The sequence below is a fragment of the Phaeodactylibacter luteus genome, assembly GCF_007993045.1.
GTDB classification, from domain to species: domain Bacteria; phylum Bacteroidota; class Bacteroidia; order Chitinophagales; family Saprospiraceae; genus Phaeodactylibacter; species Phaeodactylibacter luteus.
This window is the reverse complement of sequence record NZ_VOOR01000018.1, coordinates 57,672-109,932: the sequence shown is the minus strand read 5'-3', so window position 1 is coordinate 109,932 and position 52,261 is coordinate 57,672. Positions and strand designations below refer to the sequence as shown.

The 52,261-nt window shown below is 54.6% G+C and carries 45 protein-coding genes and 1 tRNA gene (1 of these 46 running past the window's edge); 27 read left to right on the top strand and 19 right to left on the bottom strand.

What is annotated here, in order from left to right; translation table 11 throughout:
- From FRY97_RS10475 to FRY97_RS10460, 4 genes are all read right to left on the bottom strand, one after another.
- A partial coding sequence (locus FRY97_RS10475) for a PDDEXK-like family protein (RefSeq protein WP_147167478.1) occupies nt 1-1,112 on the bottom strand: 1,112 nt, incomplete at its 3' end.
- 30 nt (nt 1,113-1,142) lie between these two features.
- Nucleotides 1,143-1,976: a hypothetical protein gene (locus FRY97_RS10470; RefSeq protein ID WP_147167477.1), complete on the bottom strand. Its 834-nt coding sequence runs from the start codon at nt 1,974-1,976 to the stop codon at nt 1,143-1,145.
- A gap of 6 nt (nt 1,977-1,982) precedes the next feature.
- Nucleotides 1,983-3,227, bottom strand: a complete 1,245-nt coding sequence (locus FRY97_RS10465) for a site-specific integrase (RefSeq protein WP_147167476.1) — start codon at nt 3,225-3,227, stop codon at nt 1,983-1,985.
- Between the two features lie 209 nt (nt 3,228-3,436).
- A tRNA-Asp gene (locus tag FRY97_RS10460) sits at nt 3,437-3,510 on the bottom strand.
- A 332-nt stretch (nt 3,511-3,842) separates the two neighbouring features.
- On the opposite strand from FRY97_RS10460, the gene FRY97_RS10455 reads away from it, so the two are divergent.
- From FRY97_RS10455 to dapA, 3 genes are read left to right on the top strand one after another with little or no spacing between them, the layout of a single operon-like run.
- Entirely contained in the window at nt 3,843-4,811 is a 969-nt protein-coding gene (locus tag FRY97_RS10455) for an acetyl-CoA carboxylase carboxyltransferase subunit alpha (protein WP_147167475.1), read from the top strand.
- Between the two features lie 57 nt (nt 4,812-4,868).
- Nucleotides 4,869-5,432 (top strand): DUF6913 domain-containing protein, encoded by a 564-nt coding sequence (locus FRY97_RS10450; protein ID WP_147167474.1) that lies wholly within the window; start codon nt 4,869-4,871, stop codon nt 5,430-5,432.
- Nucleotides 5,407-6,303, top strand: a complete 897-nt coding sequence (gene dapA / locus FRY97_RS10445; protein WP_147167473.1) for a 4-hydroxy-tetrahydrodipicolinate synthase — start codon at nt 5,407-5,409, stop codon at nt 6,301-6,303. The genes FRY97_RS10450 and dapA overlap by 26 nt, the downstream gene beginning before the upstream one ends.
- Here the strand turns inward: dapA and FRY97_RS10440 are convergent.
- The gene (locus tag FRY97_RS10440; RefSeq protein ID WP_147167472.1) at nt 6,300-6,542 is read right to left on the bottom strand and encodes a MoaD/ThiS family protein; all 243 of its coding nucleotides are present in this window, start codon (nt 6,540-6,542) and stop codon (nt 6,300-6,302) included. The two genes, dapA and FRY97_RS10440, sit on opposite strands and share 4 nt — an antisense overlap.
- Here FRY97_RS10440 and FRY97_RS10435 point away from each other — a divergent pair.
- The 3 genes from FRY97_RS10435 to FRY97_RS10425 all read left to right on the top strand — a co-directional run bounded on the left by FRY97_RS10435 (nt 6,541) and on the right by FRY97_RS10425 (nt 9,977).
- Nucleotides 6,541-6,747: a hypothetical protein gene (locus FRY97_RS10435; RefSeq protein ID WP_147167471.1), complete on the top strand. Its 207-nt coding sequence runs from the start codon at nt 6,541-6,543 to the stop codon at nt 6,745-6,747. The two genes, FRY97_RS10440 and FRY97_RS10435, sit on opposite strands and share 2 nt — an antisense overlap.
- 460 nt (nt 6,748-7,207) lie before the next feature.
- On the top strand, nt 7,208-8,353 hold the full coding sequence (locus FRY97_RS10430) for a lytic transglycosylase domain-containing protein (RefSeq protein WP_170254586.1): 1,146 nt from the start codon (nt 7,208-7,210) through the stop codon (nt 8,351-8,353).
- Nucleotides 8,354-9,038: 685 nt separating this feature from the next.
- Nucleotides 9,039-9,977, top strand: coding sequence for a lytic transglycosylase domain-containing protein (locus FRY97_RS10425; RefSeq protein WP_147167469.1), 939 nt, complete (start codon nt 9,039-9,041; stop codon nt 9,975-9,977).
- Between the two features lie 154 nt (nt 9,978-10,131).
- Here FRY97_RS10425 and FRY97_RS10420 read toward each other — a convergent pair whose 3' ends face one another.
- Nucleotides 10,132-10,788 (bottom strand): TetR/AcrR family transcriptional regulator, encoded by a 657-nt coding sequence (locus FRY97_RS10420; RefSeq protein WP_147167468.1) that lies wholly within the window; start codon nt 10,786-10,788, stop codon nt 10,132-10,134.
- Between the two features lie 120 nt (nt 10,789-10,908).
- On the opposite strand from FRY97_RS10420, the gene FRY97_RS10415 reads away from it, so the two are divergent.
- Together FRY97_RS10415 and FRY97_RS10410 are read left to right on the top strand one after the other, a co-directional pair.
- A complete protein-coding gene (locus FRY97_RS10415) occupies nt 10,909-11,142 on the top strand; it encodes a hypothetical protein (protein ID WP_147167467.1) in 234 nt (77 codons plus the stop codon).
- Entirely contained in the window at nt 11,139-11,498 is a 360-nt protein-coding gene (locus tag FRY97_RS10410) for a hypothetical protein (RefSeq protein ID WP_147167466.1), read from the top strand. Before FRY97_RS10415 ends, FRY97_RS10410 begins: the two co-directional genes overlap by 4 nt.
- A 35-nt stretch (nt 11,499-11,533) precedes the next feature.
- Here the strand turns inward: FRY97_RS10410 and FRY97_RS10405 are convergent, their stop codons facing one another.
- Entirely contained in the window at nt 11,534-12,460 is a 927-nt protein-coding gene (locus FRY97_RS10405) for a dienelactone hydrolase family protein (RefSeq protein WP_147167465.1), read from the bottom strand.
- Between the two features lie 132 nt (nt 12,461-12,592).
- Here FRY97_RS10405 and FRY97_RS10400 point away from each other — a divergent pair, with 132 nt between their 5' ends.
- From FRY97_RS10400 to FRY97_RS10360, 9 genes are all read left to right on the top strand, one after another.
- Nucleotides 12,593-13,903: an acyltransferase family protein gene (locus tag FRY97_RS10400; protein WP_147167464.1), complete on the top strand. Its 1,311-nt coding sequence runs from the start codon at nt 12,593-12,595 to the stop codon at nt 13,901-13,903.
- A 71-nt stretch (nt 13,904-13,974) separates the two neighbouring features.
- Nucleotides 13,975-14,553, top strand: a complete 579-nt coding sequence (locus FRY97_RS10395) for a PhnA domain-containing protein (RefSeq protein ID WP_147167463.1) — start codon at nt 13,975-13,977, stop codon at nt 14,551-14,553.
- A 326-nt stretch (nt 14,554-14,879) separates the two neighbouring features.
- A complete protein-coding gene (gene aspS, locus FRY97_RS10390) occupies nt 14,880-16,646 on the top strand; it encodes an aspartate--tRNA ligase (RefSeq protein ID WP_147167462.1) in 1,767 nt (588 codons plus the stop codon).
- 92 nt (nt 16,647-16,738) lie between these two features.
- Nucleotides 16,739-18,268, top strand: coding sequence for an L-piperidine-6-carboxylate dehydrogenase (amaB, locus tag FRY97_RS10385; RefSeq protein ID WP_147167461.1), 1,530 nt, complete (start codon nt 16,739-16,741; stop codon nt 18,266-18,268).
- A gap of 382 nt (nt 18,269-18,650) precedes the next feature.
- A complete protein-coding gene (locus tag FRY97_RS10380) occupies nt 18,651-19,982 on the top strand; it encodes an alpha/beta fold hydrolase (protein WP_170254585.1) in 1,332 nt (443 codons plus the stop codon).
- Between the two features lie 252 nt (nt 19,983-20,234).
- On the top strand, nt 20,235-20,579 hold the full coding sequence (locus tag FRY97_RS10375) for a tRNA-binding protein (protein WP_147167459.1): 345 nt from the start codon (nt 20,235-20,237) through the stop codon (nt 20,577-20,579).
- 76 nt (nt 20,580-20,655) lie between these two features.
- Nucleotides 20,656-21,144 (top strand): methylated-DNA--[protein]-cysteine S-methyltransferase, encoded by a 489-nt coding sequence (locus tag FRY97_RS10370; RefSeq protein WP_147167458.1) that lies wholly within the window; start codon nt 20,656-20,658, stop codon nt 21,142-21,144.
- Nucleotides 21,145-21,361: 217 nt separating this feature from the next.
- Nucleotides 21,362-22,816, top strand: a complete 1,455-nt coding sequence (locus FRY97_RS10365) for a DUF1800 domain-containing protein (RefSeq protein WP_147167457.1) — start codon at nt 21,362-21,364, stop codon at nt 22,814-22,816.
- A 19-nt stretch (nt 22,817-22,835) separates the two neighbouring features.
- Nucleotides 22,836-24,467, top strand: a complete 1,632-nt coding sequence (locus tag FRY97_RS10360; RefSeq protein WP_147167456.1) for a DUF1501 domain-containing protein — start codon at nt 22,836-22,838, stop codon at nt 24,465-24,467.
- A gap of 497 nt (nt 24,468-24,964) precedes the next feature.
- On the opposite strand, the gene lgt is transcribed toward FRY97_RS10360, so the two are convergent.
- Nucleotides 24,965-25,876, bottom strand: a complete 912-nt coding sequence (gene lgt, locus FRY97_RS10355; protein ID WP_147167455.1) for a prolipoprotein diacylglyceryl transferase — start codon at nt 25,874-25,876, stop codon at nt 24,965-24,967.
- A 152-nt stretch (nt 25,877-26,028) separates the two neighbouring features.
- Between lgt and FRY97_RS10350 the strand changes: the two genes are divergently transcribed.
- On the top strand, nt 26,029-27,072 hold the full coding sequence (locus FRY97_RS10350) for an SDR family oxidoreductase (protein ID WP_147167454.1): 1,044 nt from the start codon (nt 26,029-26,031) through the stop codon (nt 27,070-27,072).
- A 44-nt stretch (nt 27,073-27,116) separates the two neighbouring features.
- Here FRY97_RS10350 and FRY97_RS10345 read toward each other — a convergent pair whose 3' ends face one another.
- Nucleotides 27,117-27,467: a heavy metal-binding domain-containing protein gene (locus FRY97_RS10345; protein ID WP_147167453.1), complete on the bottom strand. Its 351-nt coding sequence runs from the start codon at nt 27,465-27,467 to the stop codon at nt 27,117-27,119.
- Between the two features lie 269 nt (nt 27,468-27,736).
- Here FRY97_RS10345 and FRY97_RS10340 point away from each other — a divergent pair, with 269 nt between their 5' ends.
- Nucleotides 27,737-28,825, top strand: a complete 1,089-nt coding sequence (locus tag FRY97_RS10340; RefSeq protein ID WP_147167452.1) for a M42 family metallopeptidase — start codon at nt 27,737-27,739, stop codon at nt 28,823-28,825.
- A 40-nt stretch (nt 28,826-28,865) separates the two neighbouring features.
- Complete coding sequence (locus FRY97_RS22340; protein WP_170254584.1) at nt 28,866-29,039, top strand: hypothetical protein; 174 nt, start codon at nt 28,866-28,868, stop codon at nt 29,037-29,039.
- Nucleotides 29,040-29,259: 220 nt separating this feature from the next.
- Here the strand turns inward: FRY97_RS22340 and FRY97_RS10335 are convergent, their stop codons facing one another.
- From FRY97_RS10335 to FRY97_RS10305, 7 genes are all read right to left on the bottom strand, one after another.
- Nucleotides 29,260-30,012 carry an anti-sigma factor family protein gene (locus tag FRY97_RS10335; protein ID WP_147167451.1) on the bottom strand — a complete coding sequence of 251 codons (753 nt, stop codon included), beginning with the start codon at nt 30,010-30,012 and terminating at the stop codon, nt 29,260-29,262.
- Between the two features lie 9 nt (nt 30,013-30,021).
- Complete coding sequence (locus tag FRY97_RS10330) at nt 30,022-30,642, bottom strand: RNA polymerase sigma factor (RefSeq protein WP_170254583.1); 621 nt, start codon at nt 30,640-30,642, stop codon at nt 30,022-30,024.
- 74 nt (nt 30,643-30,716) lie between these two features.
- A complete protein-coding gene (locus FRY97_RS10325; RefSeq protein ID WP_147167449.1) occupies nt 30,717-31,796 on the bottom strand; it encodes a DUF4837 family protein in 1,080 nt (359 codons plus the stop codon).
- Nucleotides 31,797-32,091: 295 nt separating this feature from the next.
- Complete coding sequence (locus tag FRY97_RS10320) at nt 32,092-32,580, bottom strand: hypothetical protein (RefSeq protein ID WP_147167448.1); 489 nt, start codon at nt 32,578-32,580, stop codon at nt 32,092-32,094.
- Nucleotides 32,581-33,082: 502 nt separating this feature from the next.
- Nucleotides 33,083-34,054 (bottom strand): AAA family ATPase, encoded by a 972-nt coding sequence (locus tag FRY97_RS10315; RefSeq protein ID WP_147167447.1) that lies wholly within the window; start codon nt 34,052-34,054, stop codon nt 33,083-33,085.
- Between the two features lie 95 nt (nt 34,055-34,149).
- Nucleotides 34,150-34,857: a M15 family metallopeptidase gene (locus tag FRY97_RS10310; RefSeq protein WP_246141664.1), complete on the bottom strand. Its 708-nt coding sequence runs from the start codon at nt 34,855-34,857 to the stop codon at nt 34,150-34,152.
- A 56-nt stretch (nt 34,858-34,913) separates the two neighbouring features.
- The gene (locus FRY97_RS10305) at nt 34,914-36,014 is read right to left on the bottom strand and encodes a ferredoxin--NADP reductase (RefSeq protein ID WP_147167446.1); all 1,101 of its coding nucleotides are present in this window, start codon (nt 36,012-36,014) and stop codon (nt 34,914-34,916) included.
- Nucleotides 36,015-36,397: 383 nt separating this feature from the next.
- Between FRY97_RS10305 and FRY97_RS10300 the strand changes: the two genes are divergently transcribed.
- Complete coding sequence (locus FRY97_RS10300; RefSeq protein WP_147167445.1) at nt 36,398-37,444, top strand: alkane 1-monooxygenase; 1,047 nt, start codon at nt 36,398-36,400, stop codon at nt 37,442-37,444.
- A 176-nt stretch (nt 37,445-37,620) separates the two neighbouring features.
- Nucleotides 37,621-39,255: an adenylate/guanylate cyclase domain-containing protein gene (locus FRY97_RS10295; RefSeq protein ID WP_246141666.1), complete on the top strand. Its 1,635-nt coding sequence runs from the start codon at nt 37,621-37,623 to the stop codon at nt 39,253-39,255.
- On the opposite strand, the gene FRY97_RS10290 is transcribed toward FRY97_RS10295, so the two are convergent.
- Nucleotides 39,252-40,331, bottom strand: coding sequence for a potassium channel family protein (locus tag FRY97_RS10290; RefSeq protein WP_147167443.1), 1,080 nt, complete (start codon nt 40,329-40,331; stop codon nt 39,252-39,254). The two genes, FRY97_RS10295 and FRY97_RS10290, sit on opposite strands and share 4 nt — an antisense overlap.
- A 137-nt stretch (nt 40,332-40,468) precedes the next feature.
- On the opposite strand from FRY97_RS10290, the gene FRY97_RS10285 reads away from it, so the two are divergent.
- Entirely contained in the window at nt 40,469-41,632 is a 1,164-nt protein-coding gene (locus tag FRY97_RS10285; protein WP_147167442.1) for a serine hydrolase domain-containing protein, read from the top strand.
- Here FRY97_RS10285 and FRY97_RS10280 read toward each other — a convergent pair.
- A complete protein-coding gene (locus FRY97_RS10280) occupies nt 41,629-43,041 on the bottom strand; it encodes a lytic transglycosylase domain-containing protein (protein ID WP_170254581.1) in 1,413 nt (470 codons plus the stop codon). The genes FRY97_RS10285 and FRY97_RS10280 overlap by 4 nt on opposite strands.
- A 217-nt stretch (nt 43,042-43,258) precedes the next feature.
- On the opposite strand from FRY97_RS10280, the gene FRY97_RS10275 reads away from it, so the two are divergent.
- The 4 genes from FRY97_RS10275 to FRY97_RS10260 all read left to right on the top strand — a co-directional run bounded on the left by FRY97_RS10275 (nt 43,259) and on the right by FRY97_RS10260 (nt 48,143).
- Complete coding sequence (locus FRY97_RS10275) at nt 43,259-44,752, top strand: helix-turn-helix domain-containing protein (RefSeq protein ID WP_147167440.1); 1,494 nt, start codon at nt 43,259-43,261, stop codon at nt 44,750-44,752.
- A gap of 75 nt (nt 44,753-44,827) precedes the next feature.
- Nucleotides 44,828-45,097 (top strand): SemiSWEET family sugar transporter, encoded by a 270-nt coding sequence (locus FRY97_RS10270; protein WP_147167439.1) that lies wholly within the window; start codon nt 44,828-44,830, stop codon nt 45,095-45,097.
- Between the two features lie 112 nt (nt 45,098-45,209).
- Complete coding sequence (locus tag FRY97_RS10265) at nt 45,210-47,522, top strand: S9 family peptidase (protein WP_147167438.1); 2,313 nt, start codon at nt 45,210-45,212, stop codon at nt 47,520-47,522.
- A 324-nt stretch (nt 47,523-47,846) separates the two neighbouring features.
- Complete coding sequence (locus FRY97_RS10260; RefSeq protein WP_147167437.1) at nt 47,847-48,143, top strand: hypothetical protein; 297 nt, start codon at nt 47,847-47,849, stop codon at nt 48,141-48,143.
- Between the two features lie 44 nt (nt 48,144-48,187).
- Here the strand turns inward: FRY97_RS10260 and FRY97_RS10255 are convergent, their stop codons facing one another.
- Nucleotides 48,188-52,261 carry the 3' portion of a T9SS type A sorting domain-containing protein gene (locus FRY97_RS10255; RefSeq protein ID WP_147167436.1) on the bottom strand. The gene runs 483 nt beyond the window's last position, so 4,074 of the gene's 4,557 nt are visible here — the last part of the coding sequence; its start codon lies off the right edge, out of view; the stop codon is at nt 48,188-48,190.

Below are 52,261 nucleotides of genomic sequence, written 5' to 3'. Positions count from 1 at the left end.
AAATCTTTAAGAAACAATCTGATTGTATTGCGTAATTCTCCTGTATGAATATCCCTCCACAGCTGAAAATCATGTTCAATCCCCTCGTAAAGAAATCGCCATATCGGGCACCATTCTGAGGTGTTCCAATCCATATTCTGAAGCCTGTTTAAAGCTGGAAAAGATCTCTTTAGCGGGTCTTTCTTATCTCTGATTACTCCATAAGTAAGCCCACCGTCTTCAAAATTCAGGAAGGCATAGTAGTTGCCTAAATTATCCATCGAAAATCGAAATCCATTCCCTGAAAGCCCCAACTCCTTCCTAAGCTCATCTAATTGCCTAGCCAATTTCTTTTTGAGACTTTCCTTTAGCTTAGGTAAGACATTACCGATTAAAAAGGCCGCTTCCATGTTTTCATTGGAAGACAGTATAGTTTGCCGTAAGATATCTGATTCTTCACTGGAGTAAATACCCATAACAATTTGTTCTAATTTAGATTTGAAGTCGGCGACAAAAAACTTGATTTTTAGGGGCTTGCACTTTTCCTTAAAGACCTCTAATTCAGGCAGTATGTTCTCTAGATAATTTATCGTTTCCAGTTGGTTGGCTTTACCTAGTTCCTTTTGCCGCTTTAAAGAAAGGCTATGCTTAGGAATACCCTTCTTTATTGGTGCAAGGTAGAGAAGCAAAAAGTTACCGTTTCCCATAGAATCGAGGAATGTGGCGTAGTCTTCAAGTTGGTCTTTCTGGTCTGAAGTGTGCTCAAATAGTTTGTTTTCTATCCCTATCCAGAAGGTATCAAGTTTGATAAGGATGTCAATTCTTCGAGCACCTAATGTGCGGTACTCTGTGAAAACTTCTACTGAATCCAGCGTAAATTCTGGGATTTTTGAATCTAGACTCTTCAAGAATCCTTCTAAAAACAAGGTGCCCTGTCCGTGTTTTGCAGTTGGAGACAGAAGAAATGCCAATATTTCAGACACCTTATTCTCTCCCATTTTTATAAAATCCAACGGATTGAAATGAGGTGCATATAGTTCGGCTTTGATTCTCTGGTTTTCTCTATGATTGCATATTTCCTCATAGACTTTGGCTAGCAAGCCCTGAGCATTTTTTTGAATTCTAACTCCCATTGTTAGTAGTTTCCATTTACGTGTCTCATACTATTGCAAATCCCTATCCGCCACCTTCTCACAGTGGTTTGTGATAATAGAGAGGTAAAGAGGAGTATATTTTTCCTGTGGCGGCAAATGCTCCAGTACGGTTGCCAGCTGCCTTTCAACGATCGTTTTATCTTCCCTGCTGAGGGTTTCTGATAGATAGCGCTCATCAAGTCGTTCCTTGGAACCAAAGTAGGCGTTTAGAAACTGCTTAAAGCGATCCATTCCACCATCAATAATCCAATGGTAATACGTCCCACCTAAGATATAATCGGTCTTGTAGCCATTGTAGTAGTCCATTTCATAAAGTGAAAGCAGCGCATGGAGTTCGTGTAGCCTTTTGAAGCCTTCGGAAACCTTGTCTTTCAGCTCAATTAGCTTGTCAGGGAAAGTCCACTCCGGATAGACTTCTGGAATTTGCTTTGCGCTAAATAGCTGCTCAAACTCCAACTTTTCCAGGTATTCCAGGTAAAACGACAAGTCATTTATTACATTCTTCCTGTAGAAACGCGCACGATCGCCTATTCCGATTACAGTATATTCTTCATCACCTTCAGGATCTTCGTGGCGGATGATTTTTTCATAAAACTCCAGAGACCGATTAAGATACTTGGACTGCTCCCTGATTTGGGGAGTCATATTGTTGTTTTGGAAGTTTTCCAAGTCCTCTTCCTTCCACATCAAATAGTGATTGTCTAGTAGTACGTCAGGGACTTTAGTATTCTGCCGGTTGTAGGTAATCCTTAGGTATACGGGGTAGAAGCCACTCTCTTCCCGGGAAGCAGTTTTGTGAAGGAATAGCTTAAAGCTGACTTTTCTCGCTTTTTTGGATTTCATACCTGCTTAGTTTTCCCAGCGGATCCGCTCTATGACTTCATCCTGGATCTTCTTGCTCATTTTGACATAATGCATGGTTGTGTCTATCTTGTCATGTCCCATATAGCTTTGCAATGTGGGGATTGGCACTTTCACGGCCATATTGGTCCCGAAGGAATGTCGCCCTACATGGCACGATAGGTGCTTATCGAGCCCCGCCGCTTCAGCTACTTTTTTGATGTTCTCGTTTGCATCTTGGTTGGTTAACCCTTCAAACAGAGCCTTATTGGTTTTTTTTCCGTATTTCTCCAAGCAAATTTTTATCCATCGTTGTGCCCGGCTCTCTTCTTCATCTTTGAAATGGAAGAATGCGTACAATGGGAGGTTAATTTCCTTCTTTTTCCGCCGCTGATTCTTTACCATGAGGGCACTGTAATAGTACCCTTTCTGCGTCTTGGTGATGTTCCGGGGCTTCATGGCGACGGCATCGCTGAAACGCAGGCCTGTAAATGCCATCAGTAGAAAGAAATCCCGAGCCCTCTCTTGCTTCTTGGTTATTCTGCTTGTATCCATTTCTTCCAGCAGCTTGAGTTCCTCTAAACGCAGGAAGTCTCTGGGCTTTGAGCTTCCCTTATCATATTTGAACCGGCTATAAGGATTTATACCAGATTTTACATACCCCTTGTTGATCGCTATATTGATGTAGGTCTTGACATGGCGGTGGTATTTATCAATCGTTGTAAGCTCCTTCTCTTCGCCGAGCAGATACTGATGGAATGCGTCCAGTACCTGGTAATCCAACTCATTGAAGGAAACCTCACCCACAGCTGTCCGCCAGTGATTTAAGGTATTGAGCTGAGTCTGCCTAGTGGCGTGGGAAATTTCTTTCCGCTGTTGGGCAGTCATTTTGTAAAAAGCAGTGAAAGATAGCTTCTGCCCACCGGTAGCTGTAAATTGCTCGTGGAATTCCCGAAGCGGCACATGCGCCCCGTGACGTTCATTAACCATGCCAACCTGATACTCCATAAGCTCAGACATTTTCCGGTTAATGAGTGAGTTATAAGCCAGGGCGTTTGGGTGGTCTTTTACCTGCCTACTTTTCTTATCCCATTGATCGGGACGTACGTAGACATCCGTAGAGAAATACTTCTGCTGTGGCTTTCCGCTTTCGCTGCATTGATAGGCGTAGATCCATACCACACCATTCCCATCCTTGTTCAAGCGCTTTTTACGCTCGGAGCTATGCATTGCCCGAAAAGAAATAGATTTCATCTGTCATCAATCTTAGTTAAGAATCAACTGACAGACGGTGGCCCATCCATACTTTTTTGGTGCAAAAATGAGTGCAAAAATCAAACGTCCTCGTTTGTCCGTATTTGTCCACTCATGCCAAGCCCTAAAATGACAATAGCCCTGATAAAATCAGAGCTATTTGTCTAAACTTGTCATTGATTGACTGTAAAAGTCTCAACAATGCTGAGCGGTCCGGACGGGACTCGAACCCGCGACCCCATGCGTGACAGGCATGTATTCTAACCAACTGAACTACCGGACCTTGATTCTTTGAGCAGCATAAGCTGCTTCTTTATTTATACTTAGGGCGCTTTTGCCCTGTTTTTGCAACACTCAGCGTTGCTGTTCCTTTGTTGCGATTGCAAATATAAGCGCGATATTTATTCCGTGCAATACCTAGGGTAAAAAAACTTAAAAAAAAATTCCTGCCTGTGCTTCTGTGTCGGCTTTTGGCTACTTTTGTGCCGCTCAACTATCCTGATAAGGAAAGCGTTAAGCTCTGGAGCGTGTAGCCCGCCTGCCAAGCGAGAACCGGCACGAGGGCCATCATCAAACTGAAAAGAGCAGCTCCGGCTGCTTCAAAAGCAAAGATTTATGGTTTTCCTGGAATTCGAAAAGCCCCTCGAGAGTTTGTACGAACAGCTCGAAAAGATTCAGCAAGTCGGCAGCGAAGGTGATATTGATGTCACGGAGATGGCCCGCGAACTGGAAAACAGGATCAAGAATAAACGCAAAGAGATTTACAGCAATCTCACTGGGTGGCAGAAGGTACAGCTCTCCCGCCACCCGGAACGCCCTTATACCTTATATTACATACAGCAGATGTGCCGCAAGTTCATCGAACTGCACGGCGACCGCTACTATGCAGATGATAAGGCGATCGTTGGGGGGCTGGGCTCCCTTGATGGGCAGACGGTAGTCATCATCGGCCATCAGAAAGGGGTGAACACTAAGATGCGGCAGTACCGCAACTTCGGCATGGCCAACCCGGAAGGCTACCGCAAAGCCCTCCGCCTGATGAAGCTGGCCGAGCGCTTTGGCTACCCTGTAGTGACCCTCATCGATACCCCGGGCGCATTCCCCGGCCTGGAAGCAGAAGAGCGGGGGCAGGCAGAGGCCATCGCCCGCAACCTCTTTGAAATGGCACAGCTCAAAGTCCCTGTCGTTTGCGCCGTCATAGGCGAAGGGGCATCCGGGGGCGCTATCGGCATAGGGCTGGGCGACCGCGTTTATATGTTGGAGAACACCTGGTACTCGGTCATTTCTCCAGAGTCTTGCTCTTCTATCCTCTGGCGCAGCTGGGACTACAAGGAGCAGGCTGCCGAAGCCCTCAAGCTCACCGCTGACCACATGTACGAGTTCGGCATCATCGATGGCATCATCAAAGAGCCTTTAGGCGGAGCACATACCGCTCCTGAGGAAATGGCCAAACTGCTGAAGCGCCAGATTAAAAAAGCCATAGCAGAAGTACAGGATATGACGCCTGAAGAGCGCATCGAAGCCCGTATCGAGAAATACGCCAAAATTGGGGTTTACGAGGAAGAAGCCCGTACGAATTCATAGATCAGGATTCAGCCCGAAGGGCTGACAGCAGGAAACAAAGAGAAACAACACATTACTATGGGGTGGTTCGCAAATCTGAGGCTGAGCTGGCACCGCAAGAAGCTCCTGCAGCATCTGGAGCGCCAACAGCAGCGTAGCGCCAAAGGCCAGGTCTCCTGGAGCAGCGCCAAACGCATCGGCATCCTCTTTAACGCCAGTGAGCCCGATATGCGCAAGCAGGTCTTGCAATATGCAGAGCGCCTGCGAAGCCAAAAAAAACAAGTGCAGCTCTTGGGCTTCCTCCCCCAACAGCAGGAGGGCCAAGAATATGCCTTCCCCGTCTTCACAGCCAAAGATATAGACTGGCTGTACCGCCCAAAAGGGGAAGCTGCCGATACCTTCCGCAATGAGCCCTTTGACATCTTGCTCGACCTCAGCCTTTCCGAAGACATCAGCCGGGCTTACCTGTGCGCCCTTTCCAGTGCAAGCCTCAAAGTGGGCCCGTCTACTGAGCTGACCTATGCTTACGACTTAATGATCGAAGTGCCTGCCTCCGCCGGCCTTAAAGGCTTCATACCGAACATGGAAAGCCTGCTCGACAAAACCAATCGCAAAAATGAGCCAGCCCAGCTTCCTTCTTAGCGGCACAGGGGTAGCCCTTGTCACTCCTTTCCGCAATCACGCCATCGATTATACCGCCCTAGAGCGCCTGATCGAGCACACCATCGCCGGGGGCGTCGATTTCCTCGTCTCCCTAGGCACTACCGGAGAGGCGATTACACAAAGCCCGGAAGAATGCCGGGACGTCCTGACTTTTACGATAGAAAAGACAGCGGGCCGGGTGCCGGTCGTAGCCGGGCTTTTCGGCAGCAACTATACTGAAAAGCTGACTCGCGCCCTGCAGGTTTATGACCTCAACGGTGTAGCTGCCATCATGTCCAGCAGCCCAGCTTATAGCAAGCCTACGCAGGAGGGCATCTTTCGGCACTATATGGCTGTGGCAGAGGCGAGCCCGGCCCCGGTCATCATCTATAATGTTCCAGGGCGGACAAGCTCCAATGTGGAAGCCGCTACTACACTGCGCCTCGCCCAAGCCTCTGAGCAGTTCATCGCCGTAAAGGAAGCTTCTGGAGACTTAGCACAGGCCATGTCTATCATCAAAGATATGCCGCCACACTTCCAGGTTTGGTCTGGCGAAGACCCCCTCACACTGCCTATGATCGCCTGCGGGGCTACCGGCGTGATTTCTGTAATTGCCAATGCCTTCCCTAAAGCCTTCTCCGGCATGGTCCGCCACGCTAGGGCGGGCGAACTGCGGAAAGCCCGGCAACTGAACGACCCGCTCCACCCTGTGCACCCCTTCCTCTACGCAGATGGCAACCCCGCAGGGATAAAAGGCGTGCTCGAAATGCTTGGCATCTGCAGCAAAGAAACGCGCATCCCGCTCATGCCCATCACCGATTCCAACTACCGGGCCTTGTACGCGCAGCTGCAAGCCTCCGGCCTGATCTAACCTCCGCTCACCGGCGGGATGATGACCACCTCGTCCGTCGGCCGGATAGGGTCGCTGTCCGATGCATAGCTCGTGTTCAGAGCGATGGACAAGGACGCCAGCTGGGCAAAAGCCGGGAACTTGCTGCACAAAGCTGCTTTCAGCTCCCCCACTGTGCTCCCTTCTGGCAATGGCATCTGTATCTGGCTTCCGCCTAAAATGTCCCGCGCAATCCCAAAAGCCAATATGTTAATCTCCATGCTCAAAATACTTTTGTTGGCTGCTCCCCATCGTTTCCAACAAGTGGTGCTTCACTTGCACGCTGCCACCGAAAAGGGTGAAAATAAGTGCATAAAAAGCGGGCTCGACGGGGCAATAACCGGAATCAGTTATTTTTTTAACAAAATTTTAACACTTTTCCAGCCTCGCCAAACCCTGCCTCCGGAAGCCGGTACTAACTTCTGAAGAACTAAAGCCAGAAGGTATATTATTCTATTTTCCTTTAGCTTATACAGTGCCCGCTGAAGAATCGTTGTACAAAGCCGAACAATTTTTTTTTGCTCCGGAGCCTACAATTGGCCCCGGAAAGAAGAGCCAAGGCTATTGGACGTGCAAATCGTTGACTTTTAAGGCAGAAGGAAATAGCTTTGCCCCATCAAAATATCCCGCAGGGAAGCTTGCGGGCCATTTGAGCCATGTACGACACAACGAGCCGGAGCCTTCCGAACTGCCTTTTTTGCAGAAACTAGGGCCCCTGCCGTTCCAAAACAAGAAGAGTTTAAAACAGATTGCAGGCCTCAGGCTGCGTAACCCCGGCAGCCTGAATGTAGCTGCTTTGCTTTTTACAGAGCTCAGCGGCGCGTGCCCTGCCCACGGGCTTATCCCCCCCGCGGAGCAGGCCGGCTTCATGCAAAACCCTTTATTGATGAAATTCCCATGGACAATTGTAGCTGTTCTAGCTGTGAACAGCCTGTCAGCTACGCCCAAAACAGAAACCCCTGCTTCAGTTGAGCACGCCACATTCAACTCCCGTTGGTCTGCTTCTATCGAAAGCGAGGTGAAAGAGCGCATCATGCGCCTGAATATCCCTTTCAAAGTGCGCTACGACGAGGAAGTCAGCAGCACTATAAAGGAATATGTGACGAATGGCTACCGCGACACCGAGCTGATGCTTGGCCGAACCTCTGCCTACTTCCCCATTTTTGAGCACTACCTCAATGTTTACGGCCTGCCCAAAGAGCTGCGCTACCTGCCTATCGTAGAGACCGGGCTCAATATCAAAGCCTACTCCGGCGCTGGCGCTGCAGGGCTGTGGCAATTCATTGCCCCTTCTGCCCGTATGTACGGCCTTGAGGTAAACCATACCGTAGACGAGCGCTTTGATGCTTACCGGGCCACAGAAGCGGCTGTTTCTATGCTGGCCAGGCTGCATAGCCACTACAAAGACTGGTCGTTGGTGCTAGCTGCCTACAACTGCGGGCCGGCACGTGTGAACGCTGCTATCCGCGAGGCGGGCTGCCGGGACTTCTACACCGTAGCCAATTACCTGCCGCAAGAGACACAGCATTATATCCCGCGCTTTATTGCAGCAGCCTACATCACCAACTACCACAAGCACCACGGTATCTCCCCTCGCTACAAAGGCGCTTTCGGCAAGCCGCTGCGCGGCGTCAAGCTGTTCGAGAGCTACACGATCGGCGAAGTAGCCCATGCGAGCGGGGTGCCCGTAGAAGTGCTGCGGCAGCTCAACCCGGCTTACCGCCGCAGCATCATCCCTGCCAATGAGCGTGGGCATTACCTGCTGCTGCCAGCCTCCGGGCTCCGCGGGCTGAAAGGGCTGGTCAGTGCGCGCTCTGGCCGGTTTGACCATGGCCACCGGTTGCTTTACCCCAATGCATTCGAGCTCGCCTACGTCGTGAAGCCCGGCGAGTCGATCGAAGAGATTGCCAGCCGCTACAATTGCACCGTCCAGGAAATTGCTGCCTGGAATCAGCTCTCAGAGGAGGAGGTCTTTGTTAACCAAGAGGTAACCCTCTATGTAGCCGAGCTGATCGCGCCAATCAAGCCCTAACAAAAGCCGTAAATCAGATTGCCGTTTATAGGCCTGCCCCTGCACCATGTGATGGGGGCCTGCCCCTGCCCAACAGGCAGGTGCCGCTATGCTCCGGGGCTCGCTATCCGCTCGGCCCTGTCGGGCTGATACCCCTGCGCAGCGCTAGGCCAATGCCAGCCTAGTGGTCTGTCAAGTGTTAATTTATGGGTTGAGTGGGAGCGAATTTTGAGGCTAATCAAGGCGGATGTTCCCGCGCATAGCAGCGCTACGTAAGGGGTTGTCCAACGAAGAGTAGCCTCAAAAGCCGCCGCAGGCAACCCCTAGTTTTAGCCTTGACAGACCACTAGTGCCTTAATCCATAAATCTCTGATACTTAAGTTGAAGTTGTTTTCCGGCTAATCAAGGCGAAGGTTCGCGGCTTTAGCCCGAGCTAAAGGAGCGGTTCTTTAACGAAGAGTAGGCGGAAAAGAACGAAACTTGGGGTGGCAAGGATTTATGGATTGAGGCACTAGAGCCCGAAAAGCTTAAACGCTTGCGGATCTTGGGCCCACGCCCTACTGAACGGGAGCAGAGAACGCAAACTGTGTATTAAGCAAAAACATAATGTATTGTAAGTGAGCAGTTTGCAACGCAAAAAATTGAGCAAATGGGCAACCTCTGCCACAAGGGCACCGTATAAAGCGGTAACTAAGCCCTGAAAACTATGAGAACCCTGCACCAAATCCTGCCTTTGCTCTGTTTGTCCGCCCTGCTTTCTGCCAAGCCCGCCGAACTAAGCGTAGAAGTGCCTCAGCGGCTGCTGCAGCAAGAAGTGCCGTTCGAAGCCGCCTATACCCCGGAAGTAGCAGAGGCCATCAGCCGCTACCTCGGCCGGGGCCGGCGGGCTACAGAACACATGCTGGGCCGGGCCGAGCACCTCCTCCCTTTGTTTGAGCATTACCTGAAAAAGCATGGTGCCCCGGATGCGCTGAAATACCTGCCTTTGCTAGAATCCCGCCTCCGCCCACAAGCACACTCCCCAGCTGGCGCCGCCGGGTACTGGCAGTTCATGCCAGCTACCGCCCGGGGCTTTGGGCTAGAAGTAGGCGCTGAAATAGACGAACGGCTCGACCCCTTCTATGCCACAGAGACCGCTGTGCGCTACCTCGTGCGGCTGCATCAGCAGTTCGGCGACTGGGGCCTGGCCCTTGCGGCTTACAATTGTGGGCCAGGGCGTGTACGCCGGGCGCTGCGGCAAAGCGGTTGTACAGACTATTGGAGCATACAGCATTTGCTGCCCCGGCAGACCCGCTTATATATCCCTCGCTTGATCGCTACCATATACATCGGTGAGCATTACAGAGAGCATGGGCTGCAGCCCAATGCCCGGCAACAGCAGCCGGTCAAAGCTTTCCGGGTATTGCTTGGGCTTGACCTCGAAGCCATTGCGCAGGCCTGCAAGCTTTCCACAGAAAACCTCCTGGCCCTGAACCCTTCGCTCAAAACCACTTGGCTGCCGGCACGTGAAAAACCCTACCATCTGGTGCTGCCGGCTGCAGCTGTGCCCGGCTTTCAGGATTATATCCAGAAAAAGGCCCGTACAGCCCGCCCGGATGCCGTGATGGCTGCGCAGTTCACAGCCTGGCAGCCTGCGGAAGGCTGATGGTAGCAATGGTGCGCTTTGCCTGGCCCAGCCTGCCTGAGGAGGGCCCCATGCATTTCCATGCTGCTGGCCCTGGCCGCGGAAATCCTGCAAATTGCCCGCCAAACATGAACGCCGGCAGGCCTGTCTGCCGGTTGGCTTTATCTTCTGCTGATCACCGGAGCGGTTTGTCGGCCTTACCGCCGTATGCGCCGTCATCAGCAGTAAGCGCCTGATAAGCGCGCAGCCCTTTTGGGGTTAGGTAGGGCACAAACAGGGCCATCATCGCCCGGTGGTAGTGGGCGACAACGGCATCCCCTTTGTCCCCAAACTGCACTTCCGCTTCGCTGATCCAGTTGTTGCCAACAATCAACAGGTTCGTAATGAGCAGCTCATAATGGCCGGGCAAAGGCTCAGGCTTCATCTCGCCCTGTTCTTCTAGCTGCTTAAACCCATACAGGAACTGCTGCCTTCGGACGTCCATAAGCTGTTGGAAATTCTGCTTCATGCGCTCTAACCGGCGGGTGATCTGCACAAAATCAATGAGCAAAAAACGGTACTGATAGAGCAGGCCGAAGGTTTGCCAAGCTTGCCCGAATACCCCCTCCAAAGAGATGCCCTCGGAAAAAGCCATCTGTGCGTAGGGGGCTACCCGCCCGGCCAGCTGCAGATAAAGGGCTTCGATCAGCTCATCTGTATTTTTGTAATGATAGCAAAGGTTGCCATGGCTGATCCCTGCCTCCGCAGCAATGCTGCGCACAGTCGCCTGTCCGGTGCCGATAGCATTGAACTGCCGCAGGGCTGCCTGCAGTATCCGATCCTTGGTATTCATCCGTCTGCTATGATTTTAGTAAAGCTCGGCCGCTAGAACACTTGTTCTAAGCCTTCAAATATAGTACATTTGTTCTAAAATTAAAGCCACCCGCTGTTTCAGCCCAGTCATTACCTGCAAATGGAAGAAAAAGAAGGCCAAAAGAAGGAAGAAGCCCCGGCGGCTTCGGAAGCAATAGACAAGGTAAAATCCACGTACCAATCATTAGATGAGCTGCTTGAGGTAAAGGAAGGGGACCGCTGGCCGGTAGTCCTTTTAAAAGTGGGCGCGCGCTTGCTGGCCATAGGGCTGCTCATCCTCTTGTCCCCATTTATTTTGCTGGTTTTGCTGATCGCATTTACCGCAGCCCTATGATGCGGCCGGGGCAAGCCTATTGGCTCTTGTGCCTGGCTGTGCTCCTACTGCATCAGCTGCTGCAGAAGGGCCTGGGCTGGCGGTGCACATTGGCAGACAGCTACCTTGACCCGCTGCTGTGTATGCCCCTGCTGCTTGGCCTGCTAGACTGGGAGCTGAAGTGGCGGTATGGCCGTGGCCCGTTAAGCAGCCAGGAAGTTATTGGCGCTGTCCTATTCTTTTCTTTCCTTTTCGAAGTATTGTTCCCACGGTGGTCGGCCCAATTTACTGCAGACGTATGGGACGTGCTGGCCTATGGGCTTGGAGGGCTAGGGTACTTGATCGCCCAAAGGCTCCTGCCTATTGAAAAGGGTTGAGCACCAGTGCCTTAAGCCATATCCTTTTGTATGCCTCAACGGGAAAGCGCCGGGCTGTACCGGCACAGGTGCTCAAACTGCCGCTTGACATGCAGCACATCATTGTGCCCGAGCTCCGTATGCCAGAAAACAGCTCCTGCTCGGGGCAGATTGGGCAGTGCCCCTGTTTCCACTGAGCCTACCTCGTGAGCCTGTATCCCCCATGCCCGCAAGCTTTTCAGAAAACCCTGGCTCGTATCGTATGTCCCCCCGTCATCGGTATAGAGGTTCACCATCCGCTGACCGCCCCGCTCTAGCCACATGGCGTACTTCTCCAATTGGCCGTACAAGCCATCGAACAGCCATACCTCCTCTATCGGCCAGCCGCCGTGCAGTAAGATGTAGGCCATGGCGCGGTACCCCCCGCTGTGCCCCGAAAGGACTACCCGCCCTGGGCGAACGCTTTCCTCCTGCCAATGTTCAGCGACGACTGCAAGCACATCCTGCAGCAGCCGCCCGAACTGCCCTGCCTCCTCCATTTTCCCACCGCCGGAGTCTGGTGCATTGCGAGGCCCTTGCGGGACAATAAGGATAGCAGCCGCACCAGAACCGGACAGCTGCTCCGTCAGCTTGAACGCTTGCAGCACACTGTCTGTGTGGTTCCACCAGCCGTGGAAATGGACTATGCAATTGACCTCCCTGCCCGGCTCCAAATGCTGGGGTATGAAAATGAGTACGGTACTGTCCTGGTAGTGCTGTCCTGCCGGGTAGCGCACATCGCGGTAATAGTGACCGCCCTTGCGGGAAACCGAAGGGAATGGGGCGCTTGGCAGAGCAGTGGACAGCAGGGTGCCATGTGGCAACAGCTGAGCGCTGAAAACGGGCTGTGCCTGTGCCAGGCCTGGCATCAAGAGCAATAAAGCTGCAGCTGCAAAAGCCCGAAAAGCTGCTGCCCCGCTAGAAAAGAAAGACGGATAAGCCATAAGCACATCGTTTTTAATGTAAATTTATACTGCTCCTGATGGAGCTTAGAGTTGTTCGGCCGCTCCTTGGCCAGGGGCAGGCGTTGAACAGCGGAACATTGCCATTCGCCTGAGTGCGCCAAACCAAACGACATGACGAAACAACCAACCCACAGCCGGCTCTTATCGCTCGACATTTTCCGGGGCATCGCTATTGCCGGGATGATCCTGGTCAACAACCCCGGGTCTTGGTCAACGGTGTATGCGCCCCTGCTGCACGCCCCTTGGCACGGATGGACGCCTACCGACTGGGTGTTCCCCTTTTTTTTGTTCGCTGTAGGCATGGCCGTACCCTTGGCACTGGGCAAGCGCCTTCAGTCGCCCAAGGTAGCGATCCTCCGCAAAATCGGCACCCGCACTTTGCTGATATTCGGGCTGGGGCTGCTCTTGGCGGCCTTCCCCCACTTCAAGCTCATAGCGTCCACTCCTCCTGCCTACCGCGCCCTGCATTATGTACTGCTGGCGGCCTTTTTACTGGCCCTGTTTGTACGTGGCGCAGCCCTTGGGCAGAAACCGCCCCGCCCAAAAGCCGCCCGCCTGTCCCTGTACGCCGTTGGGCTAACCGGGGCCGGCATCGCCTTGATTGCACTGCTGTATGCCGATTTCAGCACACTCCGCATACCAGGCGTGCTACAGCGCATCGCCTTGGTCTATGCCTGCTGTGCCCTCCTGTTTTTGTACACGGGCTGGCGTGTGCAGGCGGCTGCCGCGATCGCCATCCTGCTAGGCTACTGGGCTTTGATGACGCTCGTGCCACTGCCCGATGGCACGCCCCCAAATTTAGAGCCGGGCACCAACCTAGCTGCCTGGCTGGACCGTTTTGTTTTGGGCGAAAGCCACCTTTGGAGCCAATCTAAAACCTGGGACCCGGAAGGTGTGCTGAGCACCCTGCCAGCTATCGCTACCGGTATATTGGGCATGCTGGCTGCCCGGTGGATGCAGCTGCAGCAAAACCCCCAAAAACGATTTCAGGGATGGCTGGGCGCTGGCCTTGCCCTCATCCTGCTGGGCTGGCTATGGGGCTTGGCCTTCCCCATCAACAAACCCCTCTGGACGAGCTCCTATGTACTGCACAGCGGAGGGGTAGCCCTTACAGTGCTCAGCTTGGCCTATTGGCTGGCCGACCTCAAGGGCTATCAGGCCTGGGGGCGCCCGTTCTACATCTACGGGGCCAATGCCCTATTTGTGTTCGTCCTTTCCGGCCTGGTGGCCAAATTGAGCTACACCCTGCAGGTAGGCAGCGGAGCGGGGGCGCCAACGGTGAAGCAGTGGGTTTACGAAACAGGCTTCACTTCCTGGCTGAGCCCATACAACGCTTCCCTAGGCTTTGCGCTCCTGAATGTCGCCTTCTTCTGGGCGCTGGCTTACTTGCTCTACAAGCGTAAGGTTTATATTCGGGTTTAACCCGGAAAAGAAGCCCCCCCTGTAACAGAATACCTACTTTTGGCGAAAAGCCGCGTGCTCAAACTGTAATCATGAATTTAGAAAAATCTCTGCAGGCCCGAAGTCAGGGGCACTGTGAACTCTGCAACAGCGATGCTCCTGAACTGGCTTACGAAGTAGCTCATGCCCCCGGGGCAGGGGAAGACGCCCACGTTTGGATATGCTCAGCCTGCCACGGACAGCTGCAAGGGGAGCAGCCTATGGATGCCGTACACTGGCGATGCCTCAACGACAGTATGTGGAGCACCGTGCCTGCCGTGCAGGTGCTGGCTTGGCGCACCCTTCATCAGCTTAAAGACGAGGGCTGGCCTTTGGCGCTCATCGAGATGCTATACCTGGACGAAGAAACCTTGGCTTGGGCCAAGGCTGGGCTGCCGCCTTCCCCCGAAGACTTGGTGACCCACCTGGACAGCAATGGGCAGGTGCTACAGGCTGGGGACACCGTAGTCCTCATCAAAGACCTTAAAGTGAAAGGGGCCAATTTTACAGCCAAAAGAGGGACAGCTGTGCGCCGCATTGGCCTGGTGCCCGATAACCCCGGGCAGATTGAAGGCCGGGTGGAAGGGCAGCAGATTGTCATCCTGACGGAGTTCGTCAAAAAGTCCAAATAGCCTGCGCACCCTTCAGCTTGTCATTTTTTGGCCAGCCTAGCCTGCTTCACGGGATGGGGACTGCCCCTGCCGTTGGGCAGGTGCCGCTATGCTGCGGGGCTCGCTATCCGCTCGGCCCTATCGGGCTTGCCACCCCTCCGCAGCGCTAGTCCGATGCCGTTCTAATGCTGAAGCCTGAGACATTTCAGTTTACGCCCAATGGCCTTGGCTTTGCCGCCATAAAGGATTTGCCGGACAAGGTAGGAGAGCCCCCGCAAATTCAGTACTTTTGCGCGCAGCGCCCGGGTAAGGGCCGTATCAGATAGCAGATTAAAAAAACTATACCCATGTACCGTACTCATACCTGCGGAGCCCTCCGCATTTCCGACGTCGGGCAGGAAGTTGTCCTCAGTGGATGGGCACAGACTGTACGCGACAAAGGCTATATGCTCTTTATCGACCTTCGCGACCGCTACGGCGTGACGCAGCTGTTGTTCAATGAAGACATCTCCTCCCCGGAGCTATTGGAGCAAGCGCGCAGCGTAGGGCGTGAGTTTGTCCTGCAAGCCAAAGGCAAAGTAGCAGAGCGGGCTTCCAAAAACGACAAGATACCAACTGGAGAAGTGGAGATCGAAGTCACTGAGCTGACCATCCTGAATGCCTCAAGCGTCCCGCCCTTTACCATCGATGACGATACCGATGGGGGAGACGACTTGCGCATGAAGTACCGCTACCTCGACCTCCGCCGGCGCCCGGTACAGGAGAACATCATGTTCCGCAGCAGGCTCGGCATCGAAACCCGCAAGCACTTAGCCGATGAAGGCTTCCTTGAGATTGAAACACCTTTCCTCATCAAGAGCACGCCCGAGGGCGCAAGGGATTTTGTAGTGCCTTCCCGTATGAACCCCGGCCAGTTCTACGCCCTGCCGCAGTCCCCGCAGACGTTCAAGCAGATCCTTATGGTCTCTGGCTTTGACAAGTACTTCCAAATCGTGAAGTGCTTCCGGGATGAAGACTTGCGCGCCGACCGGCAGCCGGAGTTTACACAGATTGACTGCGAGATGGCGTTTGTTACCCAAGAGGACATCCTCAATACTTTCGAAGGCCTGACCCGTCACCTGTTCAAAGCCCTCAAGGGCATTGACCTTCCGGCTTTCCCACGTATGACCTACGACGATGCAATGCGCCGCTTTGGCTCAGACAAGCCGGACCTCCGCTTTGGCATGGAGTTCACCGAGCTCAATGAGCTGGCTCAGCATAAAGGCTTTAAGGTTTTCGACAGCGTGGAGCTCGTCGTGGGCATCAACGCTACAGGTTGTGCTGCCTATACCCGTAAGCAGGTGGATGAGCTGACCCAATGGGTGCAGCGCCCGCAGATTGGGGCCAAGGGCTTGGTCTATGTGAAATACAACGAAGATGGCACCTTCAAATCTTCTGTTGACAAGTTCTTCAACACGGAAGACCTAAAGGGCTGGGCGGATAAGATGGGCGCGCAACCGGGCGACCTGATGCTTGTCCTGGCCGGAGAAGCCGACAAGACACGCAAGCAGCTCAACGAGCTTCGGCTGGAAATGGGCCGCCGTCTTGGCCTGATGAAGCCGGGCGACTTCAAACCCCTCTGGGTAGTGGATTTCCCGCTGCTGGAATGGGACGAAGAGACCGAACGCTTCTACGCTATGCACCACCCTTTCACCTCCCCCAAGAAGGAAGATGTGGCACGCATGCTTAGTGGCGGGCACGAAACCATGAAAAGCCTGCGCGCCGATGCTTATGACCTGGTCATCAATGGCTCTGAGATTGGTGGCGGCTCTATCCGTATCCACGACCGCAAGCTGCAAGAAAAGAACTTCAAGCTGCTCGGCTTCACGGATGAAGAAGCAGAAGCTCAGTTTGGCTTCCTGATGGGCGCCTTTGAGTACGGTGCACCGCCCCACGGTGGTATCGCCTTTGGCTTCGACCGCCTCTGTGCTGTGATGAACGGGCAGAGCTCTATCCGGGACTTCATCGCCTTCCCGAAAAACAATATGGGCAGGGATATGATGATCGACGCGCCCGCACCTGTGCACCCTGAGCAGCTCGATGAGCTCCACTTGGCACAGACCAAAATCGATTAACAAGCGCTCTGGCCGGGGCGGCATACGCTCCGGCCGCTTACTTTCAACATAGCAAGGCAGCAGATGCAGCTGCCAATTAAACCAAATTAGATATGGATACCACATTCCTGCAGACCCTGGGCCTCAAAGACCAGAATGCCGGTACAAGTACTGGCCTCAAGACCATGGATTCCGGGCAGTACATCGAGTCTTATACCCCTGTAAACGGCCAGCTGATTGGCAAAGTAAGCCAAACGACCCCTGAAGAGTACGAACAGGTGATGGCTGCTGCCCAAGCGGCTTTTAAAACCTGGCGCACTACTCCTGCCCCTGTCCGTGGCGAGATTGTCCGCCAATACGGCTTGAAGCTCCGTGAATACAAGGACGAACTCGGACGCCTCGTTTCCTACGAAATGGGCAAGAGCCTGCAAGAAGGCTGGGGCGAAGTACAAGAGATGATTGATATTTGCGATTTCGCAGTAGGCTTGTCCCGGCAGCTGTACGGCCTGACGATGCACTCTGAGCGGCCCAACCACCGCATGTATGAGCAGTGGCACCCACTTGGGGTCGTGGGCATTATTTCTGCCTTCAACTTCCCGGTCGCCGTATGGTCTTGGAACTCCATGATCGCACTGGTTTGTGGCGATGTGACGGTTTGGAAAGCATCGGAAAAAGCCCCCCTCTGTGCTGTGGCCTGCCAAAACATCCTGCGCGAAGTCCTGAAGGAGAACGACGTGCCCGAAGGGATTTCCAGCATCATCAACGGCGATTATAAAATCGGCGAGCTGATGACCAATGATACCCGCATGCCTTTGATCTCTGCCACGGGCAGCACCCGTATGGGCAAAATTGTAGGCGCGACCGTAGCGGCCCGAATGGGCAAGACCATCCTTGAGCTGGGCGGCAACAACGCCATCATCGTTACCCCAAGCGCTGACATCAACGTGGTGCTCACAGGCGCCCTGTTCGGTGCAGTGGGCACGGCTGGGCAGCGCTGTACGACCACCCGCCGCCTCATTGTGCATGACAGCATCTACAACGAGGTAAAGGAGAAAATGACCAAGGCTTACGGGCAGCTGCGCATCGGCAACCCTCTTGATCAGAACAACCACGTAGGGCCGCTCATTGACAAGGACGCGGTGCAGAATTACCTCAATGCGCTCGAAGCCGTACAACAAGAGGGCGGCAAGCTCCTGGTTTCTGGCGGTGTGCTCGAAGGGGAAGGCTACGAGAGCGGCTGCTATGTGAAGCCTTGCATCGTAGAAGCGGAGCACGATTACAAAACCGTGCATACCGAAACTTTCGCCCCCATTCTCTACCTCATCAAATACAGTGAGCTGGAAGAGGCGATCGCCATTCAAAACGAGGTGCCACAGGGCTTGTCCTCTGCCATTATGACCAACGACCTGCGCGAAGCAGAGCGCTTCCTCTCCGCTGCTGGTTCGGACTGCGGCATCGCCAATGTCAATATCGGTACAAGCGGTGCCGAGATCGGCGGTGCGTTCGGTGGCGAAAAAGAGACTGGCGGTGGCCGGGAAAGCGGCTCTGATGCCTGGAAAGCGTATATGCGCCGGCAGACCAATACCATCAACTACAGCACAACCGTGCCTCTGGCACAGGGCATCAAGTTCGATCTGGACTAGCATGCCTTTGGGCATAGCACAGCACATGCGGCATTGGGCTTACGGGCCCGGTGCCGCATTCGCATTTTGGGGGAGGAAATATTGCGGGCCTTCTACAAAACGGGCGCAATAGCCGCAGCTAACGCATATTTTCTTTAATTTTTGCCCGCCATGGCATCGGGCACAACCCATAATACCCCAACCATTCTGGTTTTATGGTGGCATCGGCCTAGCGCTGCGGAGGGGTGGAAGCCCGATAGGGCCGAGCGAAGAGCGAGCCCCGTAGCATAGCGGCACCTGCCCGCTGGCAGGGGCAGGCCCCAATCACATGGTGCAGGGGCAGGCCCAAAGAAACGGCAAGCTGATAAGTGCCATTAGTAGCTTTACTCAAAAATCACCCCACATGCAAAAAAGCATCCTCACATTCGCCCTGCTGCTGGCCGCCCTTGCCGGCTATGCACAAATCGAGGGCATGGCCCCCGGGCGCGACGGCGTACAGACCTACTATCGGGTTTACGGAAACGGAGCGCCCATTCTGCTCATCAACGGAGGCCCGGGCCTGAACAGCCAAGGCTTTGAAGGGCTGGCCGCTGCATTAGCGAAGAAGTATCAGGTCATCCTTTACGATCAGCGGGGCACCGGGCGCACCCAACTGCGCAGCCCAGGGCCGGAAACGGTCACTATGGATTTGATGGTAGCTGACATAGAAGCCCTCCGGCGGCAATTGGGCTTACAAGAGTGGGTAGTGATGGGGCACTCCTTTGGGGGTATCTTGGCCAGCTATTATACAGCCCGGCACCCTGGGATGGCCAAAGGGCTCATTGCTTCGGCTTCAGGCGGGCCAGATTTGGGCATGCTGGACGGCTTTGACCTACGGGGCAGCCTTACCCAACAGCAGCGCGATTCCCTTGATTACTGGTCGGCCAGGATTGAGGGAGGGGACGAAAGCCCTGAGGCCGATCTGGGCCGCCGCCGAGCCTTAGCTGCAGCTTACTTGTACAAGGACGAGGAGCACCTGGAGCAGGTTGCCGCTCGATTGGGGCAGGGCGAACGGGACATCAACCGCTGGGTTTGGGAAGACTTGCGGCGCATTGGCTATGACGTCAAGCCTGAGCTGAGCCGCTTCCTAAAGCCCGCGCTCATCCTGCAAGGGGAGGCGGACCTAATCGGCAAAGGGCCGGCCGAGGCCGCAGCAGGCGCACTGCCAAATGCGGAGCTGGTTTATCTGCCAGCCTGCGGGCATTATGGCTGGCTGGAGCAGCCTGAGGCTTATTTCTCAGCTATAGACCGCCTCATGCAGCGGGTAGCCGCCTTCGACGAAAAAGAAATCAATAAAACCCTTCATACCTACGTTGCAGCCATTTATGAGGCAGACAGCACCCTCGCCTACTCAGTAGCAGACAGCACCCTGCAGAAGTCAGGGCATTATTACTCGCCCGGAGATGGCAATTGGAGCTACACGGATATGACTTTTGAGGGCTTGCTGCGCACTGCGGCCAACTACAACCGCAAAGGGTGGCTGCCGGAAGGTGCTCCGGATGAAGTGGAGATTTTTGATATTGACAACCGCGTGGCTTCCGCAAAAGTCAAAGCGATCTGGGGGTTCGATTATGTGCTGCTTTCGCAAAATGCATGGGGGCAGTGGCGTATGGACAAAGTGCTCTGGCAGAGCCACAACGCTGAAGAAGCGCAACGCGTGAGGGCAGGGCTGGTGCCCCGCTCTTCTGGGAATTGATTTTATTTCGTCCGCCAGCCTAAGACTCCGCTGCGCGCCTACGGCGTGGTGTGGGCCCTAAAAGCTTGTTTGGAGCGGTTTCGATATAAAAGCCCAGCGAAGAAGCCAGGTTCATCAAGCGTTGATGGGCAACAGGAGCGAGCCCTCAATATGCCCTAAGTGGCCAGGCTATAGCGCCTTGATGACCCGGGGGGCATTGCAGGGTTAACTGAGCTATTTTCTCCACTACACTAAACCAACAACCAAAGAGCTATGGAGCAAGCACACACCCTAAACTGGGAGGATTTCGAAAAGGTAGACATGAGGGTTGGGACCGTACTGGAAGCCGCCCCTAACGTCAAAGCCCGCAAGCCTGCCATTATTTTGAAAATCGACTTTGGGCCACTTGGGGTCCGCAAAACTTCCGCACAGATTACCGTGGAGTACGAGCCAGAAAGCCTGGTAGGGCGGCAAGTGATAGCAGTGGTGAATTTCCCCCCCAAGCAAATTGCCAACATCATGAGCGAGTGCCTGGTCTTGGGCACACTGGGCGAAAGCAACCACATCACCCTGCTGCGGCCAGATACCCCTGTGCCCAACGGGCTGAGAGTCAGCTGATGGCCATGAGCAAAGCTGAAGGTTTGCGGGCACTGTAAGCCGGATTTGTGTATCTTGAGGGAGCAAAGTTATCCTTATGACCGAGTTCACCCACTTCCTATCGCCTTTTGGCTGCCTGCGCATCGAGGGCAGCGCAGCAGGCATTAGCGGGGTGCGCATGGTGAGCACCAAGCCGTGCCCTGCCGGGCCTATACCCGACGTGCTGCGCGACTGTGTGCTGCAGCTGGCAGAGTATTTCCGGGGCGACCGGGAAGGCTTTCGCCTGCAGCTTGATTTCGGAGATGCCCCCGCCTTCCATCAGAAAGTATGGCAAGAGCTCTTGCAGATCCCTTATGGCCGTACAACGACTTATCAGGCTATAGCCGAAAAGCTGGGCGATAAAAAAGCCGTGCGGGCAGTAGGGCAGGCCAACCGCAACAACCCTATTGCAATCATCGTGCCCTGCCACCGCTGCATCGCCAAGAGCGGGGAGCTGCAGGGCTATTTCTATGGGCTGGATATGAAGCGGCAATTGCTGGAGCTGGAGAACCCCCTCAGTTTTGCCCGGCAGGGCAGCCTGTTCTAGCAGCCGGGGTATGTCTGAGCTGAGCGCAGGCGCGCTGTGCTCGTGGGGGATTTGCCACACGCTATGAACGAGGTAAATGCTGGCAAGGGCAGCCCTCTGAATAGGCCCAGCCAACCCAACTTTTTATTTCCTGATTTAAACCAGAGCGCCATGCGCTCGTCATAGAACCTAAACGGGGCGCCCTGCCCCATTTCTAAATCCAAAACCCTGCCCAGATATGATGATAGCCGAAAACTGTGCAACCGGCACGCTCGCCCCCTATCAGCCCAGCAGCAGTGCCCCGTGGGACCGCAGCCGAGCTCAGCACCTCTTCCGGAGATTGGGGTTTGGCGCCGCACCGGAAACCTTAGAGCAAGCCTTATCTCAAAACCCAGCCGCGCTGGTAGACGAACTGCTGGGCCAAGCCGCAGCCCTGCCGCTGCCTGGCCCTCCGGAGTGGTCGGGCTGGTCGACCGATGACTATGACGATTTTAATGAACAGCGCATTGAGCAGTATCTGGAATGGACCGTACAATGGCTTGGCCGTATGCATGAATATGGCTTTCGCGAAAAGCTGGCCTTGTTCTGGCACAGCCACTTCGCAACCCGGTTCGATACTTACCTCTGCCCTAGCTACCTCTATCAGTATACTACCCTCCTGCGGCAGCACGCGCTGGGCAATTTCAAGGCATTCACCCATGAGATGGGGCGCACTCCGGCCATGCTCATTTTCCTGAACGGTGTTCAGAACACGCGCTTTGACGCCAACGAAAACTATGCCCGGGAGCTCTATGAGCTGTTTACCCTTGGGCTCGATAATGGCTACACCCAACAGGATATTGCCGAAACAGCCCGCGCCCTCACCGGGTGGAATGGCATCAATTCGCCCCCTTTCTGCAACCCCATCACCTTTGTGCCCCTCCTGTTTGACAACACCCCAAAGACTATTTTTGGGCAGACCGGGAACTGGGGGTATGATGATGTGCACGACCTGCTCTTTGCCGAGCGGGGCGAACAGGTGGCACAGCACATTTGCACTAAAATATACCAAGCTTTTGTGCACCCTGAGGCACAGCAGGATATTGTCTCCGGGCTGGCTCAGACCTTCCTTAACCATGACTTTGAGCTGGAGCCTGTATTCCGGCAGCTCTTCAAGAGCGAGCATTTTTTTGACGAAGCGGTCATCGGCACACAGATCAAAAGCCCGGTAGAGCTTATGCTCGGTATGCTACGGGAGAGCCGGCTGCCCGTCAGCCCTCAACGGCTACAGGTCACTGGCTTTCTCTCGGCCGAGCTCGGGCAACAGCTGTTCGCCCCACCTGACGTCAAAGGCTGGATCGGCAATCGGGACTGGATAGACACCAATGCCCTGACCGGGCGGTGGCAAAGCCTCGATTATTTCATCTTCCAGGCTTACCAGTTTCACCCTCAGGTGCTCGTTCAGTTGGCAAAGGACCTGAGCAGCAACTCCATTGACCCTTATGAGGTGACCCACGCCGTTGTCGGCCACTTCATTAGCGGGGGGCTGGGCGAGCCGGCAGATTATGAGCGGGCAGCGGCCGTCTTCAAGTGGGAAGTGCCACAAAATTATTACGACGCTGGAGAGTGGAACCTCAACTGGGACACTGTGCCCGCACAAATGGCCTTCTTACTGCGGCACATTGCCCGCCTTCCTGAATTCCAGCTTTCCTAAACCCTAAATCCTGAGCATCATGTGCAATCACCATAAACCAACCGATTCTATACCCCATGGCAGTGCCCTTGAGCACGGCGAGGCCCACGAACGAGACCATCACTTCCGGAGCCGGCGCAGCTTTTTGCGCAACTTGGGGCTCTTCTCTGGCGGGGCTATGCTCTTGGGCAACACTCCCGTGGCCGCGCTCGCCAACAATCCGCTGGCATGGGGGCTGGCCAATGCCAATACCAACCGGGCGCTTGTCCTTATCCGGTTCAAAGGCGGGAACGATGGGCTCAACACCATCATCCCTGTTTTTGATTACGGGACATACCAGGCCGCCCGGCCTTCCATCCACATCCCTCAAAGTGAGCTCCTGAACCTCAATGGCGCATTTGCCATGCCCAACTACATGAGCGGGCTGTCTGATATGTGGCAGGACGGCCAGATGAAGGTGGTCAATAGTGTAGGCTATGCTGATCAGAACCTTTCCCATTTCCGGTCTACAGACATCTGGGCCACTGGCAGCGATAGTGAGGTGATGGACACAAGCGGCTGGCTTGGCCGTCTTTTGGAAGGGCAGTTCCCCGATTTCATCACCGACCCGCCCGAGGCGCCCCCGGCCATTCAGATTGGAGGGAGCGGCACTTATGTCTTCGACGACAGCATGGGCAACAATATGAGCGTACAGGTGGAAGACCCCGAGGCGCTTTACGAAATCGCACAGAATGGTGAGCTCTATGACCCGCTCTCTGTGCCTGAGTGCTATTATGGGGAGCAGATCGCTTATTTGCGCACTGTTGCCAATAACACGTTCCGCTATGCGGAGGTCATTTCTCAGGCTTACAATAGTGCTGAGAACAGCAATGACTACCCCAACAATCTAGGGCGGCAGCTCGCGCTCGTCGCCCGCCTCATCAAGGGCGGGCTAGATACCAAGCTGTATATGGTCACCCTAGATGGGTTTGACACTCATGCGGGCCAAGCCAATCAGCATGCCAACTTGATGAACAACCTGGCGGAGAGCGTGAAAGCCTTTTATGAAGACCTGGCCGCGGCCAACCGCAGCGAAGATGTCCTTTGCATGAGCTTCTCTGAATTTGGCCGCCGTATCGAACAGAACGCTTCGAACGGGACCGACCACGGGGCAGCGTCCTGTATGCTCCTCTTTGGCCCCGCGCTCAATGGCAACGGCATATTGGGGCAAAATCCGGACATGCATGATGTGGACGATGCCGGCAACCTTAAGTTTGGGACAGATTTCCGGCAAATTTATGCTACCGTATTGGAAAAATGGCTGTGCGTAGACCACAGTACCGTTGATGAGGTGATGGGGCAGTACTTTGAGCGTATGGGCGGCCTAGGCATTAGCTGTGCGCCCACGCCGGTATTTGATCTGCCCGCAGCCCGTATCCGGCACTGGGCTGCGCCGGAGAGCCGAGAGGAAACCGCCATCTATTATGTGCTGCCGCATGGGGCAGAGGTACAGGTAGAAGTGTTCAATATGTTTGGGCAGCCGGTAGGCAAACTGTTCCGGGGCTGGCAGCCAGCAGGACAGCACCGGCAGGCCTTCCGGGCTTCTGCTGTGCGCCTTGCTGCGGGCTATTACGTATACCGGATCACCGTGCAAGGGCAGGCTTACAGTGGCAAGATTGCTTTTGCCCGTTAACCAAAATGTCGCAGACGTTTAAGCTTTTCGGGCTCTAGTGCCTCAAGCCATAAATCCTTGCCACCCCAAGTTTCGTTCTTTTCCGCCTACTCTTCGTTAAAGAACCGCGACTTTAGCTCGGGCTAAAGTCGCGAACCTTCGCCTTGATTAGCCGGAAGACAACTTCAACTTAAGTATCAGAGATTTATGGCTTAAGACACTAGGCTGGCATTGGCCTAGCGCTGCGCAGGGGCGGCAGGCCTGATAAGGCCGAGCGGACAGCGAGCCCCGGAGCATAGCGGCACCTGCCATCGGGCAGGGGCAGGCCCCTCATCCTTGCGGCAGGGGCAGGCCCAAAAAAGCGACAATCTGGTTTGCGCCCGATTGCTTTTGCACGTTAACTGACTGCTCAGCTACAACATAGCGTACGGGCAGCAGCAGAGCCATCTGAAAACCCGGTGCTGAGCTCGCAGCCCCCTGCTGAGGCAAAAAGGTTAAGAGGTGCTATGTTAGCATCTCTAAGCCTTGGCTTTGCCGGCAGGCCGAAACAAAAAGAAGAGCCCTATAGCGAGGAAAGGCAGGCTGAGCAGCTGCCCGGTGCTCAATTCTCCATTCACCACAGACTCAAAGCCGCCCTGGCTGGTCTTGAAATACTCCAGCCCGAAGCGGATAACGCCCAGTACCAATACCAAGAACAGGCCGAACACACGCCCCTGCCGTTCTTTCATATCTGTTTTCCAGTATACCCAGTATAGGAGGAAGAAAGTAAGGAGGTAGCTCATAGACTCATACAGCTGTACCGGATGGCGGGCGGGGACTTGGGCCAGTTCCACACAGAAATCACCACTTGCCATTTGGGCGACCTCCATGCATTGCTGCCCAGTCCGCTCCGCACAGGCCTGACAGCGCTCCCACAGGCCTGTCTCATGGCGGGGGAACTTAAAGCCCCAGGGGGCATCCGTCGCTTTGCCCACAATCTCAGAGTTCATCAGGTTGCCCAAACGGATAAAGCAGCCTGCTAAAGCGGTAGGCACCACCACCTTGTCCAAAATCCAAAGCACCGAGCGCTTCGATTCGCGGACAGAGAAAATATAAAGGGCGAGTATGATGCCTATGGCCCCGCCATGGCTCGCCAGGCCGCCTTTCCAGACCATAGGTATCTCGGCAAGATGCTGGGAGTAATAATCCCAGTCATAAAAAAAGACATGCCCGAGCCGGGCGCCTAAGACCGCCCCGACAACCATATAGATGAAGATTTTGTCCAGCCATTCCTCAGGCGCCCCCTCTTCTTTGAACATGGCTTTGACGATATAAAGCCCGGCCAGGAACCCTGCTGCAAAAAGCAGCCCGTACCACCGCAGGGTGATAGGCCCCAAACTTATAATCTCAGGTGAAGCATTCCAGGTGATAAAAGCCAGCAAATCAGACATGAGCGGTTTAGATTTCTTGATGAAGCCCAATATTAGGGATGTTTCCCGGGAATACCCGCCCGGCCGGGCTTATTTTTTCCGGGCGGCCGCCAACCTTGCCCTCGCCCTTACGTTCTCTTGGAGCTCCGGTACTAAAAGAACAAAAGCACACTATGGACCACAAAAATATGCCCATCCTCGTTACTGGGGGCTCGGGCTACATCGCCTCTTGGATCATCCGCCGCCTGCTTGAGAGCGGGCATACCGTACACGCCACAGTCCGTGACCTTTCGCAGGAAGAGAAGGTGGGGCACTTGAAAGCCATGGGGGAGGAGCTGCCTGGGCAGCTGCAGCTGTTCGAAGCCGACCTGCTGCAGGCAGGCGCTTTCGACAAAGCGGCGGAAGGGTGCCGTATAGTCATGCACACCGCTTCCCCTTTTAAAATAGATGTCAAAAACGCAGAACGGGACTTGATCGCGCCGGCCTTGCAAGGGACCCACAATGTACTAGATAGCTGTACCCGGTCGGGGACGGTAGAGCGGGTTGTGCTGACCTCAAGCGTGGCCGCTATTTTCGGAGATGGGATCGAAGCCGAGAAAGTGCCCGGCGGCAAGTTTAATGAATCACATTGGAACGAAAGCTCATCGCCTGAGCATCAGCCCTACCCTTACTCCAAGACCATAGCAGAGCGGGAAGCATGGGCCATAGCCGATGCACAGGAACAATGGCGTCTTGTCGTCATCAATCCGGGCTTTGTTATGGGCCCTTCCCTGAGCAACCGTACAGACGGGACGAGCGCGGATTTCATGGTGTCCCTCTTAAGAGGAAAATTCCGTGCAGGCATACCTGACTTGTACTTTGGAGTGGTGGATGTGCGGGAAGTTGCGGCAGCACATATCGAAGCCGCTTTCAGGGCGGATGCACAGGGGCGGCACATTGTTTGCGCCGCTGCCCACAGTGCGCTAGAGATGGCGCAGATGCTTCAGGGCATGCCCGGCGGCCCCTTCCCTTTGCCCAAGCGGAAGCTGCCCCGCTTGCTGCTGTTGGCGGTGGGCCCCACCCTTGGTTTTTCCTGGAAGTATCTGCGCCGCAACATTGGCTTCCCTATTGCATTTGACAATACTAAGAGCCGGGAAGCCCTTGGCCTAGCCTACCGGCCTGTGCCCGAAACCCTGCAAGACCACGCCCGGCAAATCCTCGATGGACAGTTGGTGTAAAGGCCGGCCTGCACCGCGCAGGCTATGCAGACCGGCCAGCTGGGTTAATGGCTATGGCCGTCGTGGCTGTGATCGTGGCCGTCGTGGCTGTGATCGTGGCCGTCGTGGCTGTGATCGTGGCCGCCCTCTTCAGCAGGCTGAGCTGGGGCTTTTCCGCCCTCATTCTTCACATAATCCATGCCACATACCGGGCACTCGCCGGGCTGATCGCTGCCACTGCCTTCGCAGTGCATAGGGCAAATGTAAGCAGCCGTATACTCCATGCCCTGCTCTTTGGCTTGTGCCGTGCCCTCCTCCTTAGCGTTGCTGTTGGCGGCATCGCCCCCACAAGCGGTGAGCGCGGCGGCAAGTGCCAAGCTAAGCCCAAGGGCTCTGGTGAAATTCCATACTGTCATAACGTAATTGGTATTTTCTGACAAAAAAGAGGTTTGCCCATTCTTCGGGCTTACCTTCGCAAAGGTAAGCATTAGGGAAGGCGCTTCGAAGCAACTGCGCCCAAGTACTGCCAAACGGAGGCTTCAATTGCAACTGCTTTAAAACATAACCCTTTGCGCCAATTTTTAAGGGCGTTCAATCGGAAAAGCAGCTGTAGTCCTGTATCTTGCACGGTCAAAAGGAGCGCTGCCATTGCGCTTACTCCCCAAAGCTCAAACTTCAACAACAAATGATCAACGTCGATTTACTCAAAAAAATCTGTGAAACGCCGGGCGCACCTGGATACGAACAGCGCATCCGGGAACTTGTCCTCGCAGAAGTGCAACCACTTGCAGACCAGGTATCTGTGGATGCGATGGGCAATGTAGTGGCCATAAGGAAAGGGCAGGAGGGCAAACGGGCTATGGTAGCTGCTCATATGGACGAGATCGGCTTCATCGTTACCCACATCGACGAAGACGGCTTCCTCCGTTTCCATACCTTGGGCGGTTTTGACCCCAAAACCCTGACCTCACAGCGGGTGATCGTACATGGCAAGAAAGACTTGGTAGGGGTAATGGGCTCCAAGCCGATACACCTCATGAAGCCAGAAGAGCGCAATAAGCAGCTGCCGATCAGCGAGTATTATATCGACTTGGGCATGAGCCGGGAAGAGGCCCTGAAGCATGTTTATGTAGGTGCACCGGTCACCCGGGAGCGGGAGCTCATAGAGATTGGCGATTGTGTAAACAGCAAATCTTTGGACAACCGTGTGTCGGTCTTCATTTTGTTGGAAACCCTGCGCGCGCTAAAAGGAAAAACATTGCCTTATGATTTGTACGCCGTGTTCACCGTGCAGGAGGAGGTAGGGCTCCGGGGGGCTATTTCCGCCGCACACCATATTGACCCCGACTTTGGCTTCGGGCTGGATGTTACCATCGCTTTTGATGTGCCGGGCGCTCAGGCCCACGAGCAGGTGACCGCCCTCGGGAAGGGCGCTGCGATAAAAATTATGGACGGTAGCACTATCTGCGATTATCGTATGGTAGATTATATGAAGCACACCGCCGGGCGGCACGGCATACCCTGGCAACCGGAGATACTCCCGGCGGGAGGTACAGATACAGCAGGGCTGCAGCGCTACGGGAAGAAAGGGGCTATTGCAGGCGCTATCTCTATACCGTTGCGCAATATGCATCAGACGATCGAAATGGCCAATAAAGCGGATGTCAAGCATTGTATCGACTTGCTGACGGCCTGTGTATCAGAACTGGATCAGCACGACTGGAGCTTTGGCGGTGCTGCACCTGAGCATCCGTCCGCCTACCCTTTCCTTTAACTTGGCTGGCCGTATCTTCGCGTTAATACCACTGGAAAACATGAATGCCAAGCAAACCTTCCTGAGCATTGTCATTGGCGGTGCCGCAGTCTACTTTTTTATTAAGTACCTGCCTGATATTGAGCGGCTTTTCGAAAATGGAGCGAGCGCTTTGTTTGCGGTGCTTGTACTGCTTATACTGGGTTTTATGGGCTATCGCGTGCTGAGCAGTTAGCGGTGTGGCCCTGATGCTTGCCTATTTTAAAGTTGGGCGAGCCGGCGGCACAGCCTATAGTGCACTTTTTGCCCAGCCTGCCAGCTACATCATCCACAGCGCCTGCTCCGCCACGGAGGCAGGCCGCACACAGCGGCCCTCAGCCCCCTGGGGCAGGCGAGCCTTAGGCCTCTCAGCCCTGAAATGGGCGGCGGGGCTTATCTTGACCATACCGCTGCCCTTACTCCAACTGCGCTGACAGCTGCCCTGCACGCGCTTGAAAAGCCACTTCTGTACCCAGCTCCTGAAGCAGCTGACGGGCCTCATCGAGCCGGCCCAATTGGACCAAGGCCAAGGCCGTATACCATTTCAGCGCGCCTGCCCCAACCGAGGAGGAGTCGATTTTTTCCAGCCAACCTAATGCCCTTTCCGCCTGCCAGTCGCCTAACAAGGCATTGGCCAGCAACAGCTGTGCCTTAGGGTCATCAGGCTGTGAGCTGAGGTAGTTTTCAAAATGGGGGATGCTCTTCCCAAACTCCTCTGCCTGGTAAAACTTTAGCGCAGTAACGAGCTCTGGCTTGCCCTGCAATACAGACGGGACGGCGGCGCTCCTTAGTATGGTATACCCGGAAGGCATGGGCTGGAACGCTTCAGCAAACACGCGTTCGTGAAAACTGCCGATGCTGTACTTGAATACCGCAATAAGCCCCACCAATAACAGCAGCGCTGCCGCTAAGCGGTTCAGGTAGGGCTGCCGGGGCGGTGCCCCTGCCTTTCGTGCGCTGAGGAGGGAAGCTTTTAGGGCCGACAGCTCCCGTTCTGCATCCGCTTCTGGTATGGCCTGGTAGCCCTCTACAGCAGCATCGCAGAGCGGGCAGTCCAGCAGATGAGCTTCCACCCTGCGGCAAGCAGCAGGAGAAAGGGTACCGCTCAAATATGCTTTGATCTCCTTTCGGGAAAGGCAGTTGGTAGTACGGTTAAAAATTGAATCCATTTTTCACGTTTAGCGCCCTTGGCCCATCAACTGGGAAAGTACCTTATGAAGCATCCGCTTTCCGTTCTGCAGGTGGCTTTTGACTTGCTTGTAACTAAGCCCGGTCTGCTCGCTGATTTCGTTGTAGGACAGTTCTTCGTGGAAGAACAGGACAATACACTGGCGCTGCTCCGCAGACAAAGATTTCATGGCCTCTGGCAATAGTGCTTTCTTCTTACTGACATCGTCTTCACCAAGCTGACGCAGAAAGCCTTCATTTTCCACACGCCCATCCTCTTTTTTATCAAAAAAAGCAGACTCCTCAACCAAGACAGGGCCTTTACGCTGCCGGCGGTAGGCCGAAACAGCTACATTGCGGGCAGTCTGAAAGACAAAGGCGGGGAAGTCCCGGACAACACCGGGAGACTGCATAGCGAACAAATTGGCAAAGACTTCCTGTACCATATCCCTACGGTCTGCTTCCGACCGCAGATACTTTAACGCTACACCGTGTACCAAGTGGGTAAACTGCTGTACCAAGGCGTTGCAATCTTCTTCTACCCCACTTTCCCGGCAGGAACGCCAAAGCTCCTCCGGGGTACGCGCCTGCTGCACCCCAGTATTTTTGTTTCCGCTAGTTATCCTCCGCATCCTGCTCATTATTTGGAAAAATACGGACTGTCCAGCAGTTATGCCAGCTCCTGGCAATAGAAGTTTATGAAAGGCTAGAATTTTACCGTGTGGATAATATGATCGAGGTACTCCATGAAGTCTCGTTTATCCTGGCCAGGCGCATGCAGAAAACCATCGATAAAGAGCAGCTCATTCGTATTGGGGTTCAAGATCAGATAGCTGATGAAAGCGCCGCCCATGAAGTCGTTTACGATCTCCCAAACACCCCTGGCCTCCACTGCGTAATAGCCGTTCACCTTTGTTGTGTTGTAAATGACCGGGAGGTCTACGTCATTGACCCGCATGTACGTGTCTTCTATCGTAGTGGAGATGTACTTCCGCCCGATCGAATCCCGGACAGCAAGCAAATACTCCTTGCTCAGCTGTGCCTGATCCTCGTACTTGATTTTTTTAAGCAGCAAATTGCTCGATATCTTGTCCGTCTCGCTCCGGATCCAAGCCACTTCCCCATCTTCTATGGCCATAAAGTAGTCTGTGGGCAGGCGAAGGGTCACGCCCATTGCATCTTTCACTTCGTTGATCAGCGGGTTGTTGATGCCATTGAGATAAACATAAGCCTCCAGTTTTTTCTTATCAAAGGATTTCACCTTCTTCTTCACTGCCGGGAAGTTAGACTTGATCACCTCGATGAGCTCATCCCGCGAGTAGGCAAACTGGTAAATCAGCAGCTGCCCTTTTGCCCATTTATCGCGCCCGGCAGCATTATTGACGGCCTTGTCTGTGCGGGCCTCGTAGGCTTTTTCTTCGCCAACGTCCTTACGGATCATATTGCCCGCTGCAGAGTTCTCGTCTCCAAGATTGCCGACGATCATGTAAGTCCTCAGCTCCTTGCGCAGTGGGTCCTGAGCCAGCTGCTCCGGCGTAAAGTGGCGCAGGTCAAAAATAGGCTCCGGCTGTGGCAGCAGTGGATAGGCTGAAGAGTAGTAATACCGCAGGGTATCGCCTACCGGGCTCTCCCACAGCTCATTGTCCATCACGACTACGATCTCGTTCAACTGCCCAAACGCAGTAGGTACGGCTTTCATACTACGCTGTACCTCCTGAGAACAACCCCATACCAATAAAGCTGCCGTAAAAGCCAGAAGCATGGACAAACGATTATGCATTTTCATATAGCTGGTTCAATTTGAAAAATCCAGGCAGGCGCCCCGCCCGAAAGCAAACAATATTGCGCACCTAAAGATAAGAGAAGTTTGCCGGCCTGTGCAGAGGCCAAAAGACTTTGCAGGGCCACCCTGCCTGAGTGTATGTTTGGAGATGCACCTGACAGCGGTTTTGGCGGGTGCCCTTTTCGATCGGCCTCATGCTAAATATCGGCTCCTTACAACGCGATAAGCCAGCCCCGACATCATCAGGGCTGGCTTATCAACATCAGCGCGCAGGGCCTCAAAACGGATGCCGGGCAGCTTATCGCCCACCGCAGCGCCCTACAATATCCCGCAGGGCTTCCGGGTCCTTACAGCTGATGAACAAGCGCTCACCGTTCTTCAATACTAAGCGGATGCCTGCATAGTGGTTGACACTGATCATCTGCTCCCCAAAGTGTATGCCCCAGCCGTTGAGCTGTGCAGACAGCGGAAACACTACCACTTCACAGTCTGCCACCTCCGACCAGAAAATTTTCTTGCGCCGAAAATGAAGGGGGTAATAGCGGTAACGGATTTTTTCGTCATCAATCTTCAACTCCAACCGGATCGATAAGAGATAGGCAAGAGCGCCGCCCAATATCAAAAGGATCAACATACTCTTCAACAGCACTTTCTCCTGATCAAAATCCGGGTGCCCATACGTCGCATAAAGATGATAAATCGTGAAGGCAATAAGGGCTCCGAGAAGCCCAAATACTTCCCATCGGCGGAACCGCTGTACTTCTTTATAGCTTGTTTTTGAGGCCATAGCAAGATAATTTACATTAAGTTAACACTGAATTAACACAGGCGTAACCGAAAAAACAAGCTCAGGGATAATTAAGTTCCCAGGCATCCACAATTTTTTAATACGCTGAAAGTAGGAACCCTCTTCCCGGTTGCTGCAGCCGTTCCCCCGGGGCACAAACCAAGCTATCGCCTCTTCTAGGCCTTATGGGGCCTGCCCCTGCCTGAGGGCAGGTGCCGCTATGCTACGGGGCTCGCTCTTCGCTCGGCCCTATCGGGCTTCACACCCCTTCGCAGCGCTAGTCCGTCTCCATCCTAGTGCTTATAGCCCGCCACCCCAAGACCGGTGTTTTCCGGCTTGCGCTTTTCTCCCGGCCAGGCATTCCGGCTTTCCTCGCGGCACATCGCCCTCACTTCGCACAGCCCACTGCAACGGGAATACAACAAAAGGCCTATAAACGCAAGCGCCCGGGCCTTGCATTGTGCAGGGCCCGGGCGCTCAAAGCCAGCCGCAGTAGCCTGGGCTAGAACAAGCTTTCAATAACTTTCTCCTCGGTAATGCCCTCCGCTTCGGCTTTATAATTGCGGACGATACGGTGGCGCAGGACATATTTCGCTATAGCCTGTACGTCTTCTATATCGGGGGAATATTTGCCATGCACCGCAGCATGGCACTTCGCCCCGAGCACCAAGTATTGAGACGCCCGTGGCCCGGCACCCCAGGAAATATAATTGTTGACCGTATCCGTGGCACGAGGAGTGTTCGGGCGCGTCTTTGTCGCCAAAGACACTGCGTACTCCAGCACATTATCGGCTATCGGCACCTTACGGATCAGCTGCTGATAAGCCAATATCTGCTCGCCGGTGAGCACATGCCTGAGCTCGTGCGTTTTTACGGTAGTCGTGCCTTTCACAACATTGATCTCCTCTTCATAAGAAGGGTAATCAAGGGGGATATTGAACATGAAGCGGTCCAGCTGTGCTTCCGGAAGGGGGTATGTCCCTTCCTGCTCGATAGGGTTTTGAGTAGCCAGCACAAAGAAAGGGGCGGGCAGCTTGTGCCGCACGCCGCTCACCGTAACTGAGCGCTCCTGCATGGCTTCGAGCAGGGCTGCCTGCGTTTTAGGCGGTGTGCGGTTGATCTCATCCGCCAGCACGATGTTCGCAAAGAGAGGGCCCGGGGTGAATTTGAAGTGCCGGTCCTCGTCCAATATTTCAGAGCCGGTAATATCCGACGGCATAAGGTCTGGCGTAAACTGAATCCGCTTGAAATCCAGATCGAGCACTTCAGCAATAGTACTGACGAGCAGAGTTTTTGCCAGGCCCGGCACCCCAACAAGCAAGCTGTGGCCGTTGCTGAACAGAGATATGATGACAGCCCGGACCACATCATCCTGGCCAACAATGACCTGTCCGATTTCTTTTCTCAGTTCTTGGTAAGAGGCTGCGAGCTGGTCTATCGCCTTTGCTTCAGAGTTTAACGCGGTATTTGCCATTAGCGGATTATCGTATGATGATTAGTGAGCAGAACAGGTATGCCCCAAACGCCCGAATATACACTTTGTTGTGCCGGATAAGAGCCGGCAATACTTCAATAACACTTCCATAACATATCGGAAAGCGCATAGTTTTTCCCGGTAAGGGAAAAGTGCCACCACTCGGTAGTGATCGGCTGAAAGCCCTCTTCCAGCATGGCATCCCTGAGCAGTTTACGGTTGGCAAGCACCTTTTCAGGCAAGTCTTGGTAGCTCGGGTGGGCTTCTGGCCCAAAGAAGTCGTAGGGCGTGCCCATATCGAGCTCCCGCCCGGTAGACAAGTCAACGATAGTCAGATCGACTGCAGCGCCTCTGTTGTGCATTGAGCCCTCAGCCGGATCGGCTACGTAGCGGGGGTCCGGCACCTTATCCCATAGTTTTTGCTGAATAGGCCGGGGCCGGTAGCAGTCCAGCATCTTCAGCCCGAGCCCTTTTTGCACCATTTTCCGCTGCACACGGGCCACAGCCGCTGCCACTTCAGGCCTGAGGAAACAACGGCCGCAATCGTACATCTGCTCTTTGACGAAGTTGTCGGCCGTGGCATACTTCAGGTCGAGCACAATTTCCGGGGCTAAGCGGGACACTTCCGCCCACTCGGCAGTATCGTAATCAGCTATTGGCTGAAGTTCTTCCGCATCAGCGGCAAGGGTATCAACAGCAGCAAGGGCGGTCGCCTCGCCCACCGTTTCCTGCCGCCCACTGCCAGCATTGCATGCAGCCAGAAGGCTGCCGCCAATGAGTATAGCTAAAGTAGTTCTCATCATCGGTATATTTTCAGGGATGCCCCTATCCCCCCAATGATACAAAATCTTCAGCGCAATTAGACGTCGTAGGTCACTTCCACTTCGTCAGAGGTAGGGTGTGCCTGGCAAGTCAGGATATAGCCTTCCTCCACCTCATCGTCGTCCAATGCAAAACAAGCATCCATTTTCACACTGCCTTTAACGACCTTGGCCATACAGGTAGAGCAAGCGCCGGAGGTGCAGGAATAAGGCGGGTCCAGCTTTTGGGCCAACAGGGTATCTAGGATGGTCTTCCCAGATTTGACCACCACCTCATGAGCCGTGCCATCGAGGTGTACTGTTACCTTAGCCCCATCTATGCCAGCCACTTTCGGCCCATCGTGGCCAGTGCCCGAGGTGAACCGTTCGGTGTGGATGTGCTTGCCGTCTACGCCATGCCCATTCAGGGCTGCTTCAACGGTATCGATCATGTCCCCAGGGCCGCAGATAAAATACTCGGCCTGCCTGCTGCGCTGCTTGTTCTCCTGCAAGAAACGGGCTACAGACGCCCGGTCGATGCGGCCGGTCTGCCCGCCCCAAGAAACGGCGCCCTTTTTCAGGAACCCAAAAACACCGCCCCCTTTCTCGCGCCGCGGCTTGCTGAGGATGTGCTCTACGATAAGCTGATTGTCATATTTCTGTTGCAGCTCGGCCAGGGCATCCTTAAAAATAATCCCCTCTTCAACCCGGTTGCCGTAAAGCAGGAACACTGTGCTCTGAGGCTCCTCCTCGAGCACGGTCTTAAGGATAGACATCAGTGGCGTTATGCCGCTGCCCGCTGCAAAGAGGTAATAATCTTTGCGGTTATCGGGGTCAAGCGGGGTATAGAAGCGCCCATCGGCGGGCATCACTTCTACCTCATCTCCGGCTTTTACCTGACGGTTGATATGAGTAGAGACCTTCCCTCCTGCAACCTCCTTGACCGTGACCGCCAGGTGGTCTTCTAAGGGGCTGCTGCACATAGAATAAGAGCGGCGCTCCTCCTGCCCATTGAGGGTAAAGCGGAGGGTGAGGTACTGCCCCTGCTTGTACTGAAAGGTGCTGCCCAGGCTCTCGGGCACATCGAATATAAGCGTCACGGCATCTTCGGTTTCCCGGCGTACGTCGCGGACTTTGAGACTGTAGAATTTCTTGCTCATGTTGTTTTCTGGAATTGAGTCGGCAAAAATAGAGAATCCCTCGCACACCGGGCAGGTATCACCCTGCTTATCGGCTGCCAAGAAGCAGGCGGCCGTTGCCTGCCGCTAATGCAACAGCCACGAGGGCTTCTGGTTTAGGCTTGTGCGATATCTTGCAACAACCCACAATTTGCCCTATTTTAGAGCGTGCTGGGGCTTTAGTAATCGGCCTGTCCCGCTAGACAGCGGGACACTTTTCCGCTTATACTTCGCCCCGAAGATCCTTCCCGCTTTTGTGCATCAAAAGCGGGACTTGGCTAAGCTCCGGTTTTCGGGTCTCGTTTAATCAAAAAACTGCTTGGATGTTAACATAGCATCTCTTAATACCCAAAAGCTCCTCCCCTATGTTCACTACCAGAGATTTGAAGTATCTGCTGGCCTACGTACTGCCAGCCTCCGCATTTTGGGCAGTCAGCCAAGGCGGCCTAGCCTCCTACAGTGCGCTTTTTGTAGGCTTCGGCGCCTTGCCCGCCCTAGAGCTCATCCTTCCAGTTTCTACCCGTAACCCTGCGGTGGAAGAAGAAGCCCCCCGCTCGCGCCTGTTGATTTTCGACCTGCTTTTGTACCTCAACCTACCGCTGTTGTACCTTTTGGTATGCTACTTCCTTTCTACGGTGCACCAAGGCGGCCTTGCACCGTGGGAGATCACAGGCATGACGCTGAGCGTAGGGCTTGTCATCGGCACTTCGGGCATCAATGTAGGGCACGAGCTGGGCCACCGGCATACGGCCTATGAGCGGGCTATGGCCAAAGCCCTGCTGCTGCCCGGCTTCTACATGCACTTCATCATAGAGCACAACCTGGGGCACCACAAGCACGTCGCAACGCCTGAAGACCCTGCCACAGCCCGCCGGGGCGAGCCCATCTATCGCTTCCTCCTGCGCTCGGCCTGGGGCGCTTACCGGAATGCGTGGCGGCTGGAGCGCAGCCGGCTAAACCGGGCCGGGCAGCCGTTCTGGAGCATAAACAACGAGATGCTGCGGTTTACGGCTATAGAGCTGGGCTATCTGCTTTTGGCAGGTTGGGCGTATGGGCCAGCTGCCGCTGCCCTAGCCCTGGGCGCTGGTGTTTTTGGCTTCCTCATGCTCGAATCGGTCAATTATATCGAGCACTACGGGCTGGTCAGGCGTAAACTCCCCAATGGGAAATACGAACGGGTAACCCCTGCCCATTCTTGGAACTCCGACCACGAGCTGGGGCGCATCTTCCTTTATGAGCTGACCCGCCACTCCGACCACCATTACAAAGCAACCCGCAAATACCAAATCCTGAGGCGACATGAGGAAAGCCCCAAGCTGCCTACCGGCTACCCCGGGGCCATTTTGCTCGCCCTGGTGCCACCGGCCTGGTACCGGGTGATGCACCCCCGCCTGCCCCGGCAGCAAGGGTAATTCTCCATACCGTTCTTTATTGTAGGCTGTAGTTTGTATTTTTGTTTTTTGACTATGTACACACCGTATGCTGTACTTTGCCAACAGGCTCCATCTGGGCAACAGGCCATACTAGCGGCCTGCCCCGGCAACTGCGCTTTGAACGACTTATGAAGAATACCGGCCTTTTATTGTTAATGTTCTTACTGGCGAGCGTATCCGCCTTTGCACAAGAATCCATTGAGGACCTGAAAGCAGAGCTGAATGATGCAGAAGACAGCCGATCGAGGATGTACCTCAATTATCAGCTGGGCGAAGCCTATCTGCGTGTCAACACGGAGACCGCAATAGCGTATGCCAAAGAAGCTTTCAACCTTGCCAACAGCAATAGCGATGCTGCAATGGGCGCTCAGGCTGCCTTCCTCACAGGGCGGGCCTATGAGCGTGACCGCAACGAGCGCAATGCTGAGGTCTGGTATAAAACAGCACTGGCCAAAGCCAAACAGGCCAAAGACTCTGACCTCATCATCAAAAGCGTGGAACGGCGCAGCCGGCTGGCCGAAAAGGACCGCAACTACCGCAAAGCTTATCAGATTGTAGAGGAGGCTTTCAATTATTTCAGCCAAAATGGCACGAGCATCAGCGACCTCGAGCGCAATTATGAAAAGCTGCGGGCCTCCCTGCAAAAAGAGCAGCAGCGCCTGCAGGAAGAGATTGACCGCCTGGCCAAAGAAAAGAATGACCTTTCCACCGACCGGGACCGCCTGCAAGAACGGCAGCAGCAGCTCGTTCAGGAAAAAAAGCAGGTGGAAAAAACTGTCTCCCAAAAAGAAGAACGGCTAGCCGATGTATCTGCGGCCAAAGCCCGGGCCGACTCACTGGCTAAAATCCGCCAAAAACAGTACGACCGCCTGTCTCGTGAAAAACTACAGCAGGAAGCCTTGCTCAATGCGCAACAACTGGAGCTGACAAAGGCTCAGCTGGAGTCCGAACAGATCCGAAATGAAGCCGACCGCAACCGGGAGCAGCGCAATCAGCTCATCATTCTGGCCAGCGCCGGTATCCTGCTTACCCTTCTGCTCCTTGTGCTCTTCTTGGTCAGCCGCCGGAGCCGGCGCCGCTTGCAGGAAAGCCAAGCCCAATTGCTCGATGAACAAAAAAGGGCCAATGACCTCCTGGAAAATATCCTGCCTAAACACATCGCCAAGGAGCTCAAAGAGACCGGGCAGGGGGTTACGGCCAAGCACGAAGAAGTTACTGTGCTCTTCAGCGATTTCAAAAACTTCTCCACCATTGCCGAACAGCTTACCCCCGAAGAACTGGTCGAGGAGCTTGACCTTTGCTTCAAAGGGTTCGATTTCATTTTAGAGAAGTACAAGGACATTGAAAAAATAAAAACCATAGGTGATGCCTACATGTGTGCTTCCGGCCTGAACGACGTGAAAGCCCGGCCGGTGCACATGATCGAAGCGGCCTTGGAGATACAGAAGTTTCTCGAAGAGCGCAAACAGGAGCGCACTCGCTTGGGCAAGCCCTTCTTCGAGGCACGGATAGGGGTACACACGGGCCCTGTGGTAGCCGGCATAGTGGGCATCCGCAAGTTTGCCTATGACATTTGGGGCGACACGGTCAATATCGCTTCCCGGGTAGAAAGCAATGGCCAAGCCGGCCGCATCAATATTTCCGAAGCCACTTACAACCTCGTGCGCTATAAGTATGAGTGCGAATACCGGGGCAAGGTGCAGGCCAAAAACAAAGGGCTGATCGATATGTACTTCGTAAAGGGGCCTAGGGTCATTGCTACCCCGGCCGCTCCGGCAACGACGGCTTAGCCCGGCAATGCCCGCCCTGCTTTCAATTCTTGTAAGTAGCGTAGCAGTGACTGCAGCTGTTGTTTGTTGCCCAAAACGATAAAGCTCGCGCCCGGCTGCAGTATGGTATCTGGGGCAGGGTTCACCTCGTAATGCCCATCCGGTGCTTTGTACCCAATGATATTGCTCCCAGTCTGCCGCCTCAAGTGGAGCTCCCTCAGAGACTTGCCCCGGCAGTGCAGCGGCAAGTCTTCATAATCGACCTCCTCAAAACCAATGTCAGAGCGGTACTCATTCGTGATAAAAGAAAAGAACTCCACCGCCCCAGGCTTGCTGATTAGGGTGGCCATGTAAAACCCGCCGATCTGTTCGGGCATGACCACGTGGTTGGCCCCAGCCATCAGCAATTTTTTTTGCGACCGGAAATCCTTGGCCCGGGATATGATATTGAGCGCAGGGCTGAGCTGACGGGCAGAAAGGACCACGAACACATTATCGGAATCATCTGGCAGCGCAGAGATCAGTGCTGCCGCTTCGTTGATGTTGGCCTTAAGCAGCACCTCATCGTGGGTGGCATCATCGTGCAGGTAAAGAATGCGGTCGGCGCTCTTCTGCAGCTCCTCGATTTTGCCGTCGTCTTGGTCAATGACCACAAAGGGCACCTCGTGCTTGGTAAAGTGCTCGGCTATTTCCCGCCCGTACTTGCCATAACCGCACAAAATCACATGCTGGCTCAGTTTCTGAATGGAGGTATTGATATGATTGGTGTGCATAGTCTTAAAAATTTCACCCTGTATGACGTAGTAGGTGAACACCGCCAGGGCATAAGCAAAGATGCCGATATTCAGTAGGATGATGAAGGACGTAAACAGGCGGCCGGCTGTGCTCAAGGGCTGCACTTCCGTAAAACCGACCGTGGAGATCGTAATCATCGTCATGTAAAACGCATCAGCCAGGCTGTAAGACTCGATGTACATATAGCCCAGCACACTGAGCACCAGCTCCCCTACCAATAGCCCGGCTGCCACCCTAAGGCTGAGGAAGGAAGAGGGAACTTGGTACAGATTGAAACGGCTGAGCTGAAAGCGTTTCCACATTGGGCTGACTTTTTTCAAAACACTGGCTGAGCACCATCAGTGCAGGGCATAAACGATATGCCTTATTTTCCTAACCAAAGATAGTGAACTTTCCCCCCACGCCCCCATGCCCTACGGGCGGAAAAACTACCCTAACTATGAAAAACTACCTCTTCTTTCCTCTACTCCTCCTTGGGCTGAACGCTACAGGACAGCCTGACTTTACCGCGCAGCTAGGCGCTTTGTCCAAAGCACACTCCCGCACGGCCTTTTCTGCTGCGGTCATTCAAGATGGAAAAATCAGCTACTTCAATGCACAGCCCCGTCGAGGCAGAGCTCCAGCAGCGAATGAAAAGAGCATTTACGAGCTGGGGGCGCTTACCGGGCCCTTCACGGCTCTGCTCATGCTCCGCCTTTCAGAAAAGGGCAGGATAGCCCCCGGCCAGCCACTTACGGACTACCTCCCCGACAGCCTTTGCCCGCCCCCTTTTCAGCCAGCGCGGTGCACAGAAATGGTATTGCCCGGCACCCCGCCACGGCTTATGATGAGCTGTTCGCCAGACCTGGCCCGGGCAGGGCGCACTCCAACTTTTTGTGAGCTCGCAGCCCACACCTCTGGCCTGCCCAACGCTGGCCTGGGCCACTACGACTGGCACCCGGGCGCACAGTATGCTACTACAGTTTCTCAGCCCCCTTCAGCAGCTGCGGCCTACCCGGCCTTGCTAGCCGGCCTTACACAGAGCTGTTACAAAAACGAGCCTGGCACAGCCTGGCATTTTTCCAATGCTGGCATGGCAGTGCTCGGGCACAGCCTGGCTATAGCCGAAGGCCAACCGTTTGCCTACCTGCTGGAAACCGAAGTTGCGGGCCCGCTTGGGCTGGCAGATACACAGCTGGAGCTCAATCCGGAACAGCGCACCCGGTTTATGAGCACTGAGCCAGCGACGCTGCCTATCATGGGGCCTGCCGCCGGGCTGAAATCTACCACAACAGACCTAGCCCAACTGCTCTATGCTTACCTCAACTCAGAAAGCCACCCTTGGGAAAGCATCCTGCTCGAAAGCCGGCAGCCCAGGGTAGATGCGAATTTTCCAGGGTTTGCATACCCGACCACCGGCACTTATGGCTGGCTGTCCAGCTACCTCGCCGGGCCGAAGGCAAGGGAGATTATTTGGATGAACGGTGGCACCGAAGCATTCAGTGCATTTGCTGGCTTCGACCCCGATAATGGGCAGGCTGTTGTGCTGCTTTGCAACAAAGCAGGCGTTGACCTTACCAAGGAAGGTATAAAATGGTTGCAGGAGCTGCCTGTAAGGCGTTAGTTCAGCCGGAGCAGTGTGCCCCGGGGCAGTTTGTCGCCCTGTTCTACCCCATTGAGGCGGGCAACAGCATCTGGATCAAGAAATGGCAGCTGCTGAGACAAGTCCGCCACCGTTTGCCGGTTTCGCAGGGTATAATACCATTTGCCCACTACCGGGAGCGCTGCAGGTGAAGGGCAGAGCGGCCGCAGCGGCCCTTTTGGCACAGGCAGCCGGCGGATATCAGGGAGGGGCGGCATAGGCGACATAGGCTGGAAGCGGCGGATTTCGCGGGGGAAAAAGACCAGAAGCTCCTGGCCCGCCCAAAGCGAATCCGATTGGAGTTGATTCCAGGCAGCCAGCTGATGGACAGAGCAGTTCAGCTTTTTAGCTACTTCGGGGAGGGTCTCTGTTCCAGAGACATAATAAGAAGTCTGTTGGTACTGCTCCGGAGCAGGAGGCGCTGCCTCCACTCGGTCTTCTGCAAAGAAGGCATCGGCAAGATGATCGGGGCGCTGCGCCTCAAGGTAATCGGTTACGGCCTGCAGTACGCGTTTGGGCAAAATGAGGAAATTGCCCTCCTCGTTGCGGGGCAGCAGGTCTCTTTTGTAAGAAGGGTTGAGCTTGCGGATATAATCTAGGGAAAGCCCTGTCAATTGCGCAACACGGTAAAAGCTGATGGCGTCATACACTTTAACAGAACCCGTAATCTGTAAATCGAGCTCAGGATAGGCTGGCTGAACCCCATAGGCTTTGTAATACTCCATGAGGTAGGTAGCCCCGATGTAAGCTGGCACATAATTGCGGGTCTCCCGCGGCATATAGCGGCGGATTTTCCAAAAGTCTTTGCTACGCCCCCGTTTGATGGCCCGCGCCACACGCCCCGAGCCCCCGTTGTAAGCGGCAAGGGCGAGGGCCCAATCTCCGTACTTATCGTAAGCCTTCTTGAGGTAGGCGATTGCAGCCTGCGTAGATTTGTGCGGGTCTTTGCGCTCGTCTACATAATCATTGATGGCCAAGCCGTAGTCTTGGCCGGTGCCCGGCATAAACTGCCAAAGCCCTACCGCACCGACCCGGGAGACCGCATGTGGGTTGAGGGCAGACTCCACGACAGACAGGTACTTCAGCTTTTCGGGCACCCCCTGTTCTGCCAGGTACTTTTCCATGATCGGAAAATACAGTAGCGCGCGGCCCGTGACAAGCTGCGCCTTATGACGGCTGTTGCGGTATAGGTACCCACGTATGTACCCGCCCACCACGCTATTGTACTTCAGCTCAAAGAGCGGGTCTTCGATCTCTTGCAGGCGGCTGATCACTTCTTCTTCGTTGTATTCCGGGGCTGGCGTAGCTGCAGCTAAAGTGGCATTCAGCCCGGTGGCGAGCAACAACATGAGCAGCAAAAACAATGGCATTGGGGTATACTGGCTATCCATAGGGTAGACTTTGCTTCCTGGAAACATCCCGGGCAATGAGCGCCCGAATGCTTTGGCTACAGCCTAAACAGTTGTTAATCAATTGCTATTTGCTGTTCAACTGGCTGCAGCATGGGCACAAAAATAGCAAATTTTCCCTGTACCAGCCTGAGGCACCAACTCATGCCGGCTTAATACACTTGCGAAATTTCGCTAAATTCTGTTATTTTTGAATTCTATGAGTACAAAAACACAAAACGAGCGAATACTTTTTGGCCTGAAAGTCAAACAGTTGAGACAATCTCTAGGGCTATCCTTTGCAGACCTATCGCAGAAAGCCCGGCTTTCCGTTTCTTACCTCAATGAGATTGAGAAGGGGAAAAAATACCCCCGCGGCAACAAAATTGAGCCCCTCGCAGCGGCCCTGGGCGTGACGCCCGAAGAGCTGACCTCCCTGGAGCTGAGCCAGAACATGGCCCCGGTGGGAGAGCTGCTGCAGTCCAATTTCCTCAATGAGCTGCCCCTTGACCTCTTCGGCATAGAGCTGTCCAAAGTAGCGGAGATCATCGCCAACGCCCCTGTACGGGTAGGCGCGTTCATCTCCACTCTGCTCGAACTGTCCCGCAATTATGCGCTGAAGGAGGAGAACTTCTACTTTGGCGCCCTGCGGGCCTACCTAGAGCTCAACAACAACTACTTCGAAGACCTTGAGGAGGCGGTCAGCCGCTTTTCGCAGCTGTATGAGATCCCGCAGGGCCGGCCGGTGCCGGAGGCTGTACTGAGGAACATCTTGGAGTCCCGTTTTGGGTATACCATAGAAGACGGAGGGCTGAACGCCTACCCCGAGCTGCAAAAGCTGCGGTCTGTTTTTTTGGCCAAGGATAAGAAACTGCTGCTCAACCGCAGCCTAACGCCTATGCAGCGCGCCTTTCAGTACGGCAAGGAGCTGGGGTTTGAGTTCTTGCAGCTCAAAGAGCGGGCCAGCACTTCTTCCCTGCTGAAAGGCAGGGTATTCGAGGAGGTCATCAACCATTCCAAAGCCATTTACTTTTCTGTAGCGCTGCACATCCCGCACGACCCCTTCATAGCCGATCTGAACCGCTTTTTCAGCCGGCCCAAATGGGACGGAGAGGCTTTCCTGAGCATTATGAAGCGGTACGAAGCTACCCCTGAGATGTTCTACCACCGCCTGACCAATATCCTGCCCCGTTTTTTCGAGATGAGCAAGATGTTCTTCCTGCGCTTTACGCACAGCCCGGAAGAGGATATTTTCGAAATTGACAAGGAGCTGCACCTGAGCAAGCGGCACCACCCCCACGGCAATGGCTTATACGAGCATTACTGCCGCCGTTGGGTGGCCCTTTCCTTGCTCAAGGACCTCCACCACATGCAACAGGAAGGTAAATATGTGGACAATATCGTAAGGGCGCAGCGTTCCCGCTATCTGGGCACAGAAGACGAATACCTCTGCCTGACGATTGCCCGCCCGGCCTACCCTACGCCCAACCTCAACGTTAGCGTGACGATAGGCATCTTGGCTACGCCGGAAGCCAAAGCACGCATTGCTTTCTTTGATGACCCCGCTATACAGCGCCGAGAAGTCAATAAAACTTGTGAGCGTTGTGCGGTACGGGACTGCGAGGAAAGAGCAGCGGCGCCCGCCGTAGTCAACCGGCGGGAGGCCATGCGCAATATTCAGGATTGCCTTTCCAAGCTGGAGGCCTCCCAATAACAAGCTGGGCCCGCTTTTTGGCCAAATGCACTGCCGCCCTTACCCTAAACCGCAGGGCTGCTCAAACATTTCTATATGACATACCTTTCTATTCTAGGTTTTGTAGCGGCAGCACTAACCACTGCAGCCTTTATCCCTCAGGCGGTCAAAACCATACGGACCGGCTCGGCGGAAGACCTCTCGCTGGCTACCTTTTCCATGTTGCTGGCTGGCACGCTGTGCTGGTTCGCGTATGGCTACGGCATCGGAGATGTGCCCCTGATGGCCGCCAATGGCATAACCGCTTCCCTGGCTGCGGTCATCTTTGCGATAAAAGTGCAAGCGGTGCTGCGCAAGCAGGGTTAAAAGAGCCGGCAAAGGTTTCCGTCCTTGCTAATTTGGGCATAGCCCTGGCTGGCAGCGCTGCCCCTTGCTATTAATTGCCTATTTTCGAGTTCCAAATCCAATTGATCCCGATATGAGAAAAATAACTGTATTCCTAGGGCTTGCCCTGCTGAGCCTAGCCACCGTGAACGCTCAAAAAGACATTACGCTTGAAGGCATCTGGAAGAACTATGAATTCTATGCCAAATCAGTGCCGGGCTTCAATTTCTTGCAGGACGGCAAGCATTACACCCGCCTGGAAGATGACAAAATCTTGCAGTATGACATCACCTCAGGCGAGCAGGTCGCGACCATTTTCGACCCTGCAACGGTGCGTGGCAACGAAGATTTCACTGGCAAGATCGATGGGTACGAATTCAGTGCCGACGAGTCGAAGATCGTGGTCAGATCTGGCACAGAATCTATCTACCGGCGCTCCTACCGGGCCAACTATTTCATCTATGACCGGGAGGCCAAAACGCTGCAGACCGTTTTCACGGAAGGCAAGCACAGCTATGCCGACCTGAACCCTCAGGGTGATAAAGTAGCCTTTGTCTACCAAAACAACTTGTACTACAAAGACCTCGAAAGCGGGAGCATCGTGCAGATTACACAGGACGGGCAGCACAATCAAATCATTTATGGTGCCACCGACTGGGTATACGAGGAGGAATTTGGCTTTGCCAAGGCCTTTTTCTGGTCGCCCAACGGGGATCGCCTGGCGTACTACCGTTTTGACGAGAGCGAGGTGAAGGAGTTCACGATGACCAATTACCACGATGAGATGTACCCGGAGTATGTCACCTTTAAATACCCCAAGGTAGGGGAGGACAATGCCGAGGTTGATGTTTTCATTTACAGCACTCAAGGCGGCGAGCCGGTTAAAGTGGACTTGGGCTCTGCCAAGGAGTATGTGCCCCGCATCAAATGGACGGCCAGCTCAGATGAGCTGTGCGTATACCGCATGAACCGTCATCAAAACCACTTGGAGCTGTTGCTGGCCAATGCCAAAAATGGGCAGACAAAGCTGCTCTTGGAGGAGAAAAACCAATACTACATTGCGGAAAGCGTACTGGACAACCTCACTTTCCTCAAGGATGGCAAGCGCTTTATCTGGAGCAGCGAAAAAGACGGCTGGCACCACATTTACCTCTACAACATGAAGGGCAAGGCGCTCCGTCAGATCACCAAGGGCAAATGGGAAGTGAGCACCCTCTATGGGGTGGACGAAGCCAATGGCCGGGTATACTATCAGGCGGCCGAGAAATCGCCTATGGAGCGTCAGGTCTATAGCATTGGGCTAGACGGGGAAGACAAAATCATTATTGCTGGCGCTTCTGGCTGGAACAGTGCGCAGTTCAGCAGTACCTACGATTACTACGTAGCCTCCTTCTCTACGGCCAATACGCCCACCACTTATACTGTTTTTGACCAGAAAGGCCGGCGCTTGCGCACCATTGAAGAGAACAAGAGCCTCAAGGGCAAACAGGTAGAGTACGGCACACAGCCGGTTGAGTTTTTCTCTTTCACGACCAAAGACAAGGTAGCACTGAATGGCTGGATGATCAAGCCTACTGACTTCCGCGCCAACCGGAAATACCCTGTGTTTATGTACCTCTACGGCGGGCCTGGCAGCCAACAAGTCACGGACAGCTGGAAAGGCAGCAATTACTGGTGGTTCCAAATGCTGGCGCAGCAGGGTTATATCGTGGCTTGTGTAGACAACCGCGGCACAGGCGGCCGGGGGGAGGAATTCAAAAAGATGACCTACAAGCAGCTCGGCCATTACGAGACCATAGATCAGATCGAGGCGGCCCGCTATCTAGGCGGCTTGCCTTATACCGATGAGAGCCGTATAGCCATCTTTGGCTGGAGCTATGGCGGCTATATGTCTTCCCTGTGCCTGCTCAAAGGCAATGAGGTGTTCAAGGCAGCGATTGCTGTAGCCCCGGTCACCAATTGGAAATGGTATGATACCATCTATACTGAGCGGTACATGCAGACTTATAAGGAGAATGAAGCAGGCTACCGGGACAACTCTCCGGTATATTTTGCGGACCGCCTCAAAGGCGATTACCTGCTGGTACATGGCCTTGGGGATGACAACGTCCACTTCCAGCACACGGCTGAAATGGCCAATGCGCTTATTGCTGCCAATAAGCAGTTTGACACCTACTTCTACCCCAACCGCAATCATGGCATTTATGGGGATAATGCCCGCCTGCACCTCTATCAAAAGATGACCGACTTTTTGGAAGACAGCCTTGAGCCGGAGAAAACGGTCATCAACCGGGCAGAGCAGTCCATGAAATCAGATAAGAAAAAAGTTAGCCCGCGCCTACAGATTGCACCTTCGCAAAAACTGTCTGCCCCTTTGAAAAAAGATGGCAAGTACGAGGAACAATAACCTCCCATATTGCCTTAATGCTTCAAGCGCCTGTAACGTTCCGTTACAGGTGCTTGTGGCTTAGAGCGCTGATGCCCAATTTTAATGGGGCACCAACCCAAACACCGCCTATTCAATGATGGCTGTGGACTAGCGCTGCGAAGGGGTGGCCAGCCCGGTAGGGCCGAGCGGGTAGCGAGCCCCGAAGCATAGCGACCCCTGCCGTCGGGCAGGGGTAGGCCCCCTCAAATCATGCAGGGGCAGGCCCTAAAATGGCCGTCTGTCCTGCGCCTTTTCAAGGTGTGGTGAATTTTGGCCTTACGCTTTATCAGAAATATCCCACTCATGCTAAAATCTGCCTTAACACTTTTTGTTGCCCTGACTGTACTGAGCAGCGCAGCCCCGGGCCCCGGGCCTGCAGAGGCTGCGTTCGAAGTGCTCGAGGCAAAATGCAACCCCTGCCACTTGGAAGACAAGCCCCGGCGGGTATTCACCCAGGAAAATATGGGACAGTACGCCGGCAGCATCTACAAACAGGTGTTTGTCAAAGCCAAGATGCCCAAGGGGGATGAAGTAAAGCTGACCCCGGAAGAATCAAAGGCGCTGCGGACATGGCTCGCTGCTATAGGCGAGGCCGGCTAGGCGCTGCCCGCTCCGCATGCAAACTCCTGCTCTTGCCTTGCCCTTTACCGTACTACTGTGATAGCGGTACGCATCGGGGCGGCCCCGGCACCGGTTATACTCAGGTAATACAAGCCTGGCGCAATGCCATCGAGGGGTACGCTAGCAGCTGCTTCGCCCGGCAATAGCTGCAGCTCTAGGACGGCCTGCCCCAGCTGGCTCAGCAGCCTAAGCTGCCCACCGTTTTCCAGAGGAGTGCCCCAAGATGCCTGCACCGAGTTGCGTGCGGGGTTGGGCCAGGCCTTCAGCTCTCCTGCGGTGCCCGGGCTTCCGCCCTGCAAGCCCCAAGGCGCAGATGGCTGGAAAGCATCTTCCTCAAAAAATACCTCCCCGAAGGTCACCTCACCGATCACCTGCCCGCCTGCGCGGAAGGCAGCCATGCCCACCTCCACACAATCGGGCATGAACAGGTTGGCCTGGGAGACCAATGTGTACGTCAGGCTCCCGAGCGGCTGGTAATAGGCACGGAACAAATACCCGGTACGCCTTAAATAGAGCCCACGGGGCGAGAAGCCTGTACGCAACTGCACCTGACGGCCGCCGCCAGGGTTGGTGCGCACCTCCCACCGCATCGTCTGTGACCAGTTCGTGAACAGGGCCGCGTACCGCGCATCTGGCGCACTGCTCTCGCGCACCATCAGGCCGCCGTAGCTGCCATTGGTCTCCACTACCCTTGCGTAAGCTTCAAAATTGCCGCACATTTCCCGGCTGATCATGCCCAGTTCGTCTTGCAGTGAAGACAGCGGCTGTGAGCCCGGCGTGCTTACGGAGAACAGCCCCTCGCCAGAGCAGGGGGTATATGCGTAGACACCGCCTGCTGCGCCAGCGCCGATATCCTCGCCTTGCCAGCCATCGCTCAGCTCGCCTGTAACGATGACCTCCACTAGAGCCGTGCAGCTGCTTTCGTTGCCGCTTGCATCGCGCACATACAGCTCTACTTCCTGCACCCCGGCATCTTCACAAGTGAAGTAGGCTTGGCTCAGCTCCAGCTCAATGCCCAATACACAGTTGTCGGTACTGCCTCCGTCTACCGAAAATGCAGGCAGGAAGCCTTCTCCATTATCAGGCCCCAGCTCCACGGTGGCGGGCATGCAGACGGCTTCCGGGGCGTAGGTGTCTCTGATGGAGACCGCTACCTCGCAGCTCGAGATATTGCCTGCCTCATCCTCGGCAGTAAGCACAACGGGGATGTCCTGCCCAGCATTGCTGCAATCAAAATAGCTCTGCGAGAGGCTCAGCTGCAGCTCGCCCATACAGTTGTCTGTGTAGCCCTGCAGCAGCTCGTTAGGCGTGATCGTCCGCTCCCCATTGTTGTTTAGCTGGCGAAAGATGCCTGTGCAGAACAGCTGGGGCGATACCGGGTCGACAACTTCTACGGATACGCTGCAGCTCGAAGTATTGCCGTTCACATCCATTGCCGTAAAGGACACTTCGTTGATGCCCGCATCGCTGCAGTTAAACAGCTCTTCGCTCAGCCACATGGTGTCCACCCCACAGTTGTCGCCTAAAGACAAGACCACATCTTCTACAGCGAGCGAAACGGCCCCATTGCTGCCGACCAGCTTTGTCACATCTGTGCACAATAACTGGGGCGGGCTGACATCACGCACTTGCACGGATGCCGTACAGCTGCTCACATTGCCCGCAGGGTCCTCTGCAGACAACACCACTGGCACTATTGTCCCGGCTTCGCTACAATCGAACGACTCTTGCGACAAACTCAGGGATACATCGCTGCAGTTGTCTGACACAGCCAGCAGCAGGTCATCAACAGATACAGAAGCGGTGCCCGACAGCGATAGGTTGCGTACAATGTCCAAGCAGGTCACACTGGGCGCGGTAGGGTCGGATACCGAAACATCAATCGTGCAAGAAGACAGGTTGCCGTTCACGTCCAAAACGCTCACGGTCACCTCATTGGTGCCAGCTGAGGCACAATCGAAAGTGCCTCCGGCCAGCCAGACCGAGTCCACCCCACAGTTGTCTGACAAAGACACGATAATATCATCAGGGCCTACTCCGGTGGTCCCGGATGGGCCTACCTCTACTGATACGTCTGTACACGACAAGGCTGCACGTATCGTGTCCAGCACTGTCACTTCCACTGTGCAGCTGCTGAGGTTGCCCGCCGGGTCTTCTACTTCTATGCCAAGGCTGACCGGGGCGCCGGTGTCCATGCAACCGAATGCAGACCGCTCCAGGCGGATGTCCACTGTGCCGCAATTGTCGCTGTACGCCAATACATCTCCGTATACGATGGAGGCTGCGCCGTCTTCATCCAGGTAGACCGTCAGGTTGTTGCAGCTCACCTCGGGCAAATGAGGGTCCGAAACTTCTACGTTGACCATGCAGGAAGCGCTGTTGCCGTTGACGTCTAAGGCGGTGAACATCACTGCGTTCGTACCGGCATCCCCGCAGGCGAAGCTGTACACGCTGAGCCAGGTGCTGTCTATGCCGCAGTTGTCTGAAATATCCGTGGCAATGTCCGGGGCCGCAATCGGAACGCTGCCGTCCAGGCCCACCTCTACGGCAATATCCGTACAGCTGAAACTTGGCGCTATCGTGTCCAGCACCGTTACTTCCACTGTGCAGGAAGAGAGATTGCCCGTAGGGTCTAGAGCAGAGAGCGTAATGGCCGGGGCAGTTCCAGCAAGGTTACAGCCTAGGGTATCTGTGCTAAGCCATAGGCTGTCTATGCTACAGTTGTCGTAAGCATCCTGTTGTAAAAGGTGGAAAGGCGCTAAAGCGAACGTTCCGGCGCTGTCAAGGTAAGCTGTATAATTGTGGCAGGAAAGCACCGGTGCTGTGCTATCGGCCACAGCCAGGTAATAGACAAAAGCCGTTCGGTTACCCGTTTCATCTTCACTGCTCATGCTAAGCTCATTCCATCCTCTGGCTGCATATAATGACAATTCATACCAGCCAGAGTCCGGGTTGACCAACTCCAAAAAAGCCGTAGAGAGCGCGTCTGGGCTGAAAAGTTCTGCCAGGACGACAGGCAACGCACAATCCTCGGCAGAAATCGTACGCCAAGAGAGGAGCAGCCCACAGGTATCTGGGGCTGTATTCAGATAAAGCGTATCCCCGCTAACCAGGGTATCCCCTTCGGCATTCAGCACCCACAGAGGCGGCATGTCATTATCAGGTGCACAAGGGTCTGTAGGAAAGGGGTCTAATGCATCACAGAGCCCATCTTCATCGGTATCCTCATCGTAACAAATATAAGTACTCACGGTATCCTGAAAAAGTGCCGGATAATCGCAATCGGCAGCCTCAAAGGTGTAATACTGAGCCCCTTTAAACAATGGGGACTGTGGTTGTACAGAAAGAATGCCCTCCGCCGTTATTTCAAGATTGAATGGGGAAAAGTCTAGACGGTAGGGCCCTTGAGCGCTCCCTAGCTCACCGTTGGTACTGAAGGGCACCTTTACCGGCAGGTCAAATACCCGTTGGTGAGCTGCGCTGTACAACTGTACTTCGAGGCTATCCACTGGCACCTCATTGTAGACCGTAGCGAAAAACATTGCAGATTGATTGACAAAAGTAGGGGCAGCAACCCCCCGGACAACACCCGCCGAACGGAACACCAACAAGTCTCCAGGTTGGTTGAACATATAAGACGGCGTGAAATAAGCTCTCGCCACGATCGACATTTCCTGGGGCAATCCGGTGTTGACTTCTGCCGCCCAGGCAGGCGGAGTAGTTACCATGCCTGTATCCAATACTGGCGTTACCGCGAAATCCAGACAAGAGCCCGAATACTGCGTTTCATAGGCAGCCAAGTCTACCTCCATGAAGCTACTTCCGGGAGGGGCGTATTGCCCGGGGATTTCCTCCCAGGAAGGCCCATCGAAACCTGGCTCTACTTTAAATTCTATAACAGTAGCAGCAGTGTAGGCATTGGCCGTTTGCTCTGTAGCGCGCACAATCAGATAAGTCGTCCCAAAGAACTCCGGCACAGGTGTCACCAAAAGGGTGTCGCCAGAAAAAGCTACCTCAAGGCTAGGGTTGGGCTCGGCGGTCCAAGAGACGGGGTCGTCATCAAGTTGTACTAAGTAGGGGCTCAAGGAAAACGGGCT

What these genes read in the sequence shown, in the direction of transcription:
- FRY97_RS10275 (WP_147167440.1), top strand. Translation starts at nt 43,259, where the DNA reads ATGAGTACAAAAACACAAAACGAGCGAATACTTTTTGGCCTGAAAGTC.
- FRY97_RS10285 (WP_147167442.1), top strand. Translation starts at nt 40,469, where the DNA reads ATGAAAAACTACCTCTTCTTTCCTCTACTCCTCCTTGGGCTGAACGCT.
- FRY97_RS10315 (WP_147167447.1), bottom strand. Translation starts at nt 34,054, where the DNA reads ATGGCAAATACCGCGTTAAACTCTGAAGCAAAGGCGATAGACCAGCTC.
- FRY97_RS10290 (WP_147167443.1), bottom strand. Translation starts at nt 40,331, where the DNA reads ATGTGGAAACGCTTTCAGCTCAGCCGTTTCAATCTGTACCAAGTTCCC.
- FRY97_RS10270 (WP_147167439.1), top strand. Translation starts at nt 44,828, where the DNA reads ATGACATACCTTTCTATTCTAGGTTTTGTAGCGGCAGCACTAACCACT.
- FRY97_RS10420 (WP_147167468.1), bottom strand. Translation starts at nt 10,788, where the DNA reads ATGAATACCAAGGATCGGATACTGCAGGCAGCCCTGCGGCAGTTCAAT.
- FRY97_RS10440 (WP_147167472.1), bottom strand. Translation starts at nt 6,542, where the DNA reads ATGGAGATTAACATATTGGCTTTTGGGATTGCGCGGGACATTTTAGGC.
- FRY97_RS10265 (WP_147167438.1), top strand. Translation starts at nt 45,210, where the DNA reads ATGAGAAAAATAACTGTATTCCTAGGGCTTGCCCTGCTGAGCCTAGCC.
- FRY97_RS10395 (WP_147167463.1), top strand. Translation starts at nt 13,975, where the DNA reads ATGAATTTAGAAAAATCTCTGCAGGCCCGAAGTCAGGGGCACTGTGAA.
- FRY97_RS10295 (WP_246141666.1), top strand. Translation starts at nt 37,621, where the DNA reads ATGTTCTTACTGGCGAGCGTATCCGCCTTTGCACAAGAATCCATTGAG.
- FRY97_RS10465 (WP_147167476.1), bottom strand. Translation starts at nt 3,227, where the DNA reads ATGAAATCTATTTCTTTTCGGGCAATGCATAGCTCCGAGCGTAAAAAG.
- FRY97_RS10340 (WP_147167452.1), top strand. Translation starts at nt 27,737, where the DNA reads ATGATCAACGTCGATTTACTCAAAAAAATCTGTGAAACGCCGGGCGCA.
- FRY97_RS10260 (WP_147167437.1), top strand. Translation starts at nt 47,847, where the DNA reads ATGCTAAAATCTGCCTTAACACTTTTTGTTGCCCTGACTGTACTGAGC.
- FRY97_RS10410 (WP_147167466.1), top strand. Translation starts at nt 11,139, where the DNA reads ATGATGCGGCCGGGGCAAGCCTATTGGCTCTTGTGCCTGGCTGTGCTC.
- FRY97_RS10325 (WP_147167449.1), bottom strand. Translation starts at nt 31,796, where the DNA reads ATGAAAATGCATAATCGTTTGTCCATGCTTCTGGCTTTTACGGCAGCT.
- FRY97_RS10350 (WP_147167454.1), top strand. Translation starts at nt 26,029, where the DNA reads ATGGACCACAAAAATATGCCCATCCTCGTTACTGGGGGCTCGGGCTAC.
- FRY97_RS10330 (WP_170254583.1), bottom strand. Translation starts at nt 30,642, where the DNA reads ATGCGGAGGATAACTAGCGGAAACAAAAATACTGGGGTGCAGCAGGCG.
- dapA (WP_147167473.1), top strand. Translation starts at nt 5,407, where the DNA reads ATGAGCCAGCCCAGCTTCCTTCTTAGCGGCACAGGGGTAGCCCTTGTC.
- FRY97_RS10425 (WP_147167469.1), top strand. Translation starts at nt 9,039, where the DNA reads ATGAGAACCCTGCACCAAATCCTGCCTTTGCTCTGTTTGTCCGCCCTG.
- FRY97_RS10470 (WP_147167477.1), bottom strand. Translation starts at nt 1,976, where the DNA reads ATGAAATCCAAAAAAGCGAGAAAAGTCAGCTTTAAGCTATTCCTTCAC.
- FRY97_RS10430 (WP_170254586.1), top strand. Translation starts at nt 7,208, where the DNA reads ATGAAATTCCCATGGACAATTGTAGCTGTTCTAGCTGTGAACAGCCTG.
- amaB (WP_147167461.1), top strand. Translation starts at nt 16,739, where the DNA reads ATGGATACCACATTCCTGCAGACCCTGGGCCTCAAAGACCAGAATGCC.
- FRY97_RS10415 (WP_147167467.1), top strand. Translation starts at nt 10,909, where the DNA reads ATGGAAGAAAAAGAAGGCCAAAAGAAGGAAGAAGCCCCGGCGGCTTCG.
- lgt (WP_147167455.1), bottom strand. Translation starts at nt 25,876, where the DNA reads ATGTCTGATTTGCTGGCTTTTATCACCTGGAATGCTTCACCTGAGATT.
- FRY97_RS10310 (WP_246141664.1), bottom strand. Translation starts at nt 34,857, where the DNA reads ATGATGAGAACTACTTTAGCTATACTCATTGGCGGCAGCCTTCTGGCT.
- FRY97_RS10320 (WP_147167448.1), bottom strand. Translation starts at nt 32,580, where the DNA reads ATGGCCTCAAAAACAAGCTATAAAGAAGTACAGCGGTTCCGCCGATGG.
- FRY97_RS10300 (WP_147167445.1), top strand. Translation starts at nt 36,398, where the DNA reads ATGTTCACTACCAGAGATTTGAAGTATCTGCTGGCCTACGTACTGCCA.
- FRY97_RS10280 (WP_170254581.1), bottom strand. Translation starts at nt 43,041, where the DNA reads ATGGATAGCCAGTATACCCCAATGCCATTGTTTTTGCTGCTCATGTTG.
- FRY97_RS22340 (WP_170254584.1), top strand. Translation starts at nt 28,866, where the DNA reads ATGAATGCCAAGCAAACCTTCCTGAGCATTGTCATTGGCGGTGCCGCA.
- FRY97_RS10365 (WP_147167457.1), top strand. Translation starts at nt 21,362, where the DNA reads ATGATGATAGCCGAAAACTGTGCAACCGGCACGCTCGCCCCCTATCAG.
- FRY97_RS10435 (WP_147167471.1), top strand. Translation starts at nt 6,541, where the DNA reads ATGCTCAAAATACTTTTGTTGGCTGCTCCCCATCGTTTCCAACAAGTG.
- FRY97_RS10375 (WP_147167459.1), top strand. Translation starts at nt 20,235, where the DNA reads ATGGAGCAAGCACACACCCTAAACTGGGAGGATTTCGAAAAGGTAGAC.
- FRY97_RS10345 (WP_147167453.1), bottom strand. Translation starts at nt 27,467, where the DNA reads ATGACAGTATGGAATTTCACCAGAGCCCTTGGGCTTAGCTTGGCACTT.
- FRY97_RS10335 (WP_147167451.1), bottom strand. Translation starts at nt 30,012, where the DNA reads ATGGATTCAATTTTTAACCGTACTACCAACTGCCTTTCCCGAAAGGAG.
- FRY97_RS10450 (WP_147167474.1), top strand. Translation starts at nt 4,869, where the DNA reads ATGGGGTGGTTCGCAAATCTGAGGCTGAGCTGGCACCGCAAGAAGCTC.
- FRY97_RS10305 (WP_147167446.1), bottom strand. Translation starts at nt 36,014, where the DNA reads ATGAGCAAGAAATTCTACAGTCTCAAAGTCCGCGACGTACGCCGGGAA.
- FRY97_RS10370 (WP_147167458.1), top strand. Translation starts at nt 20,656, where the DNA reads ATGACCGAGTTCACCCACTTCCTATCGCCTTTTGGCTGCCTGCGCATC.
- FRY97_RS10405 (WP_147167465.1), bottom strand. Translation starts at nt 12,460, where the DNA reads ATGGCTTATCCGTCTTTCTTTTCTAGCGGGGCAGCAGCTTTTCGGGCT.
- FRY97_RS10360 (WP_147167456.1), top strand. Translation starts at nt 22,836, where the DNA reads ATGTGCAATCACCATAAACCAACCGATTCTATACCCCATGGCAGTGCC.
- FRY97_RS10380 (WP_170254585.1), top strand. Translation starts at nt 18,651, where the DNA reads ATGCAAAAAAGCATCCTCACATTCGCCCTGCTGCTGGCCGCCCTTGCC.
- FRY97_RS10400 (WP_147167464.1), top strand. Translation starts at nt 12,593, where the DNA reads ATGACGAAACAACCAACCCACAGCCGGCTCTTATCGCTCGACATTTTC.
- aspS (WP_147167462.1), top strand. Translation starts at nt 14,880, where the DNA reads ATGTACCGTACTCATACCTGCGGAGCCCTCCGCATTTCCGACGTCGGG.
- FRY97_RS10455 (WP_147167475.1), top strand. Translation starts at nt 3,843, where the DNA reads ATGGTTTTCCTGGAATTCGAAAAGCCCCTCGAGAGTTTGTACGAACAG.